Origin of the sequence: Varibaculum cambriense DSM 15806, from assembly GCF_000420065.1 — a bacterium.
GTDB classification, from domain to species: domain Bacteria; phylum Actinomycetota; class Actinomycetes; order Actinomycetales; family Actinomycetaceae; genus Varibaculum; species Varibaculum cambriense.
Genome location: NZ_ATUF01000005.1, coordinates 1 through 56,285, shown reverse-complemented (window position 1 = coordinate 56,285; position 56,285 = coordinate 1). Strand labels below are relative to the sequence as shown.

General features: G+C 53.7%; 62 protein-coding genes, 2 tRNA genes, 1 rRNA gene and 1 pseudogene (1 of these 66 running past the window's edge). 39 read left to right on the top strand and 27 right to left on the bottom strand.

The window, feature by feature from the left end; genetic code table 11:
- From F605_RS0107840 to F605_RS0107810, 7 genes are all read left to right on the top strand, one after another.
- On the top strand, positions 1-1,649 hold the 3' portion of the coding sequence (locus F605_RS0107840) for a phage/plasmid primase, P4 family (protein WP_022865331.1). It extends 595 nt beyond the left edge of the window; 1,649 of the gene's 2,244 nt are visible here — the last part of the coding sequence; its start codon lies beyond the left edge, outside the window; it ends in the stop codon at positions 1,647-1,649.
- Positions 1,650-1,763: 114 nt separating this feature from the next.
- Positions 1,764-2,066, top strand: coding sequence for a VRR-NUC domain-containing protein (locus F605_RS0107835; protein WP_022865330.1), 303 nt, complete (start codon positions 1,764-1,766; stop codon positions 2,064-2,066).
- Entirely contained in the window at positions 2,047-3,405 is a 1,359-nt protein-coding gene (locus F605_RS0107830; protein WP_022865329.1) for a DEAD/DEAH box helicase, read from the top strand. The genes F605_RS0107835 and F605_RS0107830 overlap by 20 nt, the downstream gene beginning before the upstream one ends.
- A complete protein-coding gene (locus F605_RS0107825) occupies positions 3,402-3,881 on the top strand; it encodes a hypothetical protein (protein WP_022865328.1) in 480 nt (159 codons plus the stop codon). Before F605_RS0107830 ends, F605_RS0107825 begins: the two co-directional genes overlap by 4 nt.
- A gap of 131 nt (positions 3,882-4,012) precedes the next feature.
- Entirely contained in the window at positions 4,013-4,390 is a 378-nt protein-coding gene (locus F605_RS0107820) for an HNH endonuclease (protein WP_022865327.1), read from the top strand.
- A 235-nt stretch (positions 4,391-4,625) separates the two neighbouring features.
- Positions 4,626-5,288: a hypothetical protein gene (locus F605_RS0107815; RefSeq protein WP_244865195.1), complete on the top strand. Its 663-nt coding sequence runs from the start codon at positions 4,626-4,628 to the stop codon at positions 5,286-5,288.
- 40 nt (positions 5,289-5,328) lie between these two features.
- Positions 5,329-5,889, top strand: a complete 561-nt coding sequence (locus F605_RS0107810; protein WP_022865325.1) for a P27 family phage terminase small subunit — start codon at positions 5,329-5,331, stop codon at positions 5,887-5,889.
- Positions 5,890-5,911: 22 nt separating this feature from the next.
- On the opposite strand, the gene F605_RS0107805 is transcribed toward F605_RS0107810, so the two are convergent.
- Positions 5,912-6,115 (bottom strand): hypothetical protein, encoded by a 204-nt coding sequence (locus tag F605_RS0107805; protein ID WP_244865194.1) that lies wholly within the window; start codon positions 6,113-6,115, stop codon positions 5,912-5,914.
- A 113-nt stretch (positions 6,116-6,228) separates the two neighbouring features.
- On the opposite strand from F605_RS0107805, the gene metK reads away from it, so the two are divergent.
- From metK to F605_RS10525, 4 genes are read left to right on the top strand one after another with little or no spacing between them, the layout of a single operon-like run.
- Positions 6,229-7,419: a methionine adenosyltransferase gene (gene metK, locus F605_RS0107800; RefSeq protein ID WP_022865323.1), complete on the top strand. Its 1,191-nt coding sequence runs from the start codon at positions 6,229-6,231 to the stop codon at positions 7,417-7,419.
- Positions 7,391-8,647: a site-specific DNA-methyltransferase gene (locus F605_RS0107795; protein ID WP_022865322.1), complete on the top strand. Its 1,257-nt coding sequence runs from the start codon at positions 7,391-7,393 to the stop codon at positions 8,645-8,647. Before metK ends, F605_RS0107795 begins: the two co-directional genes overlap by 29 nt.
- Positions 8,648-8,650: 3 nt before the next feature.
- Positions 8,651-9,862: a DNA cytosine methyltransferase gene (locus F605_RS11125; protein WP_210387862.1), complete on the top strand. Its 1,212-nt coding sequence runs from the start codon at positions 8,651-8,653 to the stop codon at positions 9,860-9,862.
- Entirely contained in the window at positions 9,769-10,341 is a 573-nt protein-coding gene (locus F605_RS10525; RefSeq protein WP_231725828.1) for a hypothetical protein, read from the top strand. Before F605_RS11125 ends, F605_RS10525 begins: the two co-directional genes overlap by 94 nt.
- A 9-nt stretch (positions 10,342-10,350) precedes the next feature.
- On the opposite strand, the gene F605_RS0107780 is transcribed toward F605_RS10525, so the two are convergent.
- The 4 genes and pseudogenes from F605_RS0107780 to F605_RS0107765 form a co-directional block, all read right to left on the bottom strand.
- The gene (locus tag F605_RS0107780) at positions 10,351-11,244 is read right to left on the bottom strand and encodes a metal ABC transporter permease (RefSeq protein WP_004009096.1); all 894 of its coding nucleotides are present in this window, start codon (positions 11,242-11,244) and stop codon (positions 10,351-10,353) included.
- Entirely contained in the window at positions 11,241-12,047 is an 807-nt protein-coding gene (locus F605_RS0107775) for a metal ABC transporter ATP-binding protein (RefSeq protein ID WP_022865321.1), read from the bottom strand. Before F605_RS0107775 ends, F605_RS0107780 begins: the two co-directional genes overlap by 4 nt.
- On the bottom strand, positions 12,044-12,982 hold the full coding sequence (locus tag F605_RS0107770; protein ID WP_022865320.1) for a metal ABC transporter substrate-binding protein: 939 nt from the start codon (positions 12,980-12,982) through the stop codon (positions 12,044-12,046). Before F605_RS0107770 ends, F605_RS0107775 begins: the two co-directional genes overlap by 4 nt.
- Before the next feature lie 89 nt (positions 12,983-13,071).
- A pseudogene (locus F605_RS0107765) lies at positions 13,072-13,974 on the bottom strand (class I tRNA ligase family protein); the annotation flags it as partial.
- Positions 13,975-14,024: 50 nt separating this feature from the next.
- Between F605_RS0107765 and F605_RS0107760 the strand changes: the two are divergent.
- The 6 genes from F605_RS0107760 (at position 14,025) to F605_RS0107735 (ending at position 17,788) form a co-directional block, all read left to right on the top strand.
- Positions 14,025-14,444, top strand: coding sequence for a DNA cytosine methyltransferase (locus F605_RS0107760; protein WP_022865318.1), 420 nt, complete (start codon positions 14,025-14,027; stop codon positions 14,442-14,444).
- A gap of 88 nt (positions 14,445-14,532) precedes the next feature.
- The gene (locus tag F605_RS0107755; RefSeq protein ID WP_027723702.1) at positions 14,533-14,748 is read left to right on the top strand and encodes a hypothetical protein; all 216 of its coding nucleotides are present in this window, start codon (positions 14,533-14,535) and stop codon (positions 14,746-14,748) included.
- Positions 14,742-15,194: a hypothetical protein gene (locus F605_RS0107750; protein ID WP_022865316.1), complete on the top strand. Its 453-nt coding sequence runs from the start codon at positions 14,742-14,744 to the stop codon at positions 15,192-15,194. The genes F605_RS0107755 and F605_RS0107750 overlap by 7 nt, the downstream gene beginning before the upstream one ends.
- 106 nt (positions 15,195-15,300) lie before the next feature.
- Positions 15,301-15,636, top strand: coding sequence for a hypothetical protein (locus F605_RS0107745; protein WP_022865315.1), 336 nt, complete (start codon positions 15,301-15,303; stop codon positions 15,634-15,636).
- Positions 15,637-15,814: 178 nt separating this feature from the next.
- Positions 15,815-16,108, top strand: coding sequence for an Nmad4 family putative nucleotide modification protein (locus tag F605_RS0107740; RefSeq protein ID WP_022865314.1), 294 nt, complete (start codon positions 15,815-15,817; stop codon positions 16,106-16,108).
- A gap of 75 nt (positions 16,109-16,183) precedes the next feature.
- A complete protein-coding gene (locus F605_RS0107735; protein WP_022865313.1) occupies positions 16,184-17,788 on the top strand; it encodes a terminase large subunit in 1,605 nt (534 codons plus the stop codon).
- Here F605_RS0107735 and F605_RS0107730 read toward each other — a convergent pair.
- Complete coding sequence (locus F605_RS0107730; RefSeq protein WP_022865312.1) at positions 17,774-18,241, bottom strand: HXXEE domain-containing protein; 468 nt, start codon at positions 18,239-18,241, stop codon at positions 17,774-17,776. The two genes, F605_RS0107735 and F605_RS0107730, sit on opposite strands and share 15 nt — an antisense overlap.
- A gap of 58 nt (positions 18,242-18,299) precedes the next feature.
- On the opposite strand from F605_RS0107730, the gene F605_RS0107725 reads away from it, so the two are divergent.
- Genes F605_RS0107725 through F605_RS0107695 form a run of 7 tightly spaced genes read left to right on the top strand, consistent with a single transcriptional unit; the run spans position 18,300 to position 23,213 of the window.
- Positions 18,300-19,616, top strand: coding sequence for a phage portal protein (locus F605_RS0107725; protein WP_022865311.1), 1,317 nt, complete (start codon positions 18,300-18,302; stop codon positions 19,614-19,616).
- A complete protein-coding gene (locus tag F605_RS0107720; protein WP_022865310.1) occupies positions 19,613-20,497 on the top strand; it encodes a head maturation protease, ClpP-related in 885 nt (294 codons plus the stop codon). The genes F605_RS0107725 and F605_RS0107720 overlap by 4 nt, the downstream gene beginning before the upstream one ends.
- Before the next feature lie 22 nt (positions 20,498-20,519).
- The gene (locus F605_RS0107715) at positions 20,520-21,737 is read left to right on the top strand and encodes a phage major capsid protein (protein WP_022865309.1); all 1,218 of its coding nucleotides are present in this window, start codon (positions 20,520-20,522) and stop codon (positions 21,735-21,737) included.
- Positions 21,738-21,766: 29 nt separating this feature from the next.
- Complete coding sequence (locus tag F605_RS0107710) at positions 21,767-22,084, top strand: head-tail connector protein (RefSeq protein WP_022865308.1); 318 nt, start codon at positions 21,767-21,769, stop codon at positions 22,082-22,084.
- Positions 22,085-22,099: 15 nt separating this feature from the next.
- Positions 22,100-22,432, top strand: coding sequence for a head-tail adaptor protein (locus tag F605_RS0107705; protein WP_027723701.1), 333 nt, complete (start codon positions 22,100-22,102; stop codon positions 22,430-22,432).
- Positions 22,432-22,869 carry an HK97-gp10 family putative phage morphogenesis protein gene (locus F605_RS0107700; RefSeq protein ID WP_022865306.1) on the top strand — a complete coding sequence of 146 codons (438 nt, stop codon included), beginning with the start codon at positions 22,432-22,434 and terminating at the stop codon, positions 22,867-22,869. Before F605_RS0107705 ends, F605_RS0107700 begins: the two co-directional genes overlap by 1 nt.
- The gene (locus F605_RS0107695; protein ID WP_022865305.1) at positions 22,866-23,213 is read left to right on the top strand and encodes a hypothetical protein; all 348 of its coding nucleotides are present in this window, start codon (positions 22,866-22,868) and stop codon (positions 23,211-23,213) included. The genes F605_RS0107700 and F605_RS0107695 overlap by 4 nt, the downstream gene beginning before the upstream one ends.
- Here the strand turns inward: F605_RS0107695 and F605_RS0107690 are convergent.
- Positions 23,210-24,118: a GIY-YIG nuclease family protein gene (locus tag F605_RS0107690; RefSeq protein WP_022865304.1), complete on the bottom strand. Its 909-nt coding sequence runs from the start codon at positions 24,116-24,118 to the stop codon at positions 23,210-23,212. The genes F605_RS0107695 and F605_RS0107690 overlap by 4 nt on opposite strands.
- Before the next feature lie 97 nt (positions 24,119-24,215).
- On the opposite strand from F605_RS0107690, the gene F605_RS0107685 reads away from it, so the two are divergent.
- Positions 24,216-24,824, top strand: a complete 609-nt coding sequence (locus F605_RS0107685) for a major tail protein (protein WP_022865303.1) — start codon at positions 24,216-24,218, stop codon at positions 24,822-24,824.
- Positions 24,825-24,839: 15 nt separating this feature from the next.
- Positions 24,840-25,268 (top strand): polysaccharide deacetylase family protein, encoded by a 429-nt coding sequence (locus F605_RS0107680; RefSeq protein ID WP_022865302.1) that lies wholly within the window; start codon positions 24,840-24,842, stop codon positions 25,266-25,268.
- A gap of 190 nt (positions 25,269-25,458) precedes the next feature.
- Here the strand turns inward: F605_RS0107680 and F605_RS0107675 are convergent, their stop codons facing one another.
- Positions 25,459-25,656, bottom strand: coding sequence for a helix-turn-helix transcriptional regulator (locus F605_RS0107675; protein ID WP_004014542.1), 198 nt, complete (start codon positions 25,654-25,656; stop codon positions 25,459-25,461).
- 3 nt (positions 25,657-25,659) lie between these two features.
- Complete coding sequence (locus F605_RS0107670; protein ID WP_022865301.1) at positions 25,660-26,112, bottom strand: hypothetical protein; 453 nt, start codon at positions 26,110-26,112, stop codon at positions 25,660-25,662.
- Between the two features lie 94 nt (positions 26,113-26,206).
- On the opposite strand from F605_RS0107670, the gene F605_RS0107665 reads away from it, so the two are divergent.
- The 12 genes from F605_RS0107665 to F605_RS0107605 all read left to right on the top strand — a co-directional run bounded on the left by F605_RS0107665 (position 26,207) and on the right by F605_RS0107605 (position 38,861).
- Positions 26,207-28,885, top strand: a complete 2,679-nt coding sequence (locus tag F605_RS0107665; RefSeq protein ID WP_022865300.1) for a phage tail protein — start codon at positions 26,207-26,209, stop codon at positions 28,883-28,885.
- A gap of 4 nt (positions 28,886-28,889) precedes the next feature.
- Positions 28,890-29,576 (top strand): hypothetical protein, encoded by a 687-nt coding sequence (locus F605_RS0107660; RefSeq protein ID WP_022865299.1) that lies wholly within the window; start codon positions 28,890-28,892, stop codon positions 29,574-29,576.
- 14 nt (positions 29,577-29,590) lie between these two features.
- Positions 29,591-32,251 (top strand): phage tail spike protein, encoded by a 2,661-nt coding sequence (locus tag F605_RS0107655; RefSeq protein WP_022865298.1) that lies wholly within the window; start codon positions 29,591-29,593, stop codon positions 32,249-32,251.
- Positions 32,252-32,282: 31 nt separating this feature from the next.
- Positions 32,283-32,720 carry a DUF1617 family protein gene (locus tag F605_RS0107650; protein ID WP_022865297.1) on the top strand — a complete coding sequence of 146 codons (438 nt, stop codon included), beginning with the start codon at positions 32,283-32,285 and terminating at the stop codon, positions 32,718-32,720.
- Between the two features lie 274 nt (positions 32,721-32,994).
- Positions 32,995-33,549, top strand: coding sequence for a phage holin family protein (locus F605_RS0107640; protein WP_022865295.1), 555 nt, complete (start codon positions 32,995-32,997; stop codon positions 33,547-33,549).
- Positions 33,550-33,733: 184 nt separating this feature from the next.
- Positions 33,734-34,549, top strand: coding sequence for an N-acetylmuramoyl-L-alanine amidase (locus F605_RS0107630; RefSeq protein ID WP_022865293.1), 816 nt, complete (start codon positions 33,734-33,736; stop codon positions 34,547-34,549).
- A gap of 131 nt (positions 34,550-34,680) precedes the next feature.
- Positions 34,681-35,088 (top strand): RNA polymerase sigma factor sigma-70 region 4 domain-containing protein, encoded by a 408-nt coding sequence (locus tag F605_RS11430; RefSeq protein WP_156005342.1) that lies wholly within the window; start codon positions 34,681-34,683, stop codon positions 35,086-35,088.
- Positions 35,085-35,285, top strand: a complete 201-nt coding sequence (locus F605_RS0107625; RefSeq protein WP_231725766.1) for a hypothetical protein — start codon at positions 35,085-35,087, stop codon at positions 35,283-35,285. Before F605_RS11430 ends, F605_RS0107625 begins: the two co-directional genes overlap by 4 nt.
- A gap of 30 nt (positions 35,286-35,315) precedes the next feature.
- A complete protein-coding gene (locus F605_RS0107620; RefSeq protein ID WP_022865291.1) occupies positions 35,316-36,566 on the top strand; it encodes a recombinase family protein in 1,251 nt (416 codons plus the stop codon).
- Complete coding sequence (locus F605_RS0107615) at positions 36,566-38,131, top strand: recombinase family protein (protein ID WP_022865290.1); 1,566 nt, start codon at positions 36,566-36,568, stop codon at positions 38,129-38,131. The genes F605_RS0107620 and F605_RS0107615 overlap by 1 nt, the downstream gene beginning before the upstream one ends.
- A gap of 77 nt (positions 38,132-38,208) precedes the next feature.
- Complete coding sequence (locus F605_RS0107610) at positions 38,209-38,418, top strand: helix-turn-helix transcriptional regulator (RefSeq protein WP_022865289.1); 210 nt, start codon at positions 38,209-38,211, stop codon at positions 38,416-38,418.
- Positions 38,415-38,861, top strand: a complete 447-nt coding sequence (locus F605_RS0107605; protein ID WP_022865288.1) for a hypothetical protein — start codon at positions 38,415-38,417, stop codon at positions 38,859-38,861. The genes F605_RS0107610 and F605_RS0107605 overlap by 4 nt, the downstream gene beginning before the upstream one ends.
- A 165-nt stretch (positions 38,862-39,026) precedes the next feature.
- Here the strand turns inward: F605_RS0107605 and F605_RS0107600 are convergent.
- From F605_RS0107600 to leuC, 16 genes are all read right to left on the bottom strand, one after another.
- Positions 39,027-39,099 (bottom strand) — tRNA-Ala (locus F605_RS0107600).
- Between the two features lie 140 nt (positions 39,100-39,239).
- Positions 39,240-39,884: a histidine phosphatase family protein gene (locus F605_RS0107595; protein ID WP_022865287.1), complete on the bottom strand. Its 645-nt coding sequence runs from the start codon at positions 39,882-39,884 to the stop codon at positions 39,240-39,242.
- Positions 39,885-39,891: 7 nt separating this feature from the next.
- On the bottom strand, positions 39,892-40,335 hold the full coding sequence (gene rsfS, locus F605_RS10520) for a ribosome silencing factor (protein WP_022865286.1): 444 nt from the start codon (positions 40,333-40,335) through the stop codon (positions 39,892-39,894).
- A 9-nt stretch (positions 40,336-40,344) separates the two neighbouring features.
- Positions 40,345-42,648, bottom strand: coding sequence for a hypothetical protein (locus F605_RS0107585; protein WP_022865285.1), 2,304 nt, complete (start codon positions 42,646-42,648; stop codon positions 40,345-40,347).
- The gene (nadD, locus tag F605_RS0107580; RefSeq protein WP_022865284.1) at positions 42,648-43,265 is read right to left on the bottom strand and encodes a nicotinate-nucleotide adenylyltransferase; all 618 of its coding nucleotides are present in this window, start codon (positions 43,263-43,265) and stop codon (positions 42,648-42,650) included. Before nadD ends, F605_RS0107585 begins: the two co-directional genes overlap by 1 nt.
- Before the next feature lie 144 nt (positions 43,266-43,409).
- Positions 43,410-44,930, bottom strand: coding sequence for a GTPase ObgE (gene obgE / locus F605_RS0107575; RefSeq protein ID WP_022865283.1), 1,521 nt, complete (start codon positions 44,928-44,930; stop codon positions 43,410-43,412).
- A gap of 115 nt (positions 44,931-45,045) precedes the next feature.
- A complete protein-coding gene (gene rpmA / locus F605_RS0107570) occupies positions 45,046-45,297 on the bottom strand; it encodes a 50S ribosomal protein L27 (protein ID WP_022865282.1) in 252 nt (83 codons plus the stop codon).
- 24 nt (positions 45,298-45,321) lie between these two features.
- Positions 45,322-45,642 (bottom strand): 50S ribosomal protein L21, encoded by a 321-nt coding sequence (gene rplU / locus F605_RS0107565; protein WP_040765508.1) that lies wholly within the window; start codon positions 45,640-45,642, stop codon positions 45,322-45,324.
- Between the two features lie 203 nt (positions 45,643-45,845).
- Positions 45,846-45,921, bottom strand: a tRNA-His gene (locus tag F605_RS0107560).
- A gap of 122 nt (positions 45,922-46,043) precedes the next feature.
- Positions 46,044-46,958, bottom strand: a complete 915-nt coding sequence (locus F605_RS0107555; protein ID WP_022865280.1) for an ATP-grasp domain-containing protein — start codon at positions 46,956-46,958, stop codon at positions 46,044-46,046.
- Positions 46,959-47,024: 66 nt separating this feature from the next.
- Complete coding sequence (locus F605_RS0107550; protein WP_022865279.1) at positions 47,025-48,152, bottom strand: D-alanine--D-alanine ligase family protein; 1,128 nt, start codon at positions 48,150-48,152, stop codon at positions 47,025-47,027.
- A gap of 12 nt (positions 48,153-48,164) precedes the next feature.
- On the bottom strand, positions 48,165-49,190 hold the full coding sequence (locus F605_RS0107545; protein ID WP_022865278.1) for an NAD(P)H-dependent glycerol-3-phosphate dehydrogenase: 1,026 nt from the start codon (positions 49,188-49,190) through the stop codon (positions 48,165-48,167).
- A 2-nt stretch (positions 49,191-49,192) separates the two neighbouring features.
- Positions 49,193-50,044, bottom strand: a complete 852-nt coding sequence (locus F605_RS10515) for a lysophospholipid acyltransferase family protein (protein WP_022865277.1) — start codon at positions 50,042-50,044, stop codon at positions 49,193-49,195.
- Between the two features lie 9 nt (positions 50,045-50,053).
- Complete coding sequence (gene murA / locus F605_RS0107535; protein ID WP_022865276.1) at positions 50,054-51,373, bottom strand: UDP-N-acetylglucosamine 1-carboxyvinyltransferase; 1,320 nt, start codon at positions 51,371-51,373, stop codon at positions 50,054-50,056.
- A gap of 195 nt (positions 51,374-51,568) precedes the next feature.
- Complete coding sequence (gene leuD, locus F605_RS0107530) at positions 51,569-52,228, bottom strand: 3-isopropylmalate dehydratase small subunit (protein ID WP_027723698.1); 660 nt, start codon at positions 52,226-52,228, stop codon at positions 51,569-51,571.
- A 3-nt stretch (positions 52,229-52,231) separates the two neighbouring features.
- The gene (gene leuC / locus F605_RS0107525; RefSeq protein ID WP_022865274.1) at positions 52,232-53,659 is read right to left on the bottom strand and encodes a 3-isopropylmalate dehydratase large subunit; all 1,428 of its coding nucleotides are present in this window, start codon (positions 53,657-53,659) and stop codon (positions 52,232-52,234) included.
- A 91-nt stretch (positions 53,660-53,750) separates the two neighbouring features.
- Here leuC and F605_RS0107520 point away from each other — a divergent pair, with 91 nt between their 5' ends.
- The gene (locus tag F605_RS0107520; RefSeq protein WP_022865273.1) at positions 53,751-54,512 is read left to right on the top strand and encodes an IclR family transcriptional regulator; all 762 of its coding nucleotides are present in this window, start codon (positions 53,751-53,753) and stop codon (positions 54,510-54,512) included.
- Positions 54,513-54,655: 143 nt separating this feature from the next.
- On the opposite strand, the gene F605_RS0107515 is transcribed toward F605_RS0107520, so the two are convergent.
- Entirely contained in the window at positions 54,656-55,846 is a 1,191-nt protein-coding gene (locus F605_RS0107515) for a glycosyltransferase family 4 protein (protein WP_022865272.1), read from the bottom strand.
- 137 nt (positions 55,847-55,983) lie between these two features.
- Positions 55,984-56,100, bottom strand: a 5S ribosomal RNA gene (gene rrf / locus F605_RS0107510).
- Positions 56,101-56,285: the final 185 nt, after the last annotated feature.

The following is a 56,285-nucleotide window of genomic DNA, read 5'->3' as shown; positions in this document are numbered from 1 at the left end:
CTTTCGCTGGGCGAGTGATTGTGCGTTTTGGCAATACCGAGCAAGCACGCCAGCTTTTCGAGACGAAAGCACAAACCTGCGTGCCACCCCTACCCGATGCCGAGCTGGAGGCAATCTGGGCCTCGGCATTGAAGTTTGGTGCAAAAGTCGCTGCAACACCAGGTTATATTCCACCAGAACGCTACGCCGAAATCCAAGGACTGCGTCCCACCGACTTCACCGATGTCGGTCAAGCCACCGTCCTGGCAGACGAATATGCACAAAAACTCGCATTCTCTGAGGCCACAGATTGGCTGGTATATAACGATTCGTTTTGGGAAGAAACCAGACCAGGCTCGCGCGCCATCGCCCAAGAACTCACCACGCGCCAGTTAGAGCAAGCCGCACAGCTGCTCGAGAAAGCCCGCGCGGCGTGTGATTCCACTGGGGTCACTCAGTTGCTGTCGGCAATGAGCCTGATCAAAGCTAAAAACCTATTCACTAACATGCAGTGGACCGCTTACGACCAGCTCACTAATGCTCAAGCCTACGAGAAATACGTGCTCAAACGGCGTGATTCTAAGGCGATTACGGCCTCGTTGAAAGAGGCAGCTCCGATGCTGCAAGTCACCCAAGCAGACCTTGACGCAGACCCCTTCGCTCTCAACGCCCCTGGTGGCACCATTGACCTCACCAGCGGGCAAATTCACGAGCACGACTATGGGGATTTCATCACCAAACAAACCACCACCGATCCCGCCACCAAAGGCATGGACACGTGGTTGGCGGCGCTCGAGGTGTTCTTCCAAGGCGACCAAGAACTAATCGACTATGTGCAGCGAATCGTGGGGATGACCGCGATCGGCAAAGTCTACGTCGAAGCCCTCATCATCGCCTACGGCGACGGCAGGAATGGCAAATCGACGTTTTGGAACACAATCGCTCGGGTGTTAGGCACATACGCGGGCAACATCTCCGCCGATGCTCTCACTGTGGGTGTGAAGCGGAATGTGAAGCCTGAGCTGGCAGAAGCCAAAGGCAAACGCCTCTTGATCGCGGCAGAGACCGAGGAAGGCATGAGGCTCTCCACCTCTATCGCCAAGCAAATGGCATCCACTGATCTGCTTTATGCAGAAAAGAAATATAAGGCGCCCTTCGCGTTCGCTCCTTCGCATACGCTCGTGCTGTATACGAATCACCTACCGCGCGTAGGTGCAATGGATGTTGGTATTTGGCGCAGGCTGATCGTGATCCCATTCGAGGCAAAAATCGAAGGCTCCTCGGACATCAAAAACTACGCCGAACACCTCTACCAAAACGCCGCTGGTGCCGTTCTGCAATGGATCGTTGATGGTGCCCGCAAAGTGATTGATGACGACTTTGTTTTGAAGCCACCACCTAAAGTTCGTCGAGCCCTGGAGGCCTACCGGTTTGAGAACGACTGGATGACACATTTCTTAGACGATAACTGCGAGATCGACCCGAGCTTCACACAGCCCTCGGGCGAGCTTTATAGCGTCTATCGCGCCTACGCGCTCAGCGTGGGCGAATACGCCAGATCCACGTCCGATTTCTATTCAGCCTTGGAACAACTCGGATTCCGCAGACGCCGCACAAAGAGCGCACGCTATGTGGACGGACTGCGCCTGAAGAGCGAATTCAACCTTTAGCCCCTAAGTGGTGACACTATCTGTCGGTCTATAACAGAACTTTTCTTAAGAGCAATAAAAACAAATATCTATATATAAAAAGTTATGTAAACGACTGGCAGAAAGCGTCACCACGTGAGCAGAAAGCAACACGTGATGAAAGAACAACATTTAGAACAAGCACTCGTAAAAACCGTTGAAGCTTTGGGCGGGGTCTGCTGGAAACTAGTCAGCCCCGGAACCGCCGGTGTACCTGACCGAATCGTGCTATTACCTGATGGGCATGTTGGCTTCGTGGAAGTCAAAGCACCCGGCGGAAAAGTCCGCGCAATCCAAAAACACAGACTAAGGCAGCTGAAGCACCTGGGCTTCACCGCACTCATCCTCAACAATCCTGACGACATTAAGAAGGTGTGCCATGCAATACAAGCCGCATAACTACCAACAACTAGCAACGGCTTTCATTGAAGAACACCCGGCTGCAGCGCTACTGCTCGAGATGGGACTTGGCAAGACCGTCATCACCCTGACAGCAATACAACACCTCCTCTTCGACTCCTTTGAAGCCCACCGAGTGCTGGTTATCGCGCCGCTGCGCGTAGCAAGGAATACGTGGCCTGCCGAGCAAGCAAAGTGGAGCCACTTACGCCAGCTACGTCTGGCAGTAGCTGTCGGCACCGAACGCCAACGCCGAGTCGCGCTCAATTCAGGCGCAGACATCACAGTGATGAACCGGGAGAACGTCGACTGGCTTATTACCCGTAGTGGCATCAAGTGGCAGTGGGATATGGTCATCATCGACGAGCTCTCCTCCTTCAAAAACCACCGCGCCAAACGCTTTACCGCGCTCATGAAGATCCGCCCACAAGTAAAGCGCATCGTCGGGCTTACCGGCACCCCAGCCAGCAATGGGTTGATGGACTTATGGGCGCAGTTCCGGCTGCTGGATTTGGGTGAGAGGCTCGGACGCTACATTTCCCGCTACCGCGATAAATGGTTCGTGCCCGATAAGCGCAGTGGAATGCAAGTATTCACCTACAAACCCAAACCTGGCGCTGAAGACGAAATCTACCGAGCAATCTCGGATATCACGCTGTCGATGCGAACCAGCGACTACCTCACCCTCCCACCACTGACTGTCACAACCACCGAGGTGACCATGAACGGCAGGGAGCGCAAGGTATATGACCGGTTAGCGGCAGAGATGGTGGTTGAGCTGGGTGATGCGGTGATTGACGCGGCCAATGCTGCCGTCCTGGCAGGTAAGCTCACCCAACTAGCGTCTGGTGCGATCTACACCGAAGCCGGCGACCCCATTGTGGTACACGGTCGCAAACTCGATGCCCTTGAAGACCTCATCGAAGCAGCGAATGGGAATCCCGTGCTTGTGGCGTATTGGTGGCAACACGACCTAGCACGCATCCGGCAGCGCTTCCCGCAAGCCAGACAGTTAAAAACTTCAGCAGATATTGAAGCTTGGAATGACGGTGAAATCCCACTCGGATTGATTCACCCAGCCAGCGCTGGGCATGGGCTTAACCTCCAACAAGGAGGCTCAATCCTCATCTGGTATTCCCTCACCTGGAGCCTTGAGCTCTACCAGCAAACCAACGCCCGCCTGTATCGGCAAGGCCAGACCAAGCCGGTGACTATTACGCATATTGCGACCAAAGATTCGATTGATCAACAGATTCTGAGTGCACTCGAATCGAAGAACATGACCCAGTCGGCGCTCATCGACGCGGTAGCGCAGACCTTGAAAGGAGAAACCAAATGAGCGTTACGCATCAAGAAACCGACATCACCTGGCGCTACGTTGACCGCCGCGCCGCTGCTATCAACGCGCTACGCGACTACGCCACTATGGAAACCATCATCGATAACACTCCCGATGACCTGAAAGCTATCGAATCCGACCTGCCCAGCCTGTCCTCCCCCGTCTTGGATGGTAGCCGCCGTGCGTTCAATCCCACCGCTGCCGAAGACAAAATCCTTAGACACCTGGAACGGATCGATAACCGCACCCGCAAATACCTGCAAGCCAAGGATTACATGGACTGGTTCAACCCCGCCTGGCAAGCGCTCACCGATGAGGAACGTGACGTGCTAGAAGTTTGCTTCCTTTCCGGGTACGAGTCCGCCACTGATGCGATTTATGAGGTGCAAGAGCGGCTAAACGTGGAACGCTCCACCGCCTACAACCGGCGCAAAACCGCCCTAGACCACCTCACCAGTCTCCTGTACGGACGCTAAGATGCTTGGACAAAACGCGGACGACATTCCCGTTTCGAGCCTGATATAGTGTAACTAGTTAGAAAAAGGTCAAAGCCCCGAGCGGAAAATATCCTCTCGGGGCTTTACCATCACCACAGGAGATAACGGGAATGCCAAGCAAACCCAAACACCCCTGCTCTCAGCCTGGCTGTCCCGAACTAACCCGCGAAAGGTTCTGCCAGCTCCACGCCAAGGAAGCGGACAAGAACTACCGTAAGTTTCAACGTGACCCGAGAATCAACAAGCGTTATGGTGCACGCTGGCGACGCATCCGTGCCGCATACATTTCCCAGCATCCTTTGTGCGAAGACTGCCTAGCACAAGGCAAGACGACACCGGTACAGGAAGTCCACCACATTCTTCCCCTCGAGCATGGCGGCAGCCATGACTTTGCTAACCTGCGCTCGCTTTGCAAACCGTGCCACTCCAGGCAGAGCGCGTTAGACGGTGACAGATGGAGGCAAGCCCTTCAGGTCTACACCTACTAGATTTTTTGAAAAACGCGACATAACCACTAAGCACTTCCCCACCCCAAAAATATCGACCTTCTTCCCACGCCAAGTTACGGGACCAGTCGAGGATTCGGTTAGGGGTTGGGGCCCTCGAATCTCTACAACTTCGGCGAAGGTCAGCGGGCGGGGCCAACCGTACGCAAAAAGACCGAATCAAACAGGGTATTAAAGGCCATGAATAATGAGGCGCCCGAAAGTAAAATGGGCACTGATGAACGAACCAAATTGGACTGACATGATGGCCGCCTGGAGCGGCCTCTTGACAACGCTACTAACCTTAGGGCTTCTTATTGCCGCACTATGGGCGGGGTGCACGGCGGTCCAAGCCATGCGCGCCTCTAAGGATGCGAGCGATGCTGCTCGAGAAGCAAATGAGCAAGCTCGACATGACAGCATTGAACAGACTAGACCGTATGTTTACGTTGAAGTTTTGCCTAGCTTGGCCGGTCCTAGATCGTTCGATCTCCGTATTACTAACGTCGGCCGCAGCGTTGCAAGGGATCTCCGGTTCGAATTCGATAACTGGCCGGATCCAGCTGACGACGTCGCTGAGAAGATCAAAGTGCTATTCGATACTCCTCGGACCCTTCCTCCCAATGCATCAATTCGTGCGTTCTGGCGTAGGAGTGGCACCTTCACTGACGGATTAAAAGAAGCTGGCATGCCAGAGACAGGGAAGATCAGAGTTCTCTACACGTCCGATGACGAGTCCGAACCACAATATGAAGATGAGTACGACGTACTCATCGCACAATCGGGATTTTGGCCGGTCCCGGAGGATGGGCCCGAGCCACAGAACCTCAAAGGCGGCGACCGAAAGTTTTACCTTATGGGCCAGGCAATCGCACGATCGATCGGAAACCTCAGTAGATAGTTCCCGATACGCCTGACCACTTTTCACGAAGGACGTACTTATGGCGAAGGACGGAACTAACCGAGGCGGCAGACGTGTCCGCTCAGGTGCGAAACCCGCCCCATTGAACGAGAAGCTCGCCAAGGGCGTAAGCGCGTCGCGTCTGGATGACCCCTACGATTTCGAGGGACTCGATATTGGTGACGGTGCTGTCCTTGCTGGTGAGGTGATGCCAAAGCCTTCTGAGTATCTGTCGGAGGTTCAGCGTGATGGCAAACCCTTGGGTGCTGATTTGGTGTATCGGGAGACGTGGCGCTGGCTTGACGAGCGCGGCTGCACGAAGTTTGTTTCTAAGCGTCTCATTGAGGCCTACGCCCAGGCTTTCGCCCGGTATGTGCAGTGCGAGCAGGCAATCTCCAAGTTCGGTTTGCTCGGCAAGCACCCGACCACGGGAGCTGCTATCGCTTCCCCGTTCGTTGCGATGAGCCAATCTTTTGGTAAGCAAGCAAACGTGTACTGGTATGAGATTTTTGAGATTGTGCGGGCGAACTGCACCACTGACTATTCGGGTGCGGCCCCGGGTGATGAGGTTATGGAGCAGTTGTTGAAAGCACGCTCGTAGATGCGTCCTAGTGTTTTTGAGCTTATTTGGGGCGTTTTCTTGCGGTCAAGCCTGCCCCTAGCGCGATTCCAACTCCTGTGCCAATAGTTATCGCTAAGGCATTATCGTCCATAATGAACCCAAAGATAATGCCGGTCATAATCCCGGCAATCATTCCATAGGCCACGGCTTTACCATTGCCGCCGGAAGGTTCTGGCGGATTAGGTTTACTCGTTTCGTCTTGCACGAATCCCAGTATCACACATGACTCGGGTTTTCCTCATTTTCTTCGCTCCCCACTCCTGGCTGATGGTGGGGAGTTTTTGTTTCTTTTGATTTTTCTACTGAAAGGGCATTCCTATGACTATGGTTCGCAGCGCTGAAGCAGTGTGTATCGGTCACCCCGATAAACTGTGCGATCTAATTGCTGATCAGATTCTCGACGAAATTCTCTACGCCGATCCCAACGCCCGCGTCGCGGTAGAGGTCATGGCTACTGGGCGACGTATTATTGTCACTGGTGAAATCAGCACTAATGCTCGTGTGGACTTGCGTGATTGCGTACGCACAGCCCTGACTGCAGCTGGCTATAAGCCGTGGAGATTTTTGGTATACGTATGGGTGAGGCGTCAATCTAACGATATTAACGACGGCGTGACCACATCTTTAGAGGCTCGCCATGGCGATGAGTCCGCTTATTGTCTTCAGGGTGCTGGTGATCAAGGCACGGTCTACGGCTATGCCTGCACTGATACTCCTGAGCGTTTACCATTGCCTCTTGTTTTAGCCCACGAGATTTGTAAGCGGCTAGATGACGCGCGCAAGCAAGGAACCATCACAGGGATCTTCTCAGATGGTAAAGCACAAGTTTCGGTGCGCTACAACGACGCAGGAAAACCGCAAGCCGTAGAGACGGTGGTGGTTTCCGTCCAGCACGATAAATCCAAGGATTTCGAGGTGTTGCGCCGTGAAATAACTTCGCTGATTGTTGGCCCAGCATGTCAGCCATATCTACCGGTAAGCCCGGACACGCTTGTGTTGATCAACCCGTCCGGGCGGTTCGTGGAAGGCGGCCCTAAAGCCGACACCGGACTCACCGGTAGGAAGTTGATGGTTGACACCTATGGCGGGCTGGCTTCTCATGGTGGTGGAGCTTTCTGTGGTAAAGATGCTTCTAAGGTTGACCGGTCGGGTGCTTATATGGCGCGGCTGATCGCCAAAACCGTGGTGGATGCGGATCTTGCATCCCAGTGCCAGGTGGCGATTAGTTACGCGATTGGCAAAGCCGACCCGGTTGCTTTCAGTGTGGACACGCTCGGCACCGGCCAATACACCGACCAGATTCTCACGGCTGCGGCTCGAGATGTGTTCAATCTTCGGCCAGCAGCAATCATCGACCAGTTTGGGCTGCGAGCACCCGGCTATGTGCGCTATTCGACGTATGGGCATTTCGGGGATTACACACGCAAGTGGGAAGACACCTGGACTACTAGCCGTGAGCTTGTCAAGGCGGTGAAAAACCATGCGCATCAAGCAAATAGCCATAAGTGATCTCACCCCAGCTGACTACAACCCCCGCAAAGACCTACAACCCGGGGACGCGGACTACGACAAACTCAAACGCTCGCTAAGTGAGTTTGGATATGTGGAGCCAGTCATCTGGAACAAAACCACCGGAAATATTGTAGGTGGGCATCAGCGCCTGAAAGTACTGGCTGATCTGGGCTATAAAACCGTGGACTGCGTGGTCGTCGAACTCGACGAAACCCGCGAAAAAGCGCTCAACGTTGCTCTAAACAAGATCAGTGGCGATTGGGATAATTCCAAACTCGCCCTACTCATAGCCGACCTGGATGCTTCCGATTTCGACGTTGAACTCACCGGTTTCGACGAATCCGAAATACAACAGTTAATAGGTTCTCTTGATAGCGACAGTATCGAAGACGATAACTTCGACCTGAACGCCGCCCTTGAAGCAGCAGCTTTCGTCGAAAAAGGCGATATCTGGAGGATTGGTAGGCATCGCCTGATGTGCGCGGACGCCACGAACCCGGCCGATGTCGAAACCTTGATGGATGGCAAACAGGCTAATCTGGTGGTCACAGACCCGCCTTACAACGTGGACTTCAAATCGAACAGCGGCCTGAAAATCGCAGGCGACAAACAAGACACAGACACCTTCTACCAGTTCCTACTAGCTGCATTCACCAACATGGCGGCATCCCTAGATAAGGGAGGGTCAGCCTATGTCTTCCACGCCGACACCGAAGGATTGAACTTCCGTCGCGCTTTTCAAGACGCTGGCTTCTACCTGTCGGGCTGTTGTATTTGGGTCAAAGACTCCCTCGTACTTGGCCGTTCCCCATACCAGTGGCAGCACGAACCAGTGCTGTATGGGTGGAAGAAAGACGGCTCTCACGCTTGGTATGCGAATCGCAAACAAACCACGGTGTGGAATTTCGCCAAGCCGAGGAAGAATTCCGATCACCCCACTTCCAAGCCACTAGACCTGTTGGCTTATCCGATTCGTAACTCCACCCAAACCAACGCAATCATCCTCGATACCTTTGCTGGGTCTGGTTCCACACTCATGGCTGCAGAAGCCACAGACCGCACTTGCTATTGCATGGAGCTGGATGAGAAATACGCTTCCGTGATTGTGCGCCGCTATGCCGAAGCAACCGGAGACGCAGCTGGGATCACCTGTACCCGTGGCGGCAAAGAATACGCCTACCTCGATTTGGTCAAAGAAGTCGAGCGCCCCAAGCAGAAAGGCTAACCCTTGACAAAAACTTTAAGGCTTGGCTCGCTTTTTGATGGCTCAGGTGGCTTCCCACTAGCGGCAACAAAGGTTGGTATCGAACCTGTGTGGGCAAGTGAGATTGAGCCCTTCCCGATCCTGGTCACCACCACGCGCCTTCCGCAAATGCAACACCTAGGCGACATCTGCGACATTGACGGCAGTCAGCTAGAGCCGGTGGATGTGGTCACGTTTGGCTCTCCTTGCCAAGACCTGTCGGTAGCAGGTAAAAGGGCAGGTTTAGCTGGCGAACGCTCGGGTCTATTCCACCAAGCCGTCAGAGTCATCAGAGAAATGAGAAAGGCAAGTCATGGTCTATATCCAAGATTCGCTGTTTGGGAAAACGTGCCCGGAGCCTTCTCAAGCAATAAAGGGGCAGACTTCCACAGCGTCCTGCAAAACCTCATCTCGGTTGTCGACGAAACGGCAGCGGCTGACCTACCTCGAGTACAAAAGTGGCATAAAGCTGGAGCGATCGTGGCAGACCAATGGAGTATTGCGTGGCGAGTATTGGACGCGCAATTTTTCGGAGTACCCCAACGACGCAAAAGAATCTACCTTATCTGCGATTTTGCAAGCGGGCGTGCCGGACAAATACTCTTTGAGCCCCAACGCGTGTTCCGGGATCTTGCGCCGGGCTGCAGTGAAAGGCAAAACCCTCCCACCAATCCTCGAGCAGGCACTCACGAGGCAAGCAAATCTTTAGATGTGTTCGCCTTGCGGATGCGGGCAGGTAAACCAGGCGGCGGTAAAGGCCCGCTCGTGCAAACAAACCTTTCGGGCACGCTCGGATGCAGTAACGACCAGAGTATTATTGAGCCGCTACTGTTTGACCATCATCCTCATGATGCCAGGGTGGGCGGACCATGCCAGATAGCACCAACCGTGACCGCTCGTTACGGCACTGACGGAGGCAATACTCCCATCATCGCTACCGCCTACGGTTTCAATGCGTTGCATGAGGAACGCGGCGCAGCAGTAGGCAGGTACGGTTATCCCACCGAGGTATCAAAGACGCTCGATACGTCTGGAGCTATTCTCAAATTATTAATACGAAAATCGGTTCCCTGGACACCTCTAAACTTGGCCCTGCCGCGCAGATGTCGATGCTGGAAGCCGGATTTTTCGCGTCGGCAGATCCGCAGGGCGACGGGCAGATTGATTGGCAGGTCTATGGTTCTGACGGTGCGATAGTGGGGGAGGGCAAGTGCCCCGCCCTGGCGGTACAAGCCTTGCACACTCAACTGCGCGCCGGACTTCGGCTGGACACTGACAGCGCTATGGCAGCTCTAAAATCTGGGAAAATCCCTGTCCTCATGCCCAATCGGACGTATTTTTTGGCAGACCGCGGGGAAACCTGTGCGTCCTGGCCCGGCTGCGCTGCCAAAACTTGGACCACCGGGGACGGCGTTACCCTCAATCTGAAAGCTCCGGGGACTCCGTTGACCTCCGACGCGACAAAAGCCGTGTTTACGGAGGGCAACGGGGGGCTGCTGAGTTACGGGGTGGTCGACGGGAAATTCCTTTGGGAAGGCGTCGCGCCGCCATTGAAAGGAGCTGCCACCACCGGGGATACGTTTGTCCTGGGGTCAGGGTTGGGTCAGTTGGCGCAGCTGGGTGACCTCAACAAGGGCAGTGCCAAGGCAGTGTTGCGCTACCTCGGCCTACCCTAGAGGGCTGCCTCAAGAAGCAACCTGTTGAGGTTCCGGGTCAGAGCCGGGGGCGGCAGACTGCGCGCCATGATAGCGCTGCAGACGCTGTTGACGAAGCAAATCCACCAGCCAAACAATCAGGAACAATACGCCTTCAAGCAGCACGACTGTGGCTCCTGACGCGGTATCGAACCAGTAGGAAATATAGGCTCCCAGCACGACACAGGATACGGAAAGCAAGGGAGCTATCCATAGCATAGCGTTGAACCGGTTTGTGAGCAGCCGGGCGGTTGCGCCAGGGGTAATCACCAGTGCCACGATGAGGATTGCGCCCACTGCTTGCATCGCCACCACGACTGTCAAAGACAGAGCTACCAGCAACAGAGTCGCCAACCAGCTTGTAGAGATGCCGATAGCGTGGGCGTGAGTCTTGTCGAAGGCATACAGCACCAAATCCCGTTTTTTGTATAACAACAGCACCAGAGCGAGTGGGCTCAATATCAAGACCTGCCACATATCGGCTCTGGTAATGCCGAGCATGTCGCCAAACAAAATGTGGTGCAAATCAATGTGACTGGGGAACAGACTGATTAAGACCAGACCGGAGGCAAACATTGTCGTGAATACCACCCCAATAGCCGTGTCTTCTTTGACCCGTCCGCGCCCCCGCACTGCGCCAATCAATCCCACCACCAGCAAAGCTGCCACGAGGGCGCCTATTGCGAAGGGCGTTCCCAAGAGGTAGGACACGACGATTCCGGGAAGAATTGCGTGGGACAGGGCGTCACCTAACAGTGACCAGCCAATCAAGACCAACCAGCAGGACAACACGGCACAAACCGCCGCCGCGACTCCGGTGACGATGATGCCCCGGAGCATAAACTGCTGCGTCCACATTTCGATGAAAGCTTCATAAAAATTCACTGTCCACCTCCTGACGCGGCGGGATTTAATCCAAACGCTTTCGCGAGGTTTTGCGGGTCTAAGGCGCCGGCGGGATCACCTTGATAAACTACGCGACGATACAGCAAAACCACTTCATCGCAGAGCTTTTCCAAAGAAGCCAAATCGTGGGTTGAAACCACCACCGTGGTGCCTTTTGCCGAGATTTTGCGCAGCAAATCGACGATATTGGTTTCGGAGTATTTGTCTACTCCGGCAAACGGTTCATCGAGGAGCAGGAGGGGCGCGCCTTGGGCAATCGCGCGGGCGATAAACACCCTTTTCTTTTGACCGCCGCTCAACGCCCCAATTTGGCGCTGTTGCAAATCTTGCAACTCCACCATTTCTAACGCGGCTTGCACCGCTGCCACGTCTGCAGATTTGGGACGACGGGTCGGTCCCATAAATCCATACCGTCCCATCATGACGACTTGGTTTACGTTAACCGGGAAGTCCCAATCGATTTCCTCATTTTGCGCAACATAACCAATCAGTCGCTGTTTGCGGGCTTGGTTCGCGTCAATTCCGGCAACTTTAATACTGCCCTTTTGATACGAAACGCTGTTGGTGATGGATTTGAACAGTGTTGATTTTCCCGAACCGTTCATCCCTACCAGACCACAAATTTGACCGCGCGACACGGTTAAACTGGCACCCTCCAGTGCCACATTAGCTCCGTAACGAACATGCAAATCTGAGACTTCTAATATAGGCGGGGCTAAATTTGAGCTGGACTCAGCTTCAGCCCCGCCTGGCTCTATGCGGTTGTCGAGAGCATCACTCATTTCTGAGTCAATCCTCGGGTAATCAAATCTGCGTCGTAGCGCAACAGATCCAGATAGGTCGGAACGTCTCCATCTGAGTCTGACAAGGAATCAACATACAATTCCCCACCGAATTTCGCACCTGTGGCTTCCACAACGGGTCGCATTTTGTCTCCCACGGTTGACTCGCAGAAAACTGCGGGAACGTGGTTTTGCTTCACGTAGTCTTCCACTTCCGCTACGCGAGAGGGAGTGAGGGCTCCTTCGGCATTTACGCCCCACAAGAATTTCTCGTTGAGGTTATAGTCGCGAGTCAGATACGAGAATGCTCCCTCACAGCTGACCAAAGTACGTTGTGACGGGTCGAGCTGAGAAAGCGTGGACGTGATGTCCTCGCCGACTTTTTCAATCTTGGCACCATACTGTTTGGCATTTTCCTGGTACTCGGAGCAGTTCTTTGCATCTAAATCGCAGAAGGCTTTTGCCATATTCTTCACGTAGAGGGCGCCGTTTTTCGGGCTCATCCAAGCGTGCGGATTGGGCTTACCCTTGTAGTCGCCTTCGGTAATCGGAATGGGCTCTACGCCCTGCGAAACATTGACCTTTTTGGCATCCAGATCGGCGGTAAACTTCGTGAACCAGCGTTCCAAATCCAGCCCGTTATTTAAAATCAGTTTCGCTTTCTGCGCCGACTTCAAGTCCGAGGGCGTGGGTTGGTAATCGTGGATTTCCGCCCCAGGTTTGGTGATAGAGCGGACTTCCAGATGGTCTCCGGCAACGTTTTGAGCCATGTCCTGCAACACGGTAAATGTGGTGAGGACCAGGGGTTTGCCTGGTGCGGCTGAATCCGAGCTGGAGCTGGGGGTCCCGCCGCACCCGCTGAGAGAGGCTCCCAGGCACAAAAGCGCGGCTACGGTCAAGGTTCCTTTAATTTGCTTGTTTTTAAATCTCTTCACGGGTATAGCCTAAGTTAGGCATACCTAAGTTTGCAAGCCCGAAACCGTTAAAATCCCGTAATTTAGCGATTTTTTTGTACTGACAAATCCTAAAAAACCAAGGATACGAGCTTTGGAGCACGCACGATAATCCGTTTCGGCTCCCGCCCGTCCAGCAACTTCACCACCGCCGGTTCCGCCAGGACCTTCGCCTGCAAATCCGCCTCGGAAATCTCGGGGTCCACCGACACTTTCGCGCGCACCTTGCCCGCCACCTGCACCACGCAAGTGACCTCCTCAGCCGCCAACAGCGACTCATCGGTCACGACCGGGAACGTGGCCCGGGCGATTCCGCCCTGGTGACCCAAACGTTCCCACAGTTCCTCCGCAATGTGCGGAGCGATGGGGGCGACCATCACGACCAACGCTTCTGCGGCCTCACGTGGCACCTGGGGTAACCCGGTGAGGTGATTATTCAGCACAATCATCTTGGCGATAGCCGTGTTCACGCGCAGATTGTCGTACTCCACGGTGACATCGTGAATGGTGCGAGCCAGCACTTTTGCGGTCGCCAAATCCGGGGCGTCATCGGTCACGGTGAGCGCGCCGGTGTTCTCATCGACGATATTGCGCCACAGTCGCTGCAGGAAACGCTGGGAACCGACCACCGCGCGCGTGTCCCACGGACGGGACATATCCAGCGGTCCCATCGACATCTCGTAAACCCGGAACGTGTCCGCGCCGTAATCCGCGCACATCTGATCAGGGGTGACAATGTTCTTGAGCGACTTGCCCATCTTGCCGAACTCGCGGTTGACGGGCTGACCCTGCCAGGTAAAGCCGTCCTCCTCGCTACCCTCCACCTCGTCAGCCGGGACGTATTGCCCACGTGAATCCGTGTAGGCATAAGCCTCAATCATGCCCTGGTTGAACAGGCGATGGAACGGCTCTGAACTGGACACATATCCCAAGTCGTAGAGGACCTTGTGCCAAAAACGCGCGTACAGCAGGTGTTTCTCCGACCTGCAACCAAGGCGGCATCGCCATCGTCGAACCCGACGTTGTGAGCGCCTCGAAGGCAGACTTCTTCTGCCGAGGCAACGTCAATATTGCTGGCGCTCTGTTGGCTTCGGACTCAACTGAGCCGCCCCTGGTCACTGACCCTGGCATGCCCAAATACCGCGTGAGACGCTTAACCCCCACCGAATGCGCCCGCCTACAAGGATTCCCTGATACTTGGACAGACGGACTCGCCATCGAGAACCCGAGCGAAGACGTGCTGGATTATTGGTGGCAGGTCTGGGCTAGCTGGGCCAAGGTGCAAGGATTGAAAAAACCTAAAACCCGCAACCAAGTACGCAAATGGCTGGCTAATCCAGCGTCCGACCGGGCACTCTACAAGCTGTGGGGAAACGGGATAGCTTTGCCGTGCGCCAAACTCGTGCTTTCCCAGATAGTCGCCGAGAGCACTAAAACTCCTTGATTTTAAGGCAAAAATTACTGGATAAGTACGCGCTCCTATGGCTGTATGTACATGACCAAACAACCAGCAAGAAAGAGAGGGTTTGGTGATGATGGGACAGCTATATGTCGATCTAGAAGAAATCGAAAACCTCGGAGTCGACCTCACCGATATTGGTGCGGTGTGGAATGCGGCCAAAGACCACGGCTACGAGCACGTAGAAATGATCGTCTCCAACTTTCCAGACAACTACCTGCGCCTCATCCGCACATGGATGGACGTTCAAAGCATCGAATTTGATGGTGAGGAGGATGAGCAATGGTGAACACCAAAAAGGCTGAAAACTACGGGCTCTTAGTCACCCTGCCCGCCACGCTTGATGAGACTGAGCTGGCAAGGCTGCATGAACTTATCGCTGCCAAGAAAGACTTGATCGCTAAAGCGCTCGGCGCGAGCCATCTCGACATCACCACCAGTAGCGAGGGGCTGAGTTTTCCTTGGTGGGATGAGCTGCCAGAGTTCGAGAAGATCACGGCATACACCGAGTTCCTAAGCAAAATGGTCGCATATGCGAAACGCATCGGGCTCACCACCCACCGCGCCGCGAGTGACAAGGTGGTGAATGAGAAGTATGAACTGCGCTCCCTGCTTTACCGCATCGGACTTTCTGGTAAAGAACATAAGGAAGTACGCAAGATCTTACTTGCACCATTAAGCGGTGATTCTGCGTGGAAAACCCCGCCACTAATAAACACTAACCAAGAGATGTAAACCACTATTTATTAGGCAAAATAGGCGGCAAAATGACTGGATAAGTAGCGAAGTCTATGGCTGTATATACATACCGAAACGGTACACAACACATAAGGAAACAGCCATGAACACCAAAGAAGCTGAATGCAGCGTCGAGGAAGAAAACACCGAACGCCTTATCGGACGTGCTAACCGGTTGGGATACACCATCACCAGCATTGAGATTGAACCTGGCCGGGTCGCGATTTCTATTGTTCCTTCCCCGCTGTTCCCCTACACCCCGGAGCTTGACCGAGACTTTGAAACCGATCAATGGCGGGTGCAAACCACCGCCTACGGAGCGTTGAACCTAGACAACATCGAACAAGTCACCGAGGGATACGGGCGGGCAGCAGCGATGGTGCGTGAACTTGAACATGCTACACCAGGAAACGTTGTCAACTACCACCTGACCCGTTAAAACTAAACACACAGGCAACCCCACCTGGCGTGGGGTTTTCCTTTATCGTGAAGCGTTATGACCTAGAGATGTACATCTCTAAGTTTTCTTGAAAATAGGCGGAAAATGACTGGATAAATAGGCGGGTCTATGGCTGTATATACATACCGAAACGGTACACAACAGAAAGGCACCAGCCATGAACAGCACAAAGGTCACCAGCGAAACCCTCCAGATGCGCGTTGATTCCTACGGGACGGTTCTTGCCTACGGGAACTACACGCTAGCAAGTTTTGCTACCTGGACCAAGACTGAAGGATTTGGCAATAACGCCCAAATCTACCGGTTGATGGAAGAACCCGTCAGCGGGTTCGGGCCTAACTCGAGGAGCCGCGGAGAATGCGAACTCGAACTCATCGCGAAGTCAGACCACCTTTTCGCTGACGCCGGACATGCGATCGCCTGGGCGTTAGCTAATCTGCCCGAAGCCTAGCCCCGCCGGGTATGAGGGTACCTGTTATCGCTGGTAGTAACTGACTTTTTAACCAATAGAAGGTAACTGATTCGTATGCGTCAGCTAGCTGAATATCAACCGACACGGTTCATGGCTGAAAGCTCGCGCTATGACAAGCGCCGAGCCGACTTTGCAGTCGCGTTTATCGAAGCTTTAAAGCATACGAAAGGACGGTGGTCAGGAAAACCTTTTAAGTTGATTGATTGGCAAGAACAAATCATTCGCGACCTTTTCGGCACCCTCAAAGCCGATGGATACCGCCAGTTCACGACTGCTTATGTGGAGATTCCGAAGAAGCAAGGCAAGAGTGAGCTGGCTGCTGCCGTCGCATTGTTGCTCACGTGCGCCGATGGCGAGGAACGCGCTGAAGTTTATGGGTGTGCTGCCGATCGGCAACAAGCATCCATCGTGTTCGAAGTGGCAGCCGACATGGTGAGAATGTGTCCCCCACTAGCCAAGCGGGTAAAGATCCTTAGAAGCCAAAAACGTATCATCTACTCCCCCACCAATTCCTTCTACCAGGTACTATCGGCCGAGGCCTATTCCAAACACGGATTCAATATTTCCGGAGTGGTATTCGATGAGCTACACACCCAACCCAACCGGGCGCTCTTCGACGTGATGACCAAAGGCAGTGGGGATGCTCGCACCCAGCCGCTGTACTTCCTGATAACAACCGCCGGCACCGACACTCATTCGATTTGTTACGAGCAACACCAAAAAGCCCAAGACATTCTCGATGGCAAAAAGATCGACCCCACCTTTTATCCAGTCATATATGGGGCGGGGCAAGATGATGATTGGACCGATGAAGCCGTGTGGCATAAAGCCAACCCATCCTTGGACGTGACGGTGCCAATCCAGAAAGTTAGGGACGCTTGTAATAGTGCCAGGCAGAATCCGGCTGAAGAAAACACCTTCAGACAATTGCGGCTCAATCAGTGGGTGAAGCAGAGCGTGCGGTGGATGCCTATGCACGTCTGGAATCAAAACAACACCCCAGTAGATTTATCGGAGTTGGAGAGCCGGGTTTGTTACGGCGGGCTCGACCTGGCATCCACCACCGATATCACTGCTTTCGTTCTCGTATTCCCACCCACGGATGACGATGACAAATACACGGTCGCGCCCTGGTTTTGGATTCCCGAAGACAACCTCAAACTCAGAGTTTCTAGGGATCACGTCCCCTACGACTTGTGGAACAGTCAAGGCTTCTTGGAGACGACCGAGGGCAACGTGGTGCACTACGGGTATATCGAGAAGTTCATTGAGGATCTTGGCACCCGGTTTAATATCCGAGAGATCGCTTTCGACCGGTGGGGTGCGATCCAAATGAGCCAAAACCTTGAGGATGCTGGTTTCACGGTGGTGCCTTTCGGGCAAGGCTTCAAAGACATGTCCCCACCATCCAAAGAACTGATGAAGCTGGCGTTGGAGGGCAAGCTGGCTCATGGCGGGCACCCGGTGCTGGCCTGGATGGTCGATAACATTCACGTACGCACCGACCCAGCAGGAAACATCAAGCCAGATAAGCAAAAATCCACGGAAAAAATCGACGGAGTCGTCGCCACCATCATGGCCTTGGATCGAGCAATAAGATGCGGCAACACCCCAGAGGCGAGCTCAGTTTATGATTCGCGGGGACTATTGGTGTTTTAGCGTTTTGCTGGTGATCCAGTGCATGGCTACAAGGTTGAGTCCCATGGCTGCCACCATGACGAGCGAAGCGAGTGGAAGCCCTACTGTTCCGCAGGTGGGTGTGATGGTGATGAGCCAGATCATGATGGGTAGCTGTATGGGGGCGCTCCATAACCGTAGCGGGATTCGTTTCAGGTAAGTAAAGAGCAACTGGCCGCAGTGGATTACCAGGTGGATGGTGTAGGCGACCATGATGGCTGCTATCCATACTGGCTGGCACCAGATAGCGACCGCGATGAGCAGAACGAGTTCTTCTGTTGCGATCACTGTGAAATGTGTGCGGGTCATGTTGATGTGTCGAACAGGTTCAGGCAACCGGGCAGTGTTGTCGTCTAGCCATGGAACCAGGACGAAGTATTCCTCGATTTCGTGCCACAAAAATAGACCCACAAACACAATGACTGGCCAACCCACCACGCACCTCCTCGTGTGAACGTTACCCAATTATCCCACAGGGAAAGGAGCCACCATCATGGGATTCCTCGACTGGCTACGCGCCGCCAACCCTCGCCGCGCCTCGAACCACCATCTCACGAGCCAGTATTCGTTCCTGTTTGGCCCCACGTCGGCGGGTCGGACGGTGACGGAACGATCGGCGATGCAGATGACGGCCGTGTATTCGTGCGTGCGGATTTTGGCTGAGGCGATAGCCGGCCTACCACTGCACGTATACCGTTACAAGGACGGTGGCGGCAAGGAAAAAGCAGTCGATCATGGTTTGTACCGCCTGCTTCACGATGAACCTAACCCCGAGATGACGAGCTTCGTGTTTAGAGAAACGCTCATGACGCATTTGTTGTTGTGGGGTAACGCGTTTGCTCAGGTAGTGCGTAACGGGCTCGGCGAAGTCATTGGACTGTATCCGTTGCAACCGAATCGGATGAGCGTAGGCAGGGATCTGGACACCAAGAGCTTGTATTACGAGTACCAAACCTCCTGGGACGAACCCGCAGGACAATACCAAACCATTCGGCTTACCCCTAATGATGTGCTTCATGTTCCAGGTCTTGGTTTCGATGGGTTGGTTGGTTATTCCCCGATTGCGATGGCTCGTAATGCTATCGGCCTGGCACAAGCCACTGAGGATTATGGGGCTTCATTTTTTGCTAATGGGGCGGCACCGGGCGGTGTGTTGGAGCATCCGGGCACGATAAAAGATCCCTCCCGGGTGCGTGAGTCCTGGCAGGCAACCTTCGGGGGCGCGAAAAACGGCAATAAAGTCGCTGTTTTGGAAGAAGGGATGAAGTACACGCCGATTAGTGTGTCGCCTGAACAGGCGCAGTTTCTTGAAACGAGAAAGTTTCAGCTCAACGAGATCGCCCGTATCTTCCGTATTCCGCCGCACATGATCGGCGACCTCGAAAAATCTAGCTTCAGCAATATTGAGCAGCAGAGTCTCGAATTTGTGAAATACACCCTCGACCCGTGGGTGATCCGCTGGGAACAAGCAATCACCAAAACACTGCTAAGCGCTCGTGAGAAACAGCAGTTGTTTGTGAAGTTCAATGTTGAGGGGCTGCTGCGCGGGGATTACCAGTCGCGTATGGAGGGCTATGCGGTAGCCCGCCAGAACGGCTGGATGAGCGCAAACGATATCCGCGAGCTAGAAAACCTTGACCGCATCGACCAGGACGATGGCGGTGATCTCTACCTGGTCAACGGCAACATGCTCCCGTTGCCCATGGCAGGCGCTTATGCAGCAACCAAACAAGCCGACGCTGTTGAAGCTAAAGATGAGCAGCTGGAAGAACAACCTGGAGAGAATCAAGTTTTGAGGAGGAGAATGTGAAGCGTTTTTGGAACTGGATACCACCAGAAACAACCAACCCGGACACCCAAGAGGATGTTCGGGTTTTGCGTATTAACGGGGCTATCGCAGAGGAATCTTGGCTCGACGACGATGTAACACCAGCTGTTTTCGAGTCTGAACTAAATGCTGGCTCGGGTCCGGTCACTGTTTGGCTTAACAGCCCTGGTGGTGATGTGGTTGCGGCAGCCAGGATTTACAACATGCTTCTGGACTACCCAGGAACCGTGACAGTCAATATTGATGGCATCGCAGCATCCGCAGCGAGCGTGATCGCTATGGCAGCAAGTCATGTGGCGATGTCGCCGGTGTCGATGTTGATGATCCACAACCCAGCAACGTTGGCGATGGGCGATAAAACCGAACTCTCGCGTGCCCTCGACATGCTTGAGAGTGTCAAGGACTCGATTATCAATGCTTACCAGCTCAAGACTGGGTTGAGCAGGGCGAAGTTGTCGAAGTTGATGGATGCCGAGACCTGGATGGACGCAACTGCAGCCATCGAACTTGGGTTCGCCGACGAGCTGCTGACTGGTAAACGAGCACCAACCCCAGACAAAGAGGACGAAGAATCTGAAGAGCCGGGTGAAGACGAGCCGGATGAGGACGATTCCGGCGGGGATGACGAGCAAGGCCCTGCCCGTAAGAAGCCGCCGTTGCCGCCCAAAAACAAGGGTGGTGTGGTGTTTTCCAGAAAAGTAACCGAGCAACGGCTGGTCGCCCAACTAGCTATGCACGGTAAAAGTGCTGCCCCTCCCGGGCCGCCGCCTCCTGTAAGTGAACATCCTTGTCTAAAGCCCGCTGTCTCTTGTGGTCGGCGGGTTGTTGATTTATACGCCCTTTTAACCAACCAACCCCATTAACTAAGAGAGGAAATATTCCATTATGACTACTGTTACTGATTTGTATACCCGGCGTGCCCAAACCTGGAATAAGGCTAAGAAGTTTCTAGACGAGCGGCGCGATAGCGACACTGGCTGTCTAAACGCCGAAGATGACGCGGCCTACGCCAAAATGGAAGCTGAGATTGAGGCACTTAGCGGCGAGATTGCTCGATGTGAGCGAGCCGAACGCCTAGAAAACACTCTTGCCAAGGCGACCTGTAATCCCATCACTTCCGCTCCTGGAAGCGGCATGGGCGAAGACAGTAAGGTCAAGCCTGCCCGTGCTACAGCTTCCTACAAGCGGGCGTTTTGGGATGCGATGCGGCTTAACACCTCCCCCATGGAAGTAAGGAATGCGCTAAGCGAGGGGGTGGATTCTGAGGGCGGATACCTAGTGCCTGACGAGTTCGAACGCACCCTAGTGCAGTCTTTAGCCGACCAAAACATCATGCGCATCCTCGCCAAGGTTATTCAGACCACTAGCGGGGATCGTAAAATCCCTGTCGTGTCTACCCATGGCACCGCTACCTGGCTGGATGAAGGCAAACCATACAACGAATCCGATGAAGCCTTCACCCAAATCTCCCTGTCGGCGTTCAAGCTGGGTACCTTCCTGAAAATCAGCGAAGAACTGCTCAACGATGCAGCGTTTAACGTTGAACAATACCTAGCGAGCGAGTTTGCTCGCCGTATTGGAGCTGCTGAAGAAGAAGCCTTCCTGGTTGGCGATGGTAAAGGTAAACCCACCGGAATCTTCAACCCCACAGGGGGCGCAGACCCTGGCGTGACCACCGCCAAGCCTACCGACATTAGCGCTGATGAACTCATCGATCTGCACTACAGTTTGCGCTCCCCGTACCGGGCGCGTGCGGTGTGGCTGATGAACGATGCAACAGTAAAGACCGTACGCAAGCTCAAGGATGGTAACGGGCAGTACCTGTGGCAGCCAGCCCTGACTGCTGGAACCCCGGACATGATCCTTGGCCGCCCCGTCTACACCAGTGTTTTTGCACCTGAGGTCAAAGCAGGGGCGCGCACAGTAGCGTTCGGTGACCTCGGTTTTTATTGGATTGCTGACCGGCAAGGCCGCTCCTTCAAACGCCTAAACGAGCTATTTGCAACCACCGGGCAGATCGGGTTCCTCGCCTCCCAACGCCTAGACGGCAAGCTCGTCTTGCCCGAAGCGATCAAGGTACTTACCCAGAAAACCGCAGGATAAACCAAGCAAATAGTTAGGAGGTGGCAGCCATGAAAACAGACGAACTCGTGGCTTTAGTCAAGCAGAATCTACTGGTCGACCATAGCGAGGATGATTCTTTGATTGCCTCGTTTGTTTTGGCTGCCATCTCCTATGCCACCGCTTACCAACATCTGCCCGAGGGCTACTACCAAACGCAGCCCATGTCGCAGGCAACCCGACAAGGCATTATCATGCTCGCCACCCATTTCTACGAATCCAGAGATGGAGCAACCGCCGGATTTTGGGCAGACAAAACCGATGCTGCCCGCGCCGTGTGGAACGCAGTCAACACCCTGCTACGCCTGGATCGGGACTGGAAAATCTAACGAAAGGCGCGCCTGATGGCAACGCTAGGCAAAATGAGCGAGCACATCGACTTGATACAGCCAATGGTTACTAAAGACGCTGCCGGGTTCGCCACGACTCGTGATGAGGTTATTGCTTCGGTGCGCGCATATATGGAGGTGCGTCATGCTTCACCGGCTTGGGTCAACCGCGCCGCCTACACCAAAGCAGACCTGTTATTTAGGATCCGAGCAATACCCGGCGTAAAAATAACCGAGGCGATGGAAATCAGCTCCGCACGTGGCAGGTGTGTTATTGATGCTGTCGAATACCTCGGCCGCTATGTCGAGATTTTGGCTCACCGCACCGAAGCAGAAGGAGCACTCTGATGGCTCGCGTACAAATCAAGCTTCCCAACGATTTCATTGACGCACTCGACTCAGCCAGCAACATTCTTGATAACTCCGCTGAGCAAGTACTTAAAGCCGGGGCTAACATAGTGGAGCCGCGTATGCGTTCTAACCTTTCTGCCGCCATCGGCAGCTCAACGAAACAGCCCTCCCGTTCTACCGGTCAGCTCGCCAAAGCGCTAGGAACCGCGCCAGTAAAAGTCAATAGCCGCGGAGACTACAACGTTAAAGTTGGTTTCGCCGAGAACCGAGACGATGGTAGAGCTAACGCACTAATCGCTAACGTTCTTGAACACGGGCGCTCCAACCAGCCCGCTAGACCCTTCCTAGCCCCTACGCGTTCACAAACCAGGCGAGCCGCAATAGCCGCAATGAAACAAACCCTGGCCGCGCGAATCCAGCAGGTGAAACCATGAGCGGGCTTTTAGAAAACCTAAGCCACATCGCTAAACAACTTGGGCTCGCCTATGCAGTCAGCTGCTACACCGATTCCCCAGCCCCAGACACGTATCTAGTCTTCACCCCGTTAACAGATTCTTTCGAGATCTTCGCCGACAACACCCCAGGCGTCGAAATAGAAGAAGCCCGAATCAGCCTGTTCACAAAAACCAACTACTTGGCACTAAGAGACCAGATCACGAAAGCTCTAATTAGCGCTCGCCTAGTTATTACAGCCAGGCGCTATATCGGATACGAGGACGATACCGGCTACCACCACTATTCAATCGACATCGCGGATTATTCGCCGACTACTTTCTAGGAGTTATTGGTTTCTTCCCAGGCTCCATAATTTTGTCCCTCATCATTGACCCAGCGAGCTCTACCATTGGCGGTGGTACCTAACACTATGGCAGCTGCGGCAGAAGGAGAAGTAAAAGCAATATCCCGGGTGACCACGCCGCAATCATTGTCTATGCGGATTGATCCATCACTAACTAGCTTTTGGTGACGACTAGCTATAGCCGCATACGAATTAACCGTTGCCTGGCTTCTGGCTTTACTGGTTTCCCAGCTAGCAACCACGATTGACCCCTTGAGGAGGAAAAACTCTCCATCGATAAGCTGCATCGAGGCATCGATCCGATCTCTTTGTCTATGTAGATGAAAAACAGGTGAAGAAACTATCTGAGCGTTATCTGGTTGCACAGTATTTTCTGGGGAACGCAAAACGTTGACCCCCAGGATCGGCAAAATCAGCTTCATATTGTCTAAGAATGACTCTGCTGATGCTCGTTGCGCTTCAGAAAGCTTCCTAACCCGAGGAGTTTGTTTGTTATCAGGCATAGAACAGCGCTCAGCATTCTTAGCGATTTCAACCAGACGGGCTTCTAAATAACCCCAATGTCCCTCGTTAAAAGATCGTTGCAAGCTAGCAATAATAACGACCTTTTCCCACTGCGGCTTCTTTTTGTCATGATCGCGTAAGCGCTCTACAAAGTTTTCTGTCTTGCCGATATAGCACCAGGTGTTCTCGATAGCTTCGGGGTCATTACCGAGAAGGATATATACGCCGTTACTATTGGCTTCCTCTCGCTTATAAAGCTGGGAAAGTTGATCGCGGCGTGCAGAGGTGAGGATCCCCGTCCAATCCGCTATCCCCGCAGTAGCCATACCTCCCGGGGTTCCATCGACCATAAAAAGCTCTACCGCTTTACCACTCGCCATCACAACCACGCCCCTCGTTCACACGCACCTAACCTCAAGAATAACCGAGAAAAACAGATCACCCCTCAATACGAGGATCCAACAGAAAGGAAATACCATGGCAACTATTGGTTTAGACAAGCTCTACTACGCGAGCATTAGCGAAGATCCCACCAGCGGTGAGGAAACCTATGCCGTTCCTAAACCGCTCGCTAAAGCAATATCCGCAGAATTGTCTGTGGAGGTGGCTGAGGCAATTTTGTATGCCGATGACGGGGCATCCGAGATTGTCAAGGAATTCAAATCTGGAACCCTCACTCTTGGGGTTGATGATCTCGGGGCAGAGACTGCAGCTGCCTTAACTGGTGCGAGACTGGACGCCAACGGGGTACTTATCAGCACTTCTGAGGATGGTGGCGCACCCGTGGCTATTGGTTTTAGAGCTGCACGCTCTAACGGGAAGTACCAGTATTTTTGGCTTTACCGCATCAAATTTGCTCTGCCGGGAACCACGCTGGCAACCAAAGCTGATTCGATCACGTTCTCTACCCCGAGTATTGAGGGAACGATCCTGCGGCGTAACAAACCAGACGCTACCGGAAAGCACCCGTGGAAAGCCGAAGTCACCGAAGGAGCGGTCGGCGTCAAGCCAGAAACCATTACTGGCTGGTACACCCAGGTGTATGAGCCTGCCGCTACAACCAGCCCTAAACCGACAAACAACTAGAACAGCAGGTAAGCCATGACAGCGAAAACCCAAACAAACCCGGCCGATAGCCCCACTTTAAAAAGCGCGACAATCACTATCGCAGGTCAAGAATACGAACTCGTCCTCACTACCCGCGCGACCCGCCTGATAGCTCAACGTTACGGAGGTCTAGAACATTTAGGTCAAGCCCTGGAAACTAGCGAAGATATGGATAAGTCGCTCGGTGAGGTAATCTGGCTCATCGCCCTGCTCGCTAACCAGTCCGTACAAATACACAACCTCACCCATCCAGACGATAAGCGCCCAGAGCTGACCGCAGAAGCGGTGGAGTTACTAACTGTGCCTGCAGATTTAGCTGACTATCGGGAGGCTATCGCCCAGGCACTCCAACGCGGCACCCGGCGAGCAATCATGACCGAGGCCCCAGACCCAAAAGGGCAAACCAGGAAAAAGGACACCTAATAGATAGTGATGAGGCAATTTTTACCCGCCTGACCTATATCGGGCTCGCCCACCTGGGACTGACCCGCAGGCAAATCGAACTGACCATATTCGGTGAACTATTGGACCTGGTGGATTGTTGGCGCATCGAAACCGGCAGAGCCCAGCCGAAACGCATCTGGTTTATTGATGATGTGGTACCTGAAGGGGTCTAGGCGTCGTCTGGGGTGAAGATGTCTTCAATCTTGCAGTTGAAGGTTTTCGCGATAGTAAAGGCTAAGGGCAGGGAGGGGTCGAAGCGTCCTTTTTCGATGGAGATCACGGTTTGGCGGCTGACTCCGAGTAGTTCGGCGAGTTTTTCTTGTGACCAGCCGGCCTGTTTGCGGAGCGTGACGAGATTGTTTTTCACGACTTACCTGTGTTTCGCCCACAAATAGGAAATCCCGTAGACAAGGAATTCGAACACGACAATTCCTGCCAACACGAATGAGACGTTACCTGATGTTACTGCTGCGCCGATGCCTGCTGCTGCGATGGTGATTAGGAAAGTGTTCGTGGCTGCGAGCGAGTGCCAGTGGTGCTCCACGGCTTGTTCTGGATGGGCGGTCGCCCCCGGCAGACTTGAGCGGTCAACGATTAGCATCCACACCAAGGCGATGAGAGGACCGGCCAAACAGGCTGCGAGTATCGCCACCGCCGCCCATCGGTGCGGGCCAGTCGGATTGGCCGCCACCTTGAACACGGCGGCACCAATCGCCAGTAACGCCCCTACGGGCACCGCCGGGAAGATCGCTGGGATCTTCGTTTTGCGCACATACCCCCACGCTGGTCGTTTGGTAGTTACCTCTTCCACGATGGGCTCCATACATTCTCCTAATCTGCTCTAACAACCACCACCCTAATGTCAAAGACGCTTTACGTCAAGTGTATTTGACATTATTTGTGAAAGGATCCCTCCCATGGCTGATTCGTCTTTTGGTTTGAAGATTGGCCTTGAGGGTGAGCGGGAGTTTAAGCGCGCGATCACGGATATTAATCGTGAGATGCGGGTTTTGGGATCCGAGATGAAGTTGGTGGCTTCTCAGTTCGATAAGAACGATAAGTCAGCTTCAGCGTTGACTTCTCGTAACCAGGTTTTGGGTAAAGAGATTGAGGCGCAAAAATCTAAGATCCAGACCCTTAAGAGCGCTCTTGATAACTCGGCTACCAGTTTTGGGGAAAATGATTCTCGAACGAAGAATTGGCAGATTCAGCTCAATAACGCTCAGGCGACTTTGAATGGTCTTGAGGGTGAGCTTAAAGAGAATAATTGTGCTCTTTCCAAGTTTGCTGATGAGGCTGACGGTGCGGGTGATGATGCGAAAACTGCAGCTAAGGACACCGGACACCTAGAAAATGCTGTAGATGAGCTGGGTTCGCAGATGGACGGTACCAGTTCGAAGACCCGCATTTTTGGTGATGTGCTTAAAGCCAGCCTGGCAGCGGAAGCTGTTGTTGGTGGGGTTAAAGCTATTGGGCATGCTATTTCTTCTATTCGGCGGGGCATGGTCGGGGCTTTAAAGGATGGTTTGGACTATAACGCCCGGATGGAGCAATACACCACCTCGTTTACCACGATGCTGGGTGATCAAGCCAAGGCTCAGAAACTGGTTAATAACCTCAAGTTGGAAGCGGCTCGTACTCCGTTTGGGATGGAGGATCTAGCCAAGGCCACCCAAACGTTGATGGGGTTCGGCATGAGCGCTGAAGAGTCCCAGGTACGGATCAAACAGTTAGGTGATATCAGCCAGGGGGATGCTGGAAAGTTCGAATCCCTCACGTTGGCGTTTGCTCAAATGAGCTCTACTGGCAAGCTGACTGGTCAGGATTTGAACCAGATGATTAACGCAGGCTTCAACCCTTTAGAGGAGATTTCCCGTAAGACCGGTAAAAGTATCGGTGAGCTCAAAGAAGAAATGGCTAAGGGCGCGATCAGTGCGGATATGGTTGCGGATGCGTTTGCTAGTGCCACAAGTGAGGGTGGACGGTTTTATGGGGCGATGGATGCCCAGTCCAAAACCTTTTCTGGTCAACTCGCTACGTTAAAAGACGGGGTCGATAACCTTAAAGGTCTATTGGCTGGAGGTTTGACCACGGCTTTGGCTGGCACGGTGATGCCGATGGTTAATGGTTGGGTCGATGAACTCACCGGCGCGTTCGAGACCGGGGGCGCCCCTGCCTTTATCGACGCCCTGGGACAGATCTTGAAAGAAGCCCTGGAGTTTATTTCTAGCCAGCTTCCGCAAGTGGTGGATACCGGGATGAGTATCTTGACTGCTTTGTTGGAGGGCATTATCGCTGTTCTGCCTTCCTTGGCGGAAACTGCCGTGACGTTGATTGTGGCATTGGTGGAAGCGATTATTGAGGCACTTCCGAGTCTGTTAGAGGCTGCGGTTCAGATTATCGCCACCTTGGTTGCTGGTATCGGCCAGGCTCTACCGGAGCTGATCCCGGCGGCGGTAGAAATGCTGATGACCATGATCCAGGGGCTCATCGATAATTTGCCACTTATTTTGGATGCAGCCCTACAGTTAATTATCGGTCTTGCGCAAGGTTTGATTGCGGCTATCCCGGTGCTTGTTGAGGCTTTGCCGGAGTTGATTGGTGCGATTATTTCTTTCTTAATCGGAGCCGTCCCCCAGATCATCGAAGCTGGCATCAAGCTGTTAACCGCGCTGGTTGGTGCCTTGCCAGAAATTATTACCGCTATCACCGGGACTTTACCTTTGATTATTACCGCTATCCTTAGCGCGATCATCCAGGCAATCCCACAGTTGATTAACGCGGGCGTGCAACTGTTGACGGCTCTTATAGGGGCGTTACCAACTATTATTAACGCGATTGTGGGGGCTTTACCTCAAATCATCTCTGCCATATTGTCTGCTATTGGTGGGGCTATCCCCCTTCTGGTACAAGCTGGCATCCAACTATTAACCAGTCTAATTCGGGCTTTACCGACCATTATCGGCACTGTCGTTTCGGCTATCCCGAGGATTATCTACAGCATTGTTCAAGCAGTGCTGGGCGGGGTCGGGCAGATGATCAACGCCGGAGCATCCCTGGTTTCTGGGTTATGGCAAGGCATTCAGTCACTAGCAGGTTGGTTGTGGAACCGGGTCTCTAACTGGGTGTCCTCAATCTGGAATGGGATTCTCGGATTTTTCGGTATCCATTCTCCTTCTAAGCAAATGGCGTGGGTTGGTGACATGCTAGTTGCTGGTCTAGCCGGAGCAATAACCTCACGAGGCCATAAGGCCGCCGATGCGGCAGCAAACATGGCAAAAGACACCATGGACGCTATGGGCGAGTTAACTAACGGAGTTAACGTACCTATCAAGGTCAGCGAGGATTTGTCTTTGCCAAGCACCGATCTGACCCCTGCCCCAGTTAACCAAACATCGCAAACCGAAAAGGAAGCTAAAACTTACAGCGTTGATGTTCAAGGGGTAGCAGATGCTACAGCTGCCCGGATTCTTGAGGGTTTGGATATCAAGGTTGTTTTAAGTGATGGGACGCTGGTCGGCAAACTCGCACCCAAAATTGATCAGCAACTATCACGGCTATCTCGGCGAGCCAATCTGCTAGCTGCGGGGGTGTAAAACAATGTACGGGTTTGTTCTCGACCATAAGGTTAGCTCTAAAAGCCTGGGTATCCGTTTTTGCGCACCTGTAGAGATCCCTACTGCCGCCATGGGTGTAGACGATATTGAGGTGTCCGGGCGGGCCGGCACTCTTACCCGCCTTAAAGGGTGGCAAGACAGTGAAATAACTTTGAAACTATCGGTGCGTGGCGGGCTGGAAGCATTCCGCAAAGCCGCTTACTTACTCACCCAAGCCCACACGATTGGTTTTAGCGGTGAGCCTGGCATGTTCAGGTATCTTAAACACGTCAAAATATCACCAGCGTTAGGCTCGCTGTCCACTTGGGTAATGTTTGAAGCCGAGCTTTGCTGCCAGCCGTTTACCTACCTGGAAACTGGGCTTAAACAGCTAACTTTAAACGCTTCGGGCACGATTATTAATCCTGGTCTTTTAGCTTCCGATCCGGTAATCACTGTTTTTGGTACCGGGGAGTTGGAACTGAAAATAAACGATAGCGTCTTGTTGGTTTCTGCTCCTAGTGGGCAATTAACTATCGATACTGCCCGGCTTACAACCCACGTTGCAGGTAAAACCCAAACCGATGGGATTTCAGGGCCCTTCCCGCAACTTTCTCCTGGCACTAACCACATCGAGCTGGGCACAGGTATTTCAAGAATCGAAGTCCAAGGTAACTGGCGTACCTTGTAGAAAGGACTAACCAGATGATTACGATTCACGATCGTAGCGCTAACGATTTCACTGCCAGTGGGTTAGCTGTGCTAGATCGCCACCTTATAGACCCGAAAGTCACTCAGGAACTAAACGGAAAGTTTTCCCTAACGTTTTCCTACCCCCTTGATGGGCCAGCAGCGAACCTGTTGGTAATAGAAAACATCGTGGCCGCCCCGGTTCCAGGAATAAACGGTAGGCAAGGATTTCGTATCAGCGAAGTCACCACCAGCCTTGACGGGACGCTCGAAGTAGTTGCCCATCACCTGTTCTATGACCTTTCTGCAAACCTTATCGCTGACACCTATGTGGTAAATAAAACCGCAAAAGCAGCCCTAGATCAGCTGCTAGGGGCGGCCAATAGCCCGCACGGTTTTAGCGCTACCAGTTCAGATAACTCGCGTCGAGCCTCTGCCCGCATAGTTAGAGCCCCACTTAGCGCGGCTCTGTTAGATGACAGCGACAACAGTTTTATTTCGCGTTGGGGCGGCGAGCTTACTTTCGATAACTGGCATATCCACCACGCGCCGTGCATAGGCGCTAATCATGGCGTGGTTATTAGGGATCGTAAAAACCTGTCCGGATACGAATCAACCCTGGACTACACCACGGTAGTTACCCGGATTTTGCCGGTTGGCTACGACGGTCTGCTCCTTCCTGAACTGTATGTGGACAGCCCTCGCATCAGCGACTATATCTGCCCGCGTATCAAGGTCATCCGCTATGGGCAGGTCAAGGCAATCAAAGACCCAGACAAGCCACGAGAGGACGAACTGCCCCTAGAGCAAGCACACTCACGGCTGCGCGCCCTAGCCAAAAGCGAGTACGCACTAGGCCTGGTTGATCAGCCATCTTGTGCCTACAAGATTTCATTTGTTGACCTTGCCTCCACTAAAGAATACGCAGATCTGCGCGAGCTAGAAACCCTAGCCTTGGGTGATACCGTGACCGTACGCCATAGCGACTCGGGCATGGAGCTAACCTCGCGGGTCCTGGCCTATGAGTACAACCCGCTTGACCAAGAATATATAAGCATTGAGCTAGGTAGCACCGCCGGTAAATTTACCGACATTACCCACACCATCACCGCTGCCCGCACCGAGGCTAGCCAAGCCCAACAGGTAGCAAGTATTGCGCTAGCTAGCGCGGATGGGAAAAACACCAACCACTACGGCACCACCCAACCGGTATCAGCGCGGCTGGGCGATGTGTGGTTTAAAGACAATGGTGAGCAAGTAGGAATCTGGATATATAAGCTCACCGATACTGGTCAGCCCGGATGGGTCAGTCTTGCCACCGATTTGAACGCGGCCCAACTCGCGGCGAACCTGCAAGCAGCTAAAACCCAGATCGCGCAAGCAAACGCTAGCGTTGAGCAAGTCCAAGCAAGCCTTAAACAAACCCAAGGCGAGCTAGTAAAAACTAGTACCGATACAGCAAATGCAAAAGCTCAAGCCGAAAAAGCTCTCCAGGATGCAACCAGTATCCAAAATGCTCTAGAAGCGTTCAAAGTGCAGGTAGCAGATGAAACCAAAAACATTAACTCCTCCTTGACGATGGTTTCAGACAACGTGAACCTGAGAGTTAAAAGAGCCGAGATTATTACCCAAATCAATCTGTCGAATGAAACCGTTCTGATTGATGCAGCAAAAGTACACATCAGTGGGCAAACCTCAATCGATGACGCCGTAATCGGTACCGCAATGATTGCCGATGCGGCTATCACTAACGCTAAAATCGGTCAGCTGTCAGCAGATAAAATAACCACCGGTACCCTAGCGTCCGCGCGGATTGCCGCCGGGAGCATCACTAGCGATAAACTCACGATTGCTAACGGATACATCCAAACAGCAATGATTAGCGACGCTGCTATAACCTCGGCGAAGATTGCTTACATAGATGCCAGCAAGATCACCACTGGTCTGCTTGATGCCAACCGGATCGGAGCGGCATCCATTACGGCAGATAAGCTTTCCGCTAACGCGATCCAGGTTGGTCTTGCCGGGTGGACAAGCAATATTCGCATCAACCCGACCCAGATCTCTTGGTATAACGGTTCGGAACTGGAAGGAAAAATCGCTAGTACCGGGATGCAGTTTTGGTACGGGAATCGATATATCGGACAGTTAGGCAGGGGCCATAAAAAGGATCATGAGGAAATAGAGGGTATCTCCACGTCGCTAGCCAACGAGGGTGACTATGTTGCCTGGACCTACCAAGACGCTCCAAACGGGGACTATTTCACGTGCTTGACCCTAGACCCAAAGGGACGGTTTTATGATTCGGCTGGCATCCACCTTGGGGCTGATCTGCGCACGAATGGATACAAGTTCTATACCACCGAAAACAGATCGGTCACCTTGGAAGATTGCGTACTAACCGATAGGGGCACGCATCCAGGATGGGTCGGGCCGACAAAGCTAGCCAAAGTAGTATTCCACACCTATGACGTCATGATCGTCACCAACGGCACGTTCTATAACATGACCCGACTTTTCGACCGGCTCTCAGACCTTATGATCCGGGTAAACGGGCTCATCGGGCTGCTTAACCAGGGCTGGATCAGCACCATAACCTCCAAACCGGATGGCACCATCTCCTGGACCTACTTCCATAACACCGGGTATCAACCAATGTCCACCAACACTGCCTAAACCAGGCTGTATACAAAGAAAGGAATACGTCATGAAAATTTGGATAGCTAACAAGCACCTAACCGGACTAACAGAACTATTAGCTGCCATGAGTCTTAAACCCGGTCCTTCTAGAGCTAGAACCAAACTGCTAGACCTAGTAAGACAGGCCACCAAGCGTTTTAGCGATGACGAATACGAACTGGTAACCCAATACGCCTCCCTAAACGAAAACGGCAAACCCCGCATCGATGCTGGGGGAACATTCACCCTGGCATGCCCAGAAAAAGCCCCAGAATTCTTCACCGCCCGCCAAAGCCTATTCGATTCCCTGGCCGAAGTATCTGGCCCTACCTACCAAAACCATCTCCAAGAAGTAAAAAGCCTAATAGAAACCTACGACGGCGAGCTCGCCGGGCAACAAGCAGAAGCATTCTGTGCGTTAAGCGAAGCAGTAGAACAAGCCATAAGCAAAGGAGAAACCTCATGATTGAGCAAGCGATAATCCCGATCCCCTCTGACCCAAAACCAGCCCCGCCAGGAAAAACAAAAAACACAGACAATCCCGTAGTGGTGATACCTAGAAAAAACACTATGGATATCACCCGCCTCACGCTGCAAGCCCTAAAGCGCCCATATATACAAACCGAATAGCGCCGCCTTGTTTGAAGTTTCAATGCCTGCATTGTGCAGGCATTTCTTATATCCGCAAGCACGCACGCTTGTGCTAACCCGTTAACTATTTTGAAAGGACAGCAAGAATTTTGTCTATCAAAACCATTTGGATGCTATTCCAAGGCGTAATCACCGCTATAGGTGCTTGGCTAGGAGCCTTTCTCGGTGGAACCGATTCCCTGCTCTACGCCATCGTAGCCTTCACCATCATCGACTACGCCACCGGAATATTAGCCGCAATCAACGCCCACAAGCTATCCAGCTCGGTAGGGTTTCGCGGTATCGCCCGCAAAGTCCTAATCTTCGCCCTCATCGGTCTCGCACACTTATTGGACGTGCATGTTCTTGGCACCCCCGGAGTGCTACGCACTGCCACCATCTTCTTCTACCTATCCAACGAGGGCATCTCCATCCTCGAAAACGCAGGGCTACTGGGTCTGCCGATCCCGGGCGGACTAAAACAAGCATTAGACACAATCAAGCAAACCGGTCAAAACCAGCCCGCCTTAAAAACCAGCTCAACACCACCTGCTAAGGCGAGTAGTCCAGATAAATACTCCCCGCCAACCCCTCAGGCAGGCCAGACCAGCCCGGGCAAATATCTGCCCCAACACGCCCTCCCCGACGAAAAAGAAAAGCCATGAAAACATGCATGAAAACATTCCTTAAATTCTTGGCACTCCTAGCAGTCTTAACGCTACTTACCGCCGGGATCTGGCTCCTTTTCGCCTTATTACTTTCATGGATAATGACCCCGCTTATCTACCTGATCGCACTTTTTATCTTGGCCACCGGCTAAACCAACCAAAAAGAAACGGAGAACCCAAAATGAAGAACTGGAACACTCTAGAAGCTGACCTGAACCTTTTGATGAACAAACACTTCACCAAAGGCAGACAAGGCCGATCCATCAACAAAATCATCCTGCACCACAACGATGGAAACCTTTCCATACAAGGATGCTGGAACGTATGGCAAACCCGACCCGCCTCCGCGCACTACCAAGTAGAAACCAGTGGCCGTATCGGCCAACTCGTCTGGGACCGCGATACCGCCTGGCACGCGGGAAATTGGGTAGCCAACACCACCTCGATTGGAATCGAACACGCAGACGCATCCACCCACCCCTACCGTATCTCCGATGCCTGCCTAGAAAACGGGGCGCACCTTCTCGCCGCCCTGTGTCACTACTACAAGCTCGGCCGACCCGTCTGGGGCAAAAACGTATTCGGACACCGCGACTTTTCCGCAACCGAATGCCCCGCCTCCATAGCCGGATCCCAACACGCAACCTACATGGCAAGAGCCTGCTACTGGTACGACCAAATCAGCGGAAACAAACCCCAGGCATCATCTGCCGGTAAACCAGATATTGAAGCACTAGCCAACGCAGTTATCCGCGGCGAATACGGCAACGGAGACCAGCGACGAGCACGCCTAGGCGGACTCTACGACGCCGTGCAACGCAGAGTCAACGAAAAACTCGGGTTCAAAGCCAAACCCGCAGGCAAGTCCATCGAGACCCTGGCGCGTGAGGTGATTCGTGGGGATTGGGGTAACGGGCAAGAACGCTACAACCGTCTCACCAATGCTGGCTACAACTATCAACAGGTACAAAACCGCGTGAACCAAATCCTTGCCTAACCGGCAAATTAGCCCGCTGGATTCTAAGAGCCGCCTCAGCGAGACTTCACCGTCTTGCTGAGGCGGCTCTTTTTGTTTTCCCTGTTTATATTTCGTGCTTCTCGAAGCCCTCCTTATAGGAGGAATAAGCGATGATTGACCCGATTCAAAAAGAGGCGATAGTAAAACTCAACCAGCACGGGATGGCTGCGGCGATGATTGCGCGGATTCTTGGATTAGAGCCGAGCAGTGTTCGCAGTCATCTGGCACGAAACCCCCATAAGCGCCCACAAACCAAAGCTGCGGAGGATGGTCGCTGGTGTCGTTGGTGCGGTAATCCCATAGCGACTCTAGCGACTGGCAGACCTGCATCTTTTTGCTGCAGTGAGCATAGGCGGGCTTGGTGGGCGGCACATCCCGAAGCTAAAAACCGTGACGCCACCTACACCTTCACCTGTATCGGCTGTGGCACCACGTTCACCGCGTATGGGAATAAGCATCGACGCTACTGCCGCCATGAATGCTACGTAACTCATCGGAGCAAGAAATGCCCGCGATGAGCGCACCCCAGTTTACTCGGGAAGCCACCTACCGAGCCACCATGCTGGCAGCCATGAAAGCAGCCAAGGCAGGGATACTCACCGATACAGATGTGAGCCGCATTCGAGGTGGGCTGATAGCCCGCAATCTTCCTCCGATTGGGCGGCTGCATACGGCGCTAGTACTGGATAAAACAGGCGTTCAGAGTGATATATAGACACACCGGACTTGATACAAGGAGACGCGCATGGAGATCTGCAAACTACCACCCAAACCCACCCAACTACGGCTCACGCGGGTGGCGGCATATGTACGGGTCTCACGCGAATCCGAGCGCCTCACTCACTCGTTCTCTGCCCAGGTCTCCTACTACAACAAGCTCATCACGAACACCCCGGGCTGGGAATACGCCGGGGTCTACAGCGACTACGCAACGACAGGTACATCTACCACGGGGCGCGGCGAGTTCAACCAGATGATCGAGCAAGCACTCGCAGGGAGTATCGACATTATTCTCACCAAATCCATCTCGCGGTTCGCTCGTAACACCGTCGACCTACTAAGCACTGTGCGAGCGTTGAAAGCCGCTGGAGTTTCAGTGCGTTTTGAACGTGAAAACATCGACACCGCTAACGCTGAGGGCGAAGTCCTTCTCACTTTACTAGCCTCGTTCGCGCAAGCTGAATCCGAATCTATCTCGGCTAATGCGAAGTGGGGCATCCGTAAAAAGTACAAGGATGGTCTGTTGCATTCGCGCCACCCCTACGGATACCTCTACCACCACGGCCAGCTCGACATTATTGAAGAAGAAGCCGTGATTGTGCGGCGTGTGTTTGCTGAGTTTCTTGAAGGTATCAGCCCGGAGAAAACCTGCAAACAAATGAACCAAGAGGGTTTGCGTTCACGTGGTGGCGGCAAGTTCAGTGCCTCGGTGACCCGCGATTGGCTGGAGAACCCCACCTATATCGGTACCGCAATCTTGCAACAGTACTTCAGTGCTCACGCCGGAGATAACACACCAACTCTGAATCGTGGCGAGCTGGATAAATATATTGTGGAAGACTCCCACCCGCCGATTATCGAGCGTAGCGTTTTTGACGCCGTTCAAGCAGAGCTAGCCAGGCGGCGTGCCACGGGCGGACGCGGCTTGACCCCAACCGGTGGCAGTAGCGCTCTTACACACCGCATCACCTGCACTATCTGTGGCAGGAACTATCATCGGCGTACCCGCCGCTTGGCACACTCGACTTATAAATACTGGTGGTGCGAAACCGCCACGAAAGGCAAGGGCAACCCCTGTCATGCTCATCAACTACGAGAAGAAAACCTGCACACCATCATCAAACGCCTGCTTGGGCTTCATGCTTGGGACGACCAGCAGGTGGTTGATCGAATCGAACGGATTAAGGCCAGCCCGAACTGGCTCCTGACAATCCACCTCAGCAGTGGGAACACCACCATGATTAACTGCCGCACCGGTGAGGAGGTAACTGCCTGATGCCACGGATTACCACTATCCCTTCCACCAAACCCTTACACTCCACTACAACCACGATTAGTGGCCAGCAGCTACGCCGCGTTGCTGGCTATGCTCGCGTCTCCACCGACGATACTGACCAGGCGAACTCGTATGAGGCACAGGTGGATTATTACAAGCACTACATCAAAAACCACGACGGCTGGCAATACGTTGCTATTTACACTGATGAAGGAATCTCTGGCACTTCCACGAAACACCGGGAGGGATTCAACCGCATGATAGCTGACGCTCTCTCAGGAAGAATCGACTTGATCGTCACCAAAAGCGTCTCCCGGTTTGCTCGCAACACCGTCGACTCCCTCACAACGGTTAGGAAGTTGAAGGATAAAGGTGTGGAGGTGTTTTTCGAGAAAGAAAATATCTGGACCCTCGACTCCAAAGGTGAACTGCTAATCACCATCATGTCGAGCCTTGCCCAGGAAGAATCCAGATCTATCTCCGAGAACGTCACCTGGGGTCACAGGAAGCGTTTCCAAGACGGCAAAGTTTATATGCCCTACGGTAACTTTCTCGGCTACGATCGCGGCGAGAACGGCAAGCCTGTCATCAATCCTGAGCAAGCCGAAATCGTGCGCCGGATCTACCGCCAATACCTCGAAGGCATGAGCATTCCACAGATCGCAGCCTCACTAGACGCTGACGGAATACTGACCCCTCGGCGTAAACACAAATGGAGCCACACCACCATCCACTCCATCCTCACCAACGAGAAATACAAAGGCGACGCACTCTTGCAAAAGCGTTTCACCGTAGATTTCCTCACCAAGCAACGCAAAGCCAATGAAGGCGAAGTCCCACAATATTACGTGACCGGCTCTCATCCAGCCATCATCGCCCCTGAAACCTGGGAACTCGTGCGCTACGAGCTAGCAAAAAACACGAACCAAGGCCGGCGCGAAAGAGCCTTCACCAGTATGGTCTACTGTACCCACTGCGGCTCAGCCTACGGCAGCAAAACCTGGCACTCCACTGATAAATACCGGGCTATCATCTGGCAATGCAACCAGAAATTCACAGTTCCTCACCCAAAGAAAATGCCCGTACTACGCGATAGTCAACTGCAAACAATCTTCCAAACAGCGCTCGCCCAGCTCATCAAAAGCCAGCAGCTCATCGACTGGGACTACCTAATTACCACCACATCAGACACCACCGATTTGGAAGAACAAGCCTTACAGCAAGCAAGTGAAATCGAGGTAACCACCAAACTCATTAACCAAGCCATAACCCACAACGCTCATCACTCCCAAAACCAAGACGACTACCAAGAGCGCTTCACCCAGCTCAAAACCCGCCAACGTGAAGCTATTGCTGCATATCAGGCAACCACGGCGGAGATTGAGCGCCGCGCAGGCATCAAAGCCAAACTCACTAGGTTTAAGAAAACCATCCAAAACGCCACCCTCAGCCACGACTTTGACCGAGCAACCCTGCATGCTCTTTGCCAACGCATCCAGATCACACCATCAGGCGAGGCGAGCGTAATCTTTGCCGACGGTACGAAATTACCATTGCAATACTGAACGCAAAGCGAGCTTGTCATTTAATGCAAAGTTAGCTAATCTTTTTATGTAAAGGACGCTTTGCATAAAGGAACGGAATGCGCACAAAAATCCCACAACTACGAAAAGAACGAAAGCTCTCACAAGAAGAGCTCGGAACTGCCGTTGGTGTCACCCGGCAAACAATCACCTCGATTGAGACCGGAAAGTACGTGGCTTCTCTACCCTTGGCGTACAAAATTGCCCACTACTTTGGCCGCACCATTGAGGACGTCTTCGACTTTACAAACCTGGAGAAATCAAAATGAACGAACTCGAGCAATACCGCAACGAACTGAAGAAACGTCAGGCCCTGGCACTGATCTTCGTTATTCTCGGTCTCGCTTTTAGTGCCCTAGGGAACGTCTTCCTGCGCGCAAATGTGCCGGGAACACCAATCGTCAACATCATCACCGTCGCCGGAATCATTTTTGAACTTATCTGTGTGGGATACATGGGCGTGAATCTTGGAAAAATGCGCAATGACGAAATATTGCAGTCCGCCTACATTCGTGAAAATGACGAGCGAGAAGCGGCGATTCGCATGAAATCTGGAAGACCCGTCATCACTGTGCTCTCCATGGTGCTCGTTGGCGCGTCACTTATCGTGGGCGCATTCAGCATTACGGCATTCATTGCCCTCCAAAGCGCAGCAGCATTCCAACTCATCGCCACATTCGCGCTCACCGGATACTGGAGCCACAAACTTTAGCACCCCGCGCAAAGCGAAATAGGGCTGACCACCGTTGAAGTAGTCAGCCCTATTTTTATGTCTGTGAGCAGGACTTTTAGATTTTACGCGCGTTTTCAAATTTTGCGCGCACCTTTGCGCAAAACCCTAGTTTTGCGCAATTGTATCAATTCAGTGTGCTCGTAGTGGAGCTAGCGGGAATCGAACCCGCGACCTCTTCCATGCCATGGAAGCGCGCTACCAACTGCGCTATAGCCCCTAAAGCTATGTCCCACCTTCACAAGCCTGTTCGGTAGGCACCAGATAACTTTAACTAACAGTGAGCCTTTACTTCAAATCGCTCGCCTGTGTATTCCGACATACTCGTTATTCTGACAGCTCAAATCCTGCCACAACCAGTTAAGCGAGAGACGGTAGCGCCGAACCGGGAACCTCGGGAGCTCCAATATTGTGGGAGACCAGACGCCATCCCGGCTTACGCGAGTAAGGAATCACCGTGGACCAGTGGCAATTATCTAAACCTCGCAGCCCCTGCCAGGCCAAAGGATCCAAGCCCAGAATCTTCACCAATCCCTGCGTCAAAGCTGACCCATGAGACACCACCACTAAGGCGCCCTCTACCTCGTCAAAATGGTCACTAACGCATTCGGCAACCCGGGAACCCACTTCACCGCGCGACTCTACACCCGCCAAGGGAGATTCCCCGGTTCCCCGCCATTCTTCATAACGCGCCGCAAAACGATCTTGCAGTTCTTTCACCGACAGACCCTCAAAATCTCCAAACGCACGCTCGCGCAGGCGCTCATCAACCAGAAAATCAACGCTCCCGCCACAAATATCAGCCAAAGCCTGTCCCGTATCCTGAGCGCGCCGCAAATCAGAACATACGATCCGCTCAGGCTTGAGTTTAACTAGCTCTTCCGCGGCCGCCGCTGCCTGGGCTATTCCCACCTGGTTAAGAGGAATATCCACCTGTCCCTGTACCCGTCCTTGCAGGTTATAGTCAGTTTGACCATGTCGCCAAAGGACAATTTTCTTCGCCATGATTTCCCTAATCGAGTCCTACGATCAAACTTGCAGCATCCTGCGGCGGTTCTTGGACAGCTACCCGAGCCTGCTCTGCCTGGGCTGCCTCCTCTAAATCAGGTAACTCGATTCGCGGGCAGTCATTCCACAGCCGTTCCAGCCCGTAATATTCGCGCTCTTCAGCCAGGAAAATATGCACGATTACCCCCGGCAGCTCCATAAGTACCCACCGGAATTCATCATTCCCCTCAATCGTGGTCGGATCAGCACCCGCGTCGTGACAGGCATGATCGATTTCATTCATAATCGCGCGCGCTTGGCGGGGATTATCAGCTGAACAAATCACGAAAATATCCGTGATAATAGTTTGCTCGTGAACATCAATCGCCACCACATCGGTCGCCAGTTTACTGGCAGCAGCCTGGGCAGCGATTTCAGCTAGTTGACGTGGGTCAAGCTTTTCGACCAAGAAGAACTCCTATATTTGAGTAACGGTTACATTATCTACGATACCGGCTTGCAAGATATCCTGCCCCATCGTTTGAGAAATCACTGGTCGATCCATAGTAAGTACCATTCCCAAAGCAATGATCAGCAAGATAGATAGCCTAAGCACCCAACGCAAGAACGTTTGGATAAACGTTAGTGGCTCTTCCTCGCTCTCCTCGTCAGCGGATTCTTGCCACGCCCCGGCGCGAGTATCTTCCTGCTCCGGGGCCTCAGCTTTTTTTACTTTCCGTTTCCACTGCCACCACCGGGTTTTCTCCTCTTGAGGAGGCTCGCTTTCGGCGGAAGCGAACGGGACTTCGCTCGGTTTAGCTTCCGCGGAGTTGGTTACCGCTGCTGCTGCCGGTGTCGGGCTAACAACCGCATCCGAAGCCGCCGTCGGACTGGCGGCAGTAGCCGTAGCGGCTGTAGGCGCCGGAGCTGAGGCTGGGAGCGTCGGAGCCGCGGAAGGCGCATAAGCCGGCTGCGTTGCAGGCGATCCTGGCAAGGTTCCCGGAGCCGGTGCTGGCGCTGGCTGCGCCAGTTCTGCTATCGGAGGGGTTGCCACTGATTGCGCTACAACAGGCGGCGCCACTACGTTACCCTGAGCCGGAATTCTGACAGCTGGCGAGGCGGGCTGCACGCTAGGAGCGGGCGCAGGAGTAGCCGGTACCTGCGAAACCTGCGGCTCTACCTGAGCTGGAGCGGCCAGGCCTGAGACCTGACGCTGCCCGGAAGTAGTGCTCGGGGGCGCTGGAGCCGGACGCACAGATACCTGGCTGGCGGTATTGCCCGCAGAACCGAGTGCCTGGGAAGCTACCGGGGCATCCCTGGTGGCACCTAAATTGCTTTGCGCCAAGGCCTGCTGGAATAACTCGGCAGCAGATCCAGCTTCATCGACAGCAAGATTTAATGGAGATAAGTTAGCCGCACCAGATGCAGATACCTGCGCGGAGGTTTGCGGAGTGGTCTGCGCGTTCGTAGCAGCGGCCGGCGCGTTCTGCACTTGCGGAGCTGGAGCGACCGGAGCTGTTAACTGCGGCCGCGCAGCTCCTACCTGTCCCCCAGGCAGTGAGTTAGCGGGATTTGCGGGTGCCGGCGCAGCATTAGCGGGCCGAGGAGCCGGCGTTTTCGGAGTCTGAACCGGAGCCGAAGCTGAGCCAGTTGCCGCAAGATTCTTGTTAGTAGCTGCGAAAGCTAAACTATCGGCCAGTGCCCGGTCATCGGCCTCATCAGCTAGGGCGTCAATCGGGCTTACTTTCACGGGTTGGGTTGTATCAGCATCCAGAGCAGCCCCCACCCCTGGGGTGGGGCCAGAAAAGCCTGCATCGGCATTTGCGGGTGAATAAACCGGTTTACCGGTTCCACCAGGGGCATCTGCAAATATACGTGAAGGTGCCTGCGGTTGCCGCTCCCCGAGATCTACCGGAGCAGCAGCTACCCCCACCTGCGTCCTCGCCGCCCCTGCAGGAGCTTGCCTGGGAGATTCCGCTTGTGGAGTTGGCGTCAGTGGGGCTGCCGGCTCCTGCGGAACAGCGCGAGGATGAGATTCGGCTAGCGAGTCTCGCGGCGGAGATTGCAACGGCACTTGCGGAACCGGCTGGACCTCTTGAGGCATCGCCTCTGCTACCCGCGGCGTAGCATCAGCTGGAGCTGCAGGGGCACTTGCGGGTGGTTGCGCAGATCCCGCCTGTAGGTTTTGAAACGAAGCCAATAGCTCCGCCATTTTCTCAGCTTCAGATTTTTCTTCCGCTACCTGCGTGTTTAAAACTCGTTGTTCCCGGCGTTGTTGCTCCCGGGCAGCAGTACGCAAAGCCTCCTGCTCGGCATCCTCTAACTTGCGTAAACGTTCTGCAGCCTCTGCTGCCAAACGTTCCTGCTCCCGGGCATAAGCTTGGGCTTCCTCTCGTTCTTTTAAGATCCGCTGCAGATCGGCCTCTGCTCTTTCTCGCGCTTCCTGCGCGACTTTCCGCATCTGCTGTTTTTCCCGATACTCTTGCACCCAGCTGCGCCCATCTTGTTCCGGACTAAGTTGGCGTTGCGTTTTCCGTTCAGCGGTTAATGATTCTTGCCGCAGCTGCCAAGAAATATCCCCCTCAACCTGGCTGAACCCCTCTTGTATCTGCCCCCATTGCGACTCTTGCGAAGGAGGCTGCGGACGGTAGGCTGGGCGGCGCCCTCCGGTGCGGATCTCCTCCAGGCGTGCCAGCTGTTCAGCAATCGAAATCTGACCGTACTTAGAAATCGGCGAATAAGTCTGCTTCAAAGGGCGATTCGGAAAGTCTGCTTCGCTCATCAGTGGTTATCCTCCCGATAAAGACCATATTTCGCGATGTATTGCACCACCCCATCCGGGGTCAAGTACCAAATTGGTGCCCCAGATGCCACCCGCTGACGGATGTCGGTAGAAGAAATAGCCATGGCGGGTACTTCCAGCAAAGATACCCGCTCCGCGGGCAGTTCTTCGGTATTAACCCAGCGGTGACCAGGGCGGGTTACCCCCACGAATCGCGCCAATTCGAACAGTTCGTCCGCGTTTTTCCAATCCATGATTTTACGTAAGGCATCGGCTCCGGTAATGAAAAACAGGTCACAGCCAGACCGTTCCCGTTTTAAATCCCGCAAGGTGTCCACCGTATAGGTGATTTCCCCGCGTTCAATATCCACTCGAGAAACGGTAAAACGCGGATTGGAGGCGGTAGCAATCGAGGTCATCAAATAGCGATGTTCTGGCACGGTAACCCGCCGTCCCTTCTTAAACGGCTGGGTGGAAGTCGGCACGAAAATAACTTCATCGAGTTCATAGCGATGCTGCACTTCAGAGGCTGCCACCAAGTGACCATTATGAATCGGGTCAAAGGTACCCCCCATGACTCCGACACGTCTGCCAGCGACGCTGATGCCTACCGCCATTAACTACCCCTTCTTGCCAGCTTTGCTGCTAGACCGGTAGCTCCAATCCTACCAAAGGTGAGCGAGTCCTAATATCCTTTACCGCTCTTCGTGACTTATGTAAATGCTTTGTCGACGAAACGAGTAGCTTTACAGATTATCCCCCTAGTCAACGGAGGGATCAGTCCACAACCCCTGTTCAGCTTCCAAACGTAGATTCCGGCGAGCTTCTTCTTTCCCATCCATCATTTGATGGTATTGCTCGCGCCGCTCCTGGTTAGTACGCCGCGTCGATCCCTCTAGCCGGAGATCTTGCCCGCGGGCGCCTAGCAGCTCGGCACCGGCAGATTGTAAAGGTTCAAAGTCAAAGATCACTCCCCCTTCCATCTCTCCGATAACCACTGTGTCTCCACTCTTGGCACCCGATTGGAGCAGCTCGGCTTCCACCCCTAAGTTGTAGAGCCGGTCCGCCAGGAAGCCGATCGCCTCATCATTGGCGAAATCAGTCTGCTTCACCCAGCGCTCAGGTTTTTCTCCCCGCACCTGATAAACCAGTCCTTGCCCAGTTTTTTGCTTGGTAATCGTAAAGCCGGAATCCCCCACGGCCGCCGGTCGTAATACCTGCAAAGGCTGGACTTCCCGTGCTGGCTCCGCCTGGCGCAGCCGCAAAACCATGTCTGCCAAGGCAAACATTAAAGCCTCCAGGCCGCGACCACTTACTGCGGAAACCGCATACATTGGCCAACCAAACTTAGCTAGTTCCTCCGCCTGTAGTTTTGCCATATCGGCGGCATCGGGAATATCCATCTTATTAAGAATGATTACCCGCGGACGTTCCCCCAAAGGCACGTATCCTGATACTTCATCCAGGTCGCTTTCATAGGCCGCCAATTCAGCTTCTAAAGCTTTAATATCATCAACCGGGTTGCGCTCGGACTCCATGTTTGCACAGTCCACCACGTGCGCAATCACTGCGCAACGCTCAATATGGCGGAGGAAGTCCAGCCCCAGTCCTTTCCCCTGGGAAGCTCCCGGTATCAGGCCGGGCACATCCGCTACCGTGAATCGTTCATCTCCGGCCTGCACCACTCCCAGGTTTGGCACCAAAGTAGTGAACGGATAATCTGCGATTTTCGGTTTCGCCTCGGAAATAGCTCCGATTAAGGAAGACTTACCGGAGGACGGGAACCCGACCAGCCCCACATCCGCTACCGATTTTAATTCCAAAATGAGGACGCGAGATTCGCCCTCTTCCCCCAAAAGCGCAAACCCCGGGGCTTTACGCTTGCGGGTAGCCAGCGCGGCATTGCCTTTACCGCCAGTACCCCCGCGCGCTACTTCCAGGCGCGAGCCGGCCCCTTGTAGATCCGCCAGAATCTCACCCGCTGCAGATTTAACTACCGTTCCGGGAGGAACCGGAAGTACCAGGTCTTCGCCATTCGCACCCTCACGATTGTCTCCCATCCCAGGAGTGCCATTTGTGGCTTTACGATGCGGCAAATGGTGATAATCGAGCAGGGTATGGGACTGCGGATTAACCTCTAAGAATACGCTGCCACCGCGGCCGCCATCTCCCCCATCCGGGCCGCCCAGGGGTTTATATTTCTCGCGTCGGACACTGACGCAGCCGTTACCGCCATTACCGGCAGTCACATCGATTTTTACTCGATCAACAAAACTGGCCATGCTTACTCCTTAGAGCCGAGGCTGAAAAGTAACTAGCAACCGCCCACTGGTCACTATACAAGTGTAGCGGGGTCGTCACCCGACCCCGCTACCTGTTAAAAGTATTTGGTTTACTTTAAGCCGAAACTACGTTTACGACTTTACGACCGCGCCGACGACCGAACTCCACGGATCCGGCGGCCAGAGCAAAGAGAGTATCGTCCTTGCCCATTCCCACGTTAGTCCCGGGGTGATATTTGCTTCCCCGCTGACGAACCAGGATCTCCCCGGCGTTGACGCTTTCTCCACCGTAACGCTTGATCCCCAGGTACTGCGGGTTAGAGTCACGGCCGTTAGAAGAGGAACCTAGCCCTTTCTTATGTGCCATTTTCTTTTCCTTTCTTGCCTGAGGTTAGGCGATCTTAGTGATCTTTACCTGGGTCAGCTTAGCGCGGTGGCCCATGCGGCGAGTGTATCCGGTCTTGTTCTTGAACTTCAGAATCCGAATCTTCGGTCCTTTAGTCTGCTCCAAAACCTCTGCCGTTACCTTGATTTTCTCTAGATCAGCGGCGTCGGAGGTGACCTGGTCACCGTCAACTACCATCACTGGCTTGAAATCGACGGTGTCGCCAACCTCTGCTGCCAGCTTGTCGACGACGACTACATCCCCGACGGAGACCTTTTCTTGACGGCCGCCCGCCTTGACGATCGCGTAGACCACTTTGCTGCTCATTTCCTTAGTCACGTACATTTTCTTGTGTCCGGAAAACCGAACCCCGCCGGTCTTCCAAACAACCAGCACCGACTAACCAGGGTAGTCGATACCGGCGGCATTTTTCAAACAAAATCCCTGTCCAGACAGTGTGTTATCTGCCACCGCAAGTTCAAGGAATCATTTGAACCGCCTATGCGGCAAACTGCAGGGCAGCTGCCGTATGGGGTGGCTGACGGGGCTCGAACCCGCGACCTCCTGGACCACAACCAGGCGTTCTACCAACTGAACTACAGCCACCATTTGTCGCATAGCGACGAATACCCACTTTATCTAACCGGGGGCGTCAGATGAAATTATTGCGACGCTTGTGGGCTATGTATCCGCTCACACCTACTATCTTTGCAGGTAAGAATCCTGCGTTACCAAAAAACGCGGTTACATATTGCGTCAGCAAAAGTAGCGATACCGTCCTCACGGGTACGCAAATAAAGCGAACCATCTACCGGGGATACTTCCATCAGATAATAGGAACCCTTCCCGTCAGGAACAATATCAATCCGCAAAAACAGCAAATGCTGATCGTGCCCCAGGCGCTGTTTAATCATGCGATGAATCGCCGACCGTACCTTTTCCCCAAAAATCCACTCGTCAGAGTTTGGTTGCCGATTACCGGTTACTGTTTCTTGCGCCTGCACCTCAGTAGTATTGGGATTGGTGAGCATCGCGGCTTTTTCTACCGAGTGCGATAAAACTCCGTTCAGATAAACCAAGGAGTATTCACCGTGCTCATCAACTTCTGACAGGTAACGCTGTACCATCACCGAGCGCCCCTCTTGCAGGAGGCGATTGGCGTGGGTTACTGCCGCCATTCGTGCCATACCGTTATTGGCGTCATAACGCCCCATTTCTCGACCACCGGAGGAGACCGCTGGTTTCACCACGAACTCTCCATAGGCCGGAAAGCGCGTGTGCACCTGGTGCTTATTCAGATTCTGTTCCGGCTCTAACCAGGTAGTGGGGATCACGGGTACCCCTTGATCTTGCAGATTGAGCAAGTAGTGTTTATCGGTTGCCCACTCGGTCACATCCGCCGGATTTAACAAGCGAGGTACCTGGTGCGCCCACTGCACGAACTCTTCGCGGTTAGTAGCGTAATCCCGCACGGCACGGATAATGCATACCCCCGCCTCCTCCCAATCTACGTGGGGGTCATTCCAGATCGCGATCCGGGCATCTACTCCCCGCGAGTTCAGTTCATCAACTAGCCCGGCCTCGTCCTCGGACAGATCCGGGTACTGCGCACAAGTTACTAAGGTCACGCGTTTTTTCGCCATATCTCCAACCCTAATTGTTCTGCTCGTCATTGGCCTAGGGAATGATCCCTATTCTTTTGAAATAACTTATCTCAATCCCACTGGACGCGATAACGCCAAAGTAATAAGTTCCTCCATCAACTGGGAATACCCAATGCCCATATGTTCCCACAGCTTGGGATACATAGAAAATGGGGTAAATCCGGGCATAGTGTTAACTTCGTTGATGACCACCGCATCTTTTTCCGGATCGACAAAAAAGTCAACTCTTGCCAGCCCTTCACATCCGAGGGTTTCAAAAGCCTGGGCAGCAATCTCGCGCACCTGAGTAGCCAAATGCGCGGGAATCTTCGCCGGGATCTCTAAACTGACGGTATCTTCCCCGAAATATTTGGTTTTATAGTCATAAAATGGCACGTCATCCCCCATGGCGATGCGTCCCGGTTCGCTGGTACGAGGACGCCCGTCTGCACCCTGCAGCACCGCACATTCCACCTCGAAACCAGTAAGTTCTTGTTCCACGATCACCCGTGGATCTATCGCTTGCGCCTTGGTGATCGCTGCTTCCAGGTCAGCGGCGGCGTTAACCTTAGTAATCCCCAGGGAGGAGCCAGCCCGTGCCGGTTTCACAAAAACTGGCAATCCCAGGCATTCCAGACGCTCAATTACCCCGGAGCGGTCATACTTCCACTGCCCCGCAGTCACCGTTTCCCATTTTCCGGCCGGAAGCTCGGCCTCATGCAAAAGCACCTTGGTGGTGGGTTTATCCATGGCAGCCGCCGATGCCAGCACTCCACATCCCACATACGGCAGGTGCATCATTTCTAGCAGTCCCTGTACGGTTCCATCCTCACCGAAAGGCCCATGCAGCAGCGGGAATACTACGTCAAATTTCCCGAGATCGCTCAAGGAGAACTCTGACCCCAGCTGGGTGGGCAGGCTCACCACGTGTCCATCGCCCGGGGATAAGAATAGCTGCCGCGTGGCAGCAGGAACTTCCGCGACACCGGTATCAGATATCTGGAACTGGTCGGAACTAAAATCTACCGGCACCCACTGCCCCTGCGGGGTAATCCCTACGGTGACTACCTCGAAACGGTCATGGTCGATGGCTTCGACCACCCCGGCAGCGGTCGCACAAGAAATCCCATGCTCTCCCGATTCTCCTCCGAACAGCACTAACACCCGAGGTTTGTTTTGATTATTTTGCGTCACGGTTGATCCTCTCTATACCATTCGTGTACTGGGGCCGTCAGTTACCCGCGGCCCGGCAGTCAAAGATACTAACGCTTCTTCTAAGCTTTGTTTCCCGCTAATCACCCGATAGGCAGCCGAGTTAATCGGCATCGAAACTCCATGTTTATGCGCTAAATCGCGCACTACCGGGCAAGAGCGTGCCCCTTCAACCGTACCTGCCGAGGCCTCCAACGCCTCCGAAACGCTCATCCCTTTCCCCAGACGATATCCAAAGGAAAAGTTTCGTGAGGAGGACGAAGAACAGGTTGCTACCAGATCACCGAGTCCGGCAAGTCCCAGGAATGTCTCTGGCTGGGCACCCATCGCTACCCCGAGTCGCACCATTTCTGCCAGACCGCGAGTAATTAGGAAGGAACGGGAATTAACCCCTAGCCCCAGACCATCAGCAGCCCCTACTGCCATGGCGATAACGTTTTTTACCACTCCCCCGATTTCTACCCCAACTATGTCCTCGGCCACGTAGGGGCGGAAATAATGGGTGTGGATACGTGATGCCACCAGTCCGGCGCGCCAGGCATCTTCCCCCGCAACCGCCGCTCCCGTAGGTTCGTGGCAGGCAATCTCACCGGAGAGGTTCGGCCCAGACACCGCCACTATTCGAGAGGGGTGGATCCCGCCAGCCTCCGCGATTACTTCAGTCATAGTTTGCAAAGTGCCTGCTTCTAGCCCCTTTACCAAGGAAATCACGGTGGCGTTAAGAGGGAGGAAGCTCCGAACCTGCTGGAGCAAAGTACGTACCCCGTTGGAGGGGATAGAAACCACCACCATTCCGGCGCCCTGACACACCCATTGCAAGTCACTGGATGCCTTTAGCCCATGCAAAGTGGTTCCCGGTACGTAACGCGGATTTTCCCCCGCATTGATTTGGGCAGCTAGTTCTGGTCGCCGCGCCCAGATCCGCACTTCATTGCCAGCATCCGCTAAAATCTGCGCAAAAACTGTTCCCCAGGCACCTGCGCCCAGCACGGCGACTTTGCGAGCCGCAGAGGTGGCCATTATCAGCTATCCTCCTGAGTTGCCGGATTAGCGCCGTTAGCTGCTGCTAAATACTGGTCAAGCTCGCCTAGGCTACGCGCGGTTACCAGCTTTCCCGGATGATCCGCTCGCCATGCTTTAGCAGCTGCCCCTAACTGTTTCTTGGAAGGCATCCGGGCAGATTTGCGATCTAGCGGACGGTGCGGCATTTTTGCGTCCCGAAGTTGTTCCACCCCGCGGCAGACCGCCTCTTCGATTCTTTCGGTTGCCTGATACCAAACTTCTGGTTCTTCAGCCCGGTCATACAGATCCGATAGGTCTACTTCCGGAAGGGCCTTAACCCAGACGTCTTTTTTTCCCTTCAGATCTGGGCGGCGAGCGTAACGATCCAGCACGTCTTGCGCCCCCCATTGCACTACTGGCACCAGCGGAACCCGTGCACGCAGCGCCATCCGAGCTGCCCCCGTTTTCATCCGCATCGGCCAAAAATCGGGATCCCGGGTCAAGGTCCCCTCCCCGTAGACGGTTATGCATTCACCGGCTTGCAAGCCCTCAATCGCAGCCGCTAAGGCATCCCGGGAGTGGGTGGATTCGCGGTAAACCGGAATTTGTCCGCAGGAACGCATAATCGATCCCAGGATCGGAACTTTAAATAGTTCCTCTTTGCAAAGAACCCGCACCGGATAGCCGGCACTGGTCATGAAGTGCATCAGGGTCATGGAGTCAAACTCGGAAATGTGGTTTCCTACCGCTACGAACCCACCTTTTTCGGGGAGGTTTTCCTGCCCCTCCCAATGCCGGCGAGTAACCGCCCCTATGGGGATACGCGCTACGCACACACAAAACTTATAGAAGCGAGAAAACTTACCGGCCATAGTTACCCCTTATTTTTCCAGCTTGACTTGTGCACCTAAGACGCCCAGTTTAGTAAGGAAATGCTCGTATCCGCGGCTAATCATATCGATTCCCCGCACCGTAGATTTTCCTTCCGCCGCCAGTGCCGCGATCAAATGGGAGAATCCTCCCCTCAGGTCAGGGATAGTAATATCGGCGCCATGCAGCGGGGTCGGCCCAGAAATAGCTGCCGAATGATAATAGTTTCTTTGCCCGAAACGGCAGGCTAACCCGGTTAGGCACTCCCTATACAGCTGGATTTGAGCTCCCATTTTATTTAGGGCCGTGGTAAAACCAAAACGCTGTTCATAGACGGTTTCATGCACAATCGACAGCCCCTGTGCCTGGGTGAGAGCCACCACCATAGGTTGTTGCCAGTCAGTCATAAAACCGGGATGTACATTGGTTTCTAGCACGATCGGTTTGAGCTCTCCGCCCGGATGGTAGAAGCGAATCCCGTCAGGTTCCACCGAGAACGCGCCCCCCACCTTGCGGAACATGTTCAGGAAAGTAATCATCTCCGGTTGGGAAGCGCCCTCAACAAAAATATCGCCGTGAGTAGCCAGAGCCGCAGATCCCCACGAGGCTGCTTCGATCCGATCTGCGAGGGCGGTGTGGGTAAATCCTTCCAGATTTTCTACCCCTTCAATCCGAATAGTGCGATCAGTATCTACGCTGATGATCGCGCCCATCTTTTGCAGCACATTGATCAGATCCATGATTTCCGGTTCAATGGCGGCGCCTCGCAGCTCTGTGATCCCCTCGGCTTGCACCCCTGCCAGCAGGGTCTGTTCAGTGGCGCCTACGGAAGGATAGGGCAGGTCAATAACCGCTCCCCGCAACCCCTCGGGAGCGGCGATATGGATACCCGATTCCAGTTTATCTACCTGGGCGCCGAAAGAGCGCAAAATAGACAAGTGGAAATCTATGGGACGATCCCCGATCACACATCCCCCCAAATCCGGGATGATAGCTTCGCCTAGGCGGTGTAGTAGCGGTCCGCAAAATAGAATCGGAATCCGCGACGATCCCGCCAAGGTATCGATACTGGCTACCTGGGCGGCCTCTACATTAGAGGGGTCGATAAGCAATTGTCCGCTGTCCGAATCGTAGTCGGTTTTCACCCCGTGCAGTTCCAGCAAACCGCACACGATATCCACGTCCCGGATTAGGGGCACATTTTTCAAAATAGAAGGGGTAGTGCCTAGCAGCGCCGCCACCATCGCCTTGGGGACAAAGTTTTTTGCCCCTCGTACCTTAATACGGCCTGTCAGCGGATGTCCGCCTTGCACTTCTAGAACCGGTTCCACCTGTTATTTCCTTTTCCGCTTTCCTCAATATGCCTAGTGTACCCGCCCTCGCACTTGCAGGCAGACACCTGGCAAGAATTGCGCTTTTGGCGAGGGAAATCGCACCAAAATATCGGGTAGCGAATAACAGGAGTGGGGAAAAAACGCCAGTATTTTTCACTAGGGGAACCAGCGCTACCAAGGGAGCTCCGAAAGCTACTTGACCTCAGGGATTCCTAGCGGAACTTCACGCGCAGAAACTACCTTACGCGGTGGTAAATGTTTCGCCGGCAGGGTGCGGGGCAAAAACTCTGGCCGCGCTGCTTCGAAAGCACTAATGGCGTCCTCATCTCGTAAGGTGAGGTCAATATCGTCTAACCCCTCCATCAGCCGCCAGCGGGTATAGCTATCGATTTGGAAACTGCACGCAAAAGCTCCACAGGTAACGCTTTGTTGCTCTAGGTCGACGGTAACGGTGCTACCCGGTTCTTCCTCTAACATTTTCCAGAGCGTCTGGCAGTCTTCCTGGCTAATAACCCCCGCCACCATGCCATCTTTTTCGCAATTGCCCCGGAAAATATCGGCGAACTTGGGCGCCAGAACCACTTTGAAACCATAGTCTCGTAGTGCCCAGACTGCATGTTCCCGGCTGGATCCAGTCCCAAAATCTGGGCCGGCTACCAAAATAGATGCCTTCCTGAAGGGAGCTAGATTAAGCACGAAGTCTTTATCTTGTCGCCAGGCCGCGAAAAGTCCGTCCTCGAATCCGGTTTTGGTTACCCGCTTTAAATAGACGGCAGGAATAATCTGATCGGTATCAACATTCGAACGGCGCAGGGGAGCTGCAATACCAGTATGGGAGATAAATTTTTCCATCATTTAATCCTCGTTCCTGGTGGTTACTTGCGGTAAATCTTGCGGACTTGATAAATGCCCGGTCACCGCAGTGGCGGCCGCGATCGCCGGGGAAACCAAATGGGTACGTGAGTTCTTACCTTGCCTGCCTTCAAAGTTCCGGTTCGAGGTGGAGGCCGAGCGCTCCTTCTCCCCCAGCTTGTCCGGATTCATCCCTAAACACATCGAACAACCTGCGTTGCGCCACTGCGCCCCGAAGCGAGCGAAAATTTTATCCAGCCCTTCGGCCTCGGCTTGTAACCGCACCCGCGCAGACCCGGGCACCACTAGTACCCGCACGTCCTCAGCTTTTTTACGTCCTTTCCAAACCTGGGCTACCGTACGTAAATCTTCGATACGCCCATTGGTGCACGAGCCAATAAAAACCGTGTCCACTTTAATCTCGCGCATCAGAGTACCCGGGGTTAGCCCCATATAGGATAGGGAGCGCCGGGCGGCGTCTTGCTCACTATCGGTGCGCAGCTGCTCAGGATCTGGCACTTTCCCGCTCAGCGGCACCCCTTGCCCCGGGTTAGTTCCCCAAGTTACAAAAGGTTCGATACTTTCGGCGGGAATCGTAACTTCCCGGTCAAACTTGGCATCTGGATCAGTGCGTAAACTCTGCCAATAGCGGGTAGCGGTTTCCCACTGCTCACCGCCAGGGGCATGAGGACGCCCTTTAATATAGTCAAAAGTGGTTTGGTCAGGGGCGATCATTCCCGCTCGGGCACCCGCCTCAATCGACATATTACAGACGGTCATCCGCCCTTCCATGGAGAGGTTTTCAATCGCCTCTCCGCGATACTCGATCACGTAGCCCTGCCCGCCTCCGGTGCCGATCTTGGCGATGATCGCCAAAATGATGTCTTTCGCATAGACTCCGGGACGCAGTTTCCCTGGAATGTTTACCGCCATAGTCTTAAAGGGTTTAAGTGGCAGAGTTTGGGTGGCTAACACCTGTTCTACCTGGGAAGTACCTATCCCAAAGGCTAAAGCTCCGAAAGCTCCGTGGGTAGAGGTGTGGGAATCACCGCAAACAATAGTCATGCCGGGTTGCGTGAGTCCCAGCTGCGGACCAACTACGTGCACGATTCCTTGGTCAGCGTCCCCCAGGGTGTGCAGCCGGATTCCAAACTCTGCAGCATTTTGTCTCAAAGTATGAATCTGGGTGGCGGAGGTCTGATCTTTAATCGGTAAATCAATATCTACTGTGGGAGTGTTGTGATCCTCGGTGGCGATTGTCAGGTCGGGGCGGCGCACTTTTCGTCCCGCCATCCGCAGCCCGGCAAAAGCTTGCGGACTAGTTACCTCATGACACAAATGGAGGTCAATATATAGCAGATCGGGAGCCCCATTTTCGCCGTGTTTAACCACGTGAGCAGCCCAAACTTTTTCCGCTAGGGTTTTAGCCATATGTGCCTCCCCGATCTAGTTCTAGTAAATTTGCAGTCTATTTTCGAAAGTGTAGTTGGAATTCCATGCTGTAAGATGGCAATATCAGTACATGGACAATAAAAGTGAAGGAAGTGGGGTTGGGGTTCTCGACAAGGCCACTCTTGTCCTAAGTGCCCTAGAAGCAAGACCCGGCACCCTGGCTCAGCTGGTGAACAGTACTGGCCTGGCGCGTCCTACTGCGCATCGTCTAGCCGTTGCTTTGGAGTATCACCGTTTCGTAGCTCGAGATGTGCATGGCCGCTTTATTCTAGGTCCGCGAATTGGGGAACTTGCCTCTGCTGCTGGGGAAGATCGTCTCCTCGCTTCAGCACGTCCAATTTTGAAAGCGCTTTGCGATCATACTCAAGAATCGACGCAAATGTATCGCCGTCAGGGAGATCAGCGAATTGTGGTCGCTAGCTGTGAGTCTCCTTTGGGGCTGCGCGACTCGACTCCCACTGGTTCGGCACTGTCCATGAAGGCTGGTTCAGCTGCACAAATTTTACTCGCTTGGGAGGAACCTGACCGCTTGCATCGCGGCTTACAAGGAGCCTCCTTCACCGCCACCCAACTGTCGGTAGTCCGCCGCAGAGGTTGGGCACAATCTATCGGGGAACGCGAACCCGGGTTGGCCTCAGTTTCCGCGCCGGTGCGTCTGGCTTCGGGCAAAGTGGTAGCCGCTTTAAGTGTTTCTGGCCCGATTGACCGTATGGGACGCCAACCAGGCAGGATTCACGGCCCAGCAGTGGTGGCTGCAGCCAGTAGGCTCTCGGATTTTATGCGCCGTGCGGAAGGGATTATGGCAGCAAAAAAGCAGGCCGAAGGAAAGTAGCTCTATTTTTTCGCGGGCATGCTCGCCCTCTCGATCCGGTCAGGTCTAGAAGATACAGTTTTTCCCGGTGAGATCGTGCTCTGGAGTCCTATCGAATCTGTTAGAGATTGCCCGCTCTGCTTGTATTTATTTACGGTGTGAAGTCATTTCTTCTGGCGATACTCTTTCGCCTGTTCATAGGCGGCTAGCGTCGCCTCCAGGCAGCGCTGCCAGGAAACCGGACTGGGCTGGCTCTTGCAGTTGTCCCGCAGCTGATTTAGTTTTCCATTTAAGAGGGCAGCGGCGGTTTTTTCCGCCAGTTTCTCGTCACTGTCAGCGGTAATACCGCTTACGCCGTCGCTAATAAAGTCAGTTATGGGGCTTTGTGACCTTACGATTACGGGTAATCCGCTAGCGCGCGCTTCGGCAGCTGCGATCCCGAAGCTTTCATGCAGACATAAAGTAATAAAAAAGTCGGCCTGGCGGTAAGCGTTTAAAAGCCCGGCTGCATCCGCTCTCCCCGGTAAGATAACTTGTCCCTCGCGAACTTGCCGTTGCGTACGCAGCAGGGGTCGTAGCGTCCCTTCTCCAAAGATCTGTAGCTGTAAGTTTCCTTGGCTGCCCAGGATTTGGTTTACTCTTTCCGTAAAATTAATCAACGCCAGTGGCCGCTTGCGGGGCATTAAACGAATAGCGCTGACAGCCTTAAAAGTGTTAGTGACCCGAGATGGCGAACTTGTCCCATTTACGGTACCTGGCTCTAAGGTGCCTGCTTGCTGCCCGGTAAATATCGAACTGCGGGGTGGGATCTGCGGAGACCAAAAGTCAGTATCGACTCCGTTTGGGGTTATCGGCCAAGACTGCTGATTTTGGGGCGGTAGCAACTGGTTAATTTGGGAGTTCATGAGTGAAGAAACTCCAGAGAACAGGATTCCCGCCTCTACCCAGCGATTGAAGAAGCCGCCGCTGCGCATTAGGGGAGCCCAAGCGGCCAGTTCACAGTGGAAGGTAACTAAAGTGGGAATCTGGCTTCCGACCGCGATTTGCAGAGCCAAGTGTGCAAATGGCGATAAGACTCCTACGTGTACATGTAAAAGATCGAAGCGGGGAAAAATAGCTCGAAATAGCGGGGCGGCAAAGGGATTCATTGGGGTAAACCCGATGGTTGGCATGCCTAAACGATGCACCGGAATCTGATCTTCTATGCGGCGCCCGACGAAAGATCCATCTCGAGTGGCAGTTATTACTTCTGGGGCATGCCCAATTGCTTTTAGCCGCTGCGCTAGGTTGTAGGTTTGAGTTTCTATTCCCCCCATATGTGGCGGGTAGCAATCAGTGACTATGCCGATACGCATGTCCTTATCCTATCTTTAGTTTTTCTTTGTTTATCACCAATCTTGAACCCGGCCTAGCCACCGTTGGTGTAGCGATAACTTCTATATATAGCCAGGAGACCAAACCCTTGGTGGGTTTGGCCTCCTGTTTAATGTGGTTGTGGTGGTTTCTTACTCTCCCGCGCTCGTTGGGGCGTAGTACCATCAGCGTTGCCTAGCTTAGCTTCCAGGTTCGGGATGGGACTGGGCGTGTCCTAGGCGCTATGACCACCACAAGACTATGTGTTCCACCCCCACTATTTTTATAACTGCTAACCATTAGGTTTGGTTAGCTTCTTTTGGGGGGGGCACCGTTCTTGTTAACGGATCAAGGAGAGTGGGTGTGAGCGTCTTCGTGACGAAATGGTGTGGGATGCTTGAACACTGTGTTCTTTGTGTTGTGTTTTGTTTTTTAATGGTT

What these genes read in the sequence shown, in the direction of transcription:
- F605_RS0107745 (WP_022865315.1), top strand. Translation starts at nt 15,301, where the DNA reads ATGAACACCAAAGAAGCTGAATGCAGCGTCGAGGAAGAAAACACCGAA.
- F605_RS0107555 (WP_022865280.1), bottom strand. Translation starts at nt 46,958, where the DNA reads ATGGCGAAAAAACGCGTGACCTTAGTAACTTGTGCGCAGTACCCGGAT.
- F605_RS0107825 (WP_022865328.1), top strand. Translation starts at nt 3,402, where the DNA reads ATGAGCGTTACGCATCAAGAAACCGACATCACCTGGCGCTACGTTGAC.
- F605_RS10525 (WP_231725828.1), top strand. Translation starts at nt 9,769, where the DNA reads ATGTCGATGCTGGAAGCCGGATTTTTCGCGTCGGCAGATCCGCAGGGC.
- F605_RS0107605 (WP_022865288.1), top strand. Translation starts at nt 38,415, where the DNA reads ATGAACGAACTCGAGCAATACCGCAACGAACTGAAGAAACGTCAGGCC.
- F605_RS0107620 (WP_022865291.1), top strand. Translation starts at nt 35,316, where the DNA reads ATGGAGATCTGCAAACTACCACCCAAACCCACCCAACTACGGCTCACG.
- obgE (WP_022865283.1), bottom strand. Translation starts at nt 44,930, where the DNA reads ATGGCCAGTTTTGTTGATCGAGTAAAAATCGATGTGACTGCCGGTAAT.
- F605_RS0107700 (WP_022865306.1), top strand. Translation starts at nt 22,432, where the DNA reads ATGGCTCGCGTACAAATCAAGCTTCCCAACGATTTCATTGACGCACTC.
- F605_RS0107650 (WP_022865297.1), top strand. Translation starts at nt 32,283, where the DNA reads ATGAAAATTTGGATAGCTAACAAGCACCTAACCGGACTAACAGAACTA.
- F605_RS0107690 (WP_022865304.1), bottom strand. Translation starts at nt 24,118, where the DNA reads ATGGCGAGTGGTAAAGCGGTAGAGCTTTTTATGGTCGATGGAACCCCG.
- F605_RS0107670 (WP_022865301.1), bottom strand. Translation starts at nt 26,112, where the DNA reads ATGGAGCCCATCGTGGAAGAGGTAACTACCAAACGACCAGCGTGGGGG.
- leuD (WP_027723698.1), bottom strand. Translation starts at nt 52,228, where the DNA reads ATGGAAAAATTTATCTCCCATACTGGTATTGCAGCTCCCCTGCGCCGT.
- F605_RS0107830 (WP_022865329.1), top strand. Translation starts at nt 2,047, where the DNA reads ATGCAATACAAGCCGCATAACTACCAACAACTAGCAACGGCTTTCATT.
- F605_RS0107515 (WP_022865272.1), bottom strand. Translation starts at nt 55,846, where the DNA reads ATGCGTATCGGCATAGTCACTGATTGCTACCCGCCACATATGGGGGGA.
- F605_RS0107665 (WP_022865300.1), top strand. Translation starts at nt 26,207, where the DNA reads ATGGCTGATTCGTCTTTTGGTTTGAAGATTGGCCTTGAGGGTGAGCGG.
- F605_RS0107815 (WP_244865195.1), top strand. Translation starts at nt 4,626, where the DNA reads ATGAACGAACCAAATTGGACTGACATGATGGCCGCCTGGAGCGGCCTC.
- F605_RS0107655 (WP_022865298.1), top strand. Translation starts at nt 29,591, where the DNA reads ATGATTACGATTCACGATCGTAGCGCTAACGATTTCACTGCCAGTGGG.
- F605_RS0107740 (WP_022865314.1), top strand. Translation starts at nt 15,815, where the DNA reads ATGAACAGCACAAAGGTCACCAGCGAAACCCTCCAGATGCGCGTTGAT.
- metK (WP_022865323.1), top strand. Translation starts at nt 6,229, where the DNA reads ATGACTATGGTTCGCAGCGCTGAAGCAGTGTGTATCGGTCACCCCGAT.
- F605_RS0107585 (WP_022865285.1), bottom strand. Translation starts at nt 42,648, where the DNA reads ATGAGCGAAGCAGACTTTCCGAATCGCCCTTTGAAGCAGACTTATTCG.
- F605_RS0107685 (WP_022865303.1), top strand. Translation starts at nt 24,216, where the DNA reads ATGGCAACTATTGGTTTAGACAAGCTCTACTACGCGAGCATTAGCGAA.
- F605_RS0107715 (WP_022865309.1), top strand. Translation starts at nt 20,520, where the DNA reads ATGACTACTGTTACTGATTTGTATACCCGGCGTGCCCAAACCTGGAAT.
- F605_RS11430 (WP_156005342.1), top strand. Translation starts at nt 34,681, where the DNA reads ATGATTGACCCGATTCAAAAAGAGGCGATAGTAAAACTCAACCAGCAC.
- F605_RS0107630 (WP_022865293.1), top strand. Translation starts at nt 33,734, where the DNA reads ATGAAGAACTGGAACACTCTAGAAGCTGACCTGAACCTTTTGATGAAC.
- F605_RS0107660 (WP_022865299.1), top strand. Translation starts at nt 28,890, where the DNA reads ATGTACGGGTTTGTTCTCGACCATAAGGTTAGCTCTAAAAGCCTGGGT.
- F605_RS0107795 (WP_022865322.1), top strand. Translation starts at nt 7,391, where the DNA reads ATGCGCATCAAGCAAATAGCCATAAGTGATCTCACCCCAGCTGACTAC.
- rpmA (WP_022865282.1), bottom strand. Translation starts at nt 45,297, where the DNA reads ATGGCACATAAGAAAGGGCTAGGTTCCTCTTCTAACGGCCGTGACTCT.
- F605_RS0107735 (WP_022865313.1), top strand. Translation starts at nt 16,184, where the DNA reads ATGCGTCAGCTAGCTGAATATCAACCGACACGGTTCATGGCTGAAAGC.
- F605_RS0107820 (WP_022865327.1), top strand. Translation starts at nt 4,013, where the DNA reads ATGCCAAGCAAACCCAAACACCCCTGCTCTCAGCCTGGCTGTCCCGAA.
- F605_RS0107680 (WP_022865302.1), top strand. Translation starts at nt 24,840, where the DNA reads ATGACAGCGAAAACCCAAACAAACCCGGCCGATAGCCCCACTTTAAAA.
- leuC (WP_022865274.1), bottom strand. Translation starts at nt 53,659, where the DNA reads ATGGCTAAAACCCTAGCGGAAAAAGTTTGGGCTGCTCACGTGGTTAAA.
- F605_RS0107595 (WP_022865287.1), bottom strand. Translation starts at nt 39,884, where the DNA reads ATGGCGAAGAAAATTGTCCTTTGGCGACATGGTCAAACTGACTATAAC.
- F605_RS0107755 (WP_027723702.1), top strand. Translation starts at nt 14,533, where the DNA reads ATGATGGGACAGCTATATGTCGATCTAGAAGAAATCGAAAACCTCGGA.
- F605_RS0107725 (WP_022865311.1), top strand. Translation starts at nt 18,300, where the DNA reads ATGGGATTCCTCGACTGGCTACGCGCCGCCAACCCTCGCCGCGCCTCG.
- F605_RS0107810 (WP_022865325.1), top strand. Translation starts at nt 5,329, where the DNA reads ATGGCGAAGGACGGAACTAACCGAGGCGGCAGACGTGTCCGCTCAGGT.
- F605_RS0107520 (WP_022865273.1), top strand. Translation starts at nt 53,751, where the DNA reads ATGGACAATAAAAGTGAAGGAAGTGGGGTTGGGGTTCTCGACAAGGCC.
- F605_RS0107710 (WP_022865308.1), top strand. Translation starts at nt 21,767, where the DNA reads ATGAAAACAGACGAACTCGTGGCTTTAGTCAAGCAGAATCTACTGGTC.
- rplU (WP_040765508.1), bottom strand. Translation starts at nt 45,642, where the DNA reads ATGAGCAGCAAAGTGGTCTACGCGATCGTCAAGGCGGGCGGCCGTCAA.
- F605_RS0107625 (WP_231725766.1), top strand. Translation starts at nt 35,085, where the DNA reads ATGAGCGCACCCCAGTTTACTCGGGAAGCCACCTACCGAGCCACCATG.
- nadD (WP_022865284.1), bottom strand. Translation starts at nt 43,265, where the DNA reads ATGGCGGTAGGCATCAGCGTCGCTGGCAGACGTGTCGGAGTCATGGGG.
- F605_RS0107775 (WP_022865321.1), bottom strand. Translation starts at nt 12,047, where the DNA reads ATGAGTGATGCTCTCGACAACCGCATAGAGCCAGGCGGGGCTGAAGCT.
- F605_RS10515 (WP_022865277.1), bottom strand. Translation starts at nt 50,044, where the DNA reads ATGGCCGGTAAGTTTTCTCGCTTCTATAAGTTTTGTGTGTGCGTAGCG.
- F605_RS0107705 (WP_027723701.1), top strand. Translation starts at nt 22,100, where the DNA reads ATGGCAACGCTAGGCAAAATGAGCGAGCACATCGACTTGATACAGCCA.
- F605_RS0107545 (WP_022865278.1), bottom strand. Translation starts at nt 49,190, where the DNA reads ATGGCCACCTCTGCGGCTCGCAAAGTCGCCGTGCTGGGCGCAGGTGCC.
- F605_RS0107750 (WP_022865316.1), top strand. Translation starts at nt 14,742, where the DNA reads ATGGTGAACACCAAAAAGGCTGAAAACTACGGGCTCTTAGTCACCCTG.
- F605_RS0107615 (WP_022865290.1), top strand. Translation starts at nt 36,566, where the DNA reads ATGCCACGGATTACCACTATCCCTTCCACCAAACCCTTACACTCCACT.
- F605_RS0107610 (WP_022865289.1), top strand. Translation starts at nt 38,209, where the DNA reads ATGCGCACAAAAATCCCACAACTACGAAAAGAACGAAAGCTCTCACAA.
- F605_RS0107695 (WP_022865305.1), top strand. Translation starts at nt 22,866, where the DNA reads ATGAGCGGGCTTTTAGAAAACCTAAGCCACATCGCTAAACAACTTGGG.